Consider the following 56,057-nt stretch of genomic DNA (forward strand, 5'->3'; position numbering starts at 1 on the left):
ACAGGAAAGGCCGCATCGGAAGCATCTCTTCGGCTAACCGCCGTACGAATGCACCACAAGATCTTTGGATGGATCGATTGCACGTTTCGCTGCTAGTTTTCAGGGAGCAACTAAAACCTCTATGAATTAATTTCATAGAGGTTTTTTGCTGTATTTGCATATTTTTCGGGATAGCGTTAAAACTAAAGAGAGGAAGTTCGCCTTAACTGGTTATCAGGTACTTGCAAAGTAATATGGAAATGATTATAATTGAGTTAAGGTCAAAGAAAGTCAAAGTCAATTTACTTCTCAACAACGGGAGGCTGAATTGATGCGTAATGTTTCCGAGATTATCGAGCAATATTTAAAGCATATACTGCAGCAAAGCCCCGAAGGGTCCATTGAGATCCAGCGGAACGAGCTCGCTGATCAATTTCAGTGTGTGCCGTCTCAGATCAATTATGTCATCAGCACACGATTTACCCTTGAAAAAGGCTACGTGGTGGAAAGCAAGCGCGGAGGCGGAGGTTATATCCGGATTCAGAAGATCGAATTAAACGCCTACGGTTCACTGCTGGACACCATCATGACTACCATTCGTGAAAGTATAGATCAAGCGTCGGCCGAAGGATTGATTTACCGTCTGGAAGAAGGGCGGTTGATCAGCCGGAGGGAAGCTGCCATCATTAAAGCGGCAATATCGCGGGATGTGCTTCAGTTTAAGCTTCCTTTGAGGGACGAAGTCCGTGCCCGGATTTTAAAGGCGATGCTGATATCCTTACTGAGCAAATAAGGAGGGGTTGACGTGCTTTGTCAAGAATGCGGCAAACGGCCCGCAACGCTTCATTTTACGAAAATTGTTAATGGTGAGAAGACAGAGTTTCACTTCTGTGAAACATGCGCCAAAGAAAAGGGGGAGCTAATCCCCGGTACGCCGGGAGGTTTCTCCATTCACAATCTGCTTTCGGGCCTGCTCGACTTCGATCCTTCCTCCGGAACGGTCTCAAGCAAAGCGCGTCCGATAAGATGCGAACACTGCGGACTTACGTATTCACAGTTCAGCAAACTGGGACGTTTCGGCTGCAGCCACTGCTATGAAAGCTTTCAGGATAAACTGGATCCTCTGTTTAAGCGGGTTCACGGCAATACGCAGCATGTCGGCAAAGTGCCGAAACGCTCCGGACAGGAGATCGAGCAGAAGCGTGAGGTGGAGCGTCTCAAGAAAGAACTTCAGACGCACATCGAACAGGAAGAATTCGAGAAAGCGGCTCAACTGCGAGACCGTATTCGCGACCTCGATAAGAAGTCAGCCGGCAGCAGTTAACTTCGAAGCCCGCCTCAAACCTTTGAACTTGGAGAAAAGGAGGGTTCCTCTTTGAGACATTTTGTCAAGGAAGCATTAAGCGAATGGATGAAAGGGGACGGTCCCGATTCGGATATTGTGATCAGCAGCCGCATCCGTATAGCGCGGAATCTGCAGGATTATCCGTTTCCGATGTTGGCCACGAACCAGCAGTCCGCGGAAGTGCTTGAGAAAGTTTCAGCTGTACTGGGCAATGAAGATTTAAAAACGATCAGCGACTTCACGCATGTACCGCTCTCGGAACTGAATGAATTGGAGCGGAGGATCTTGGTAGAGAAACACCTGATCAGCCCGAATCTGGCAACCGAATCGCGGAACGGAGCCGTTATCCTTAATGACAACGAATCTATCAGCATAATGGTGAATGAAGAGGATCATCTTCGGATTCAATGTCTTTGTCCCGGATTCCAAATTAAAGAGGCCTGGGATCTGGCGAACCAGATTGACGATATTTTCGAATCCCAGCTCGACTACGGCTTTGACGAAAGACGCGGTTACTTGACCAGCTGTCCTACGAATGTGGGAACCGGTATAAGGGCTTCGGTCATGATGCATCTGCCCGCTCTTGTTTTGACCCAGCAAATCAATCGAATTCTATCGGCGGTTTCACAGGTTGGCCTGACAGTCCGGGGTCTATATGGCGAAGGAAGTGAAGCGTTAGGAAATTTATTTCAGATTTCCAATCAAATTACGCTCGGCCAGTCCGAAGATGAAATCATTGATAATCTATATAGCGTAGCCAAACAGATTATCGAACACGAGCGTGCCGCAAGAAGGCAACTCATGCAGGAATCCCGAATACGTATAACAGACCGCGTTATGCGGTCATACGGAATTCTGACTCACGCTTCGATTATCGATTCCAAGGAAGCGGCACAGCGGCTATCCGATGTCCGCCTTGGCATAGATCTTAATTTAGTGGGGGAAGTTCCCACACACACCATGAATGAGCTTCTCGTGATGACACAACCAGGCTTTTTGCAGCAAATAGCAGGGGAGCTGTTATCTCCTGACGACCGGGATATCCGGCGTGCCCAAATCATTAGGGAACGATTCAAGCCGTGTCATAACGTTTAATGGTACTATACGACTTTCGTTCGAAATTACAATGGAGGTGCTAAGTATGATGTTTGGAAGATTTACGGAACGTGCACAGAAAGTTCTTTCCCTTGCACAGGAAGAAGCAGTACGCCTGGGTCACAACAATATAGGTACAGAGCATATCTTGCTGGGCCTTATTCGCGAAGGCGAAGGCATTGCGGCCAAAGCGCTGGTGGCTCTCGGACTCGGACTTGAAAAAATTCAAGATGAGGTCGAATCATTAATCGGCCGCGGACAAGAGCAGCCCTCCAATATCGCTTACACACCGCGTGCCAAAAAGGTCATTGAACTTTCGATGGACGAAGCCAGAAAGCTTGGCCATACGTATGTAGGCACGGAGCATATCCTGCTCGGTCTTATCCGCGAAGGCGAAGGGGTTGCGGCGCGCGTGCTGAACAACCTGGGCATTTCCTTGAACAAAGCCCGCCAGCAGGTCCTGCAGCTTCTTGGAAGCAGCGAGGTTGTTTCGAGCAATCACGGCAGCGGCAACAATGTCAATACGCCTACGCTGGACAGTCTCGCGAGAGATCTGACGGCTATCGCCAAAGAAGGCAACCTGGATCCGGTTATCGGACGTTCCAAAGAAATCGAGCGTGTTATTCAGGTTCTCAGCCGGCGTACCAAAAACAACCCTGTTCTGATCGGGGAGCCAGGTGTAGGTAAAACGGCTATCGCCGAGGGCCTCGCCCAAAAGATCATCAACAATGAAATTCCGGAAACGTTAAAAGATAAGCGTGTAATGACGCTAGATATGGGTTCTGTCGTGGCAGGCACCAAATACCGCGGTGAATTTGAAGATCGTCTGAAGAAGATCATGGATGAGATCCGCCAGGCAGGGAACATCATTCTCTTCATTGATGAGCTGCATACCTTGATCGGCGCCGGCGGTGCAGAGGGTGCGATCGATGCCTCTAACATTCTGAAGCCGGCTTTGGCCCGCGGCGAACTGCAGTGCATCGGGGCCACTACTTTGGATGAGTACCGCAAATACATCGAGAAGGATGCCGCTCTGGAGCGCCGCTTCCAGCCGATTACGGTGGATCAGCCGACTCCGGAAGAAGCGATTCAAATCCTTCACGGACTGCGCGACCGTTATGAGGCGCATCACCGGGTAAAAATCACCGATGAAGCTATCGAGGAAGCCGTTAAGCTGTCGGATCGGTATATCCCCGATCGGTTCCTGCCTGACAAGGCAATCGACTTGATCGATGAAGCGAGCTCTAAAGTAAGGCTTCACTCTTATACGGTACCGCCTAGCTTGAAAGAGCTGGAGCAAAAGCTCGAAAACATCCGCAAGGAGAAAGACGCGGCTGTTCAAAGCCAAGAGTTCGAGAAAGCCGCTTCTTTGCGTGATACCGAGCAGAAGCTGCGCGAAGAACTCGACAGCACGAAGAACGATTGGAAAGAGAAGCAGGGACGCATGGATACGGAGGTTACTCCGGACGACATCGCCCAGGTGGTTGCAAGCTGGACCGGAATTCCAGTGCGCAAACTGGCTGAAGAGGAAACCGAGCGTCTTCTCAAAATGGAAGAAATTCTTCACAACCGTGTAATCGGTCAAGAAGAAGCGGTTAAAGCGGTCAGCCGCGCAATCCGCCGAGCAAGAGCGGGTCTGAAAGATCCGAAGCGTCCGATGGGTTCCTTTATCTTCCTGGGTCCAACCGGTGTAGGTAAAACCGAGCTTGCCCGTGCTTTGGCGGAATCCCTGTTCGGAGACGAAAATGCCGTTATCCGCATTGATATGTCCGAATATATGGAGAAACACTCCACGTCCCGTCTCGTAGGGGCGCCTCCGGGATATGTAGGCTACGAAGAAGGCGGGCAATTGACTGAAAAAGTACGCCGCAAGCCTTATTCCGTCGTCCTGCTTGATGAAATCGAGAAAGCACACCCGGAAGTGTTCAATATCCTTCTGCAAGTGCTGGAAGACGGACGCCTTACCGATTCCAAAGGCCGTACGGTTGACTTCCGCAACACCTTGATCATCATGACGTCCAATGTGGGCGCCGATACGATCAAGAAAAATTCGACGCTCGGCTTTACGGCTGTCCAAGATTCTGGCAAAGATTACAACAACATGAAGGACAAAGTCATGAACGAGCTGAAGAAAAGCTTCCGTCCGGAGTTCCTGAACCGGATCGACGAAATTATCGTCTTCCACTCTCTGGACGAGAAGCACATTGCTGAAATCGTCACTCTCATGGCCGACGAGCTCCGCAAACGTCTGAAAGAACAGGAAGTCGACTTTATGCTCACCGATAACGCGAAGAACTTCCTGGCTAAAGAAGGTTTTGATCCAAGCTATGGAGCAAGGCCGCTCCGCAGGGCCATCCAGAAACACATTGAGGACCGTCTCTCCGAGGAGCTTCTCAAAGGAAGCATTTCCAAGGGCGACTCCCTTACTATAGACGAAAAAGACGGCGCACTTGTTGTTCTTCGGAACGAAGAAGCGATGACGCAGTCCAAGTAAGGTATAAAATCAAGCATTTTGCGGTATGCAGCTGTACCGCAAAATGCTTTTTCTTTTGCCAAGTACTTTCATAGCATTCGCAAAAATGGTAAACTTTGAATGACGCTGGAACGGTTTGCCCGTTTTACGCGTAGAAAGAGAAGGGGAACTTCGCGCCATGAGTAAAACAAAAACGAAATTCATCTGCCAGCAGTGCGGGTATGAAACCCCGAAGTGGCTCGGCAAATGTCCCGGCTGCGGAGCGTGGAACAGTTTTGCCGAAGAAGTAGAGACGGTTGTCAAGACGCAAGGAATGAATTCTTCTTTTCTGCGGACGAAAGAAAAACCGACTCCGATCATAAACATAGAAAGCAGCGTAGAGCAGCGTGTGCTTACGGATAATGGCGAGCTCAACCGCGTTTTGGGCGGCGGGTTCGTGCCCGGTTCGCTCATTCTGGTCGGGGGAGACCCCGGTATAGGGAAATCGACCCTGCTCCTGCAAACCTCGCACTCGCTGACCAAAGAGGGGCGGAAGGTTTTATACATTTCAGGCGAGGAATCGATTCGTCAGACGAAGCTTCGCGCGGACCGGCTGGATGCCGTTTCACCGAATCTATACGTGCTCTGCGAAACGAATATGGAAGTGGTTCAAGAGGCGATCCAGGAGGTCCAGCCGGATTTTCTGGTCATCGACTCCATTCAGACCGTCTACCATCCAAGCGTATCTTCCGCCCCGGGCACCGTTTCCCAAGTACGTGAATGCACAAGCCATTTCATGCGCATAGCTAAGCTTAAGAATATAGCGACGGTTCTCGTCGGCCATGTGACCAAGGAAGGCGCCATTGCAGGACCGCGTCTGCTTGAACACATGGTGGACTGTGTGCTTTATTTTGAAGGGGAACGGCACCACACCTATCGCGTTTTGCGTGCGGTCAAAAACCGGTTCGGTTCAACGAACGAAATCGGCATCTTCGAAATGCGGGAGACCGGGCTGGCCGAAGTGAGCAATCCGTCCGAGCTGTTCCTGTCCGAGCGCCCGCTTGGCGTAGCCGGATCGACGGTCGTCGCCAGTATGGAAGGAACGAGACCGGTCCTGGTCGAGATTCAGGCGCTTGTCTCGACGACGAACTTCCCGTCTCCGCGAAGAATGGCTACGGGAATCGACCATAACCGGCTGTCGCTCATTATGGCGGTTCTGGAGAAACGGGTCGGCTTGTTCCTTCAGAGCCAGGACGCTTATTTGAACGTAGCCGGTGGAGTCAAGCTCGATGAGCCGGCTGTCGATCTTGCTGTGGCGATAAGCATCGCCTCCAGCTTCAAAGAGCAGCCGACCCAAGCTTACGATGCCGTGTTCGGCGAGATCGGCCTCACGGGAGAGGTCCGCGGCGTATCTCGTATCGACCAGCGTGTCAAGGAAGCGCAGAAGCTCGGCTTCCGGCGCATCATTCTGCCTGAGAAAAGTCTCAAGGGCTGGACGGCTCCTCAAGGCATCGAAGTGGTCGGCGTAAGCACAGTATCCGAAGCTTTAAAAGCAGCATTGGGCTAGTTTGAAAGCCCGTCCAGCCGGATTACCCCGGCCTCGCAAGACGGATCTATTGAAAACAAGGCATAGCGTGAACACGCTCGGCTAACAGAACGGAAATGCTTCAGGAGGATTAACATGAGCAAAGAAGAAACTAAACGAGACGTCATGAGCCAACTGCTCCAGCTGGTCGCTCCGGGTACGCCTTTCCGCGATGGGCTCGAGAACGTGCTTCGTGCCAAGACGGGAGCCTTGATTGTCGTCGGATGTACTCCGGAAGTCATGGAAATCGTGGACGGCGGATTTTCAATCGACTGCGATTTTACGCCAAACTACTTGTATGAATTGGCTAAGATGGACGGAGCTATCATTTTAAATGAAGATGCCAAGAAAATTTTATATGCGAATACCCAACTGATTCCGAACTCTTCGATTCCGTCGACCGAGACGGGAATCCGGCACCGTACGGCCGAGCGGGTTGCCAAGCAGACAAACAAACTGGTTGTGTCTATTTCCCAGCGCCGGAACATTATTACCTTGTATCAAGGAAACCTGAGGTATTCCCTCAAGGATATCGGGGTCATTCTGACCAAGGCGAATCAGGCGATTCAGACGATGGAACGATACAAGACGGAACTGGATCAGTCCTTGATCAATCTGGGTGCTTCCGAGTTCGAAGAGCTTGTGACTCTGCATGATGTCACCAATGCCATTCAGCGGGTGGAGATGGTGCTGCGTATCAAGAACGAGCTCAACAAGTACATTACGGAGCTTGGAACCGAAGGAAGGCTGATTTCCATGCAGCTCGAAGAGCTGGTCGGAAATACGGAGCTGGAAGTGCGTCTGCTCTTAAAGGATTACGTCCGGGAACTCACCGAAGAGAAGATCAAAGATATTTTGCTGGGGCTCAAGCGGCTGTCTTCCGAAGAATTGCTTGATCCGCACCACATTATCCGGTTGCTCGGCTATCCGCACACCAACGCCGTATCGGAGGAACTCGTTTCTCCAAGAGGATTCCGGGTACTCAATAAAATCCCGCGGCTTCCTTCCATCATTATCTCTAATTTGGTGGAAAAGTTCGGTCACCTGCCTCATATCACGGTGGCGACAATCGAAGAACTGGATGAGGTAGACGGAATCGGAGAGGTTCGGGCTAGAGCGATCAAAGAAGGGCTGCGCAGAATTCAGGAGCAAGTATTAATTGACAGGCATATTTAAATTGCATACAATCATAAAGTATAAATATGGGTTGGATCACGTTGTTTTAATGGGGTACAGTATATTTAGAGGTGGACTAAACTAATATGATAACCAAATCGCTTCCTAGCTTGTTTACTGTTGGGAATCTGTTTTTAGGCATTCTGGCCATTATTCTCGTTTTTAACGAAAGACCGGATACAGCGGCCGTACTTGTCATTGTGGCTATGCTGCTCGACGGTCTGGATGGACGAGTTGCTCGTGCGCTCAACGCGCAGAGTGAGTTTGGTAAAGAACTGGATTCATTGTCGGATGTCATTTCGTTCGGTGTAGCACCGGCATTCATTATGTACGTTGTCGCATTCGGCGATATCCGCCCTGCCGCGGCAGCTTGGGTCGTAACGGCAATATTCCCGATTTGCGGAGCTCTTCGTCTGGCACGGTTTAATGTGGTGGCAGGTACACCGGGTTACTTTATCGGCTTACCTATTCCGGCAGCAGGCGGCATACTTGCAACGCTGGCATTGTTCCACAACGAGCTAAACGTCTATGTGTTGCTGGTCAGCACAGTGCTGCTTTCCTATCTGATGGTGAGCAACGTCAAATATCCGAACTTCAAGAAAGCGGGCATTCCCAAAGCCGCTATCTGGATTACACCGATCATTGTGATCATTGCCGTCATTATCGGAATCAGCAAACCATCGTTCATTTCCAAAATGATTTTCATACCGCTTGTGATTTATGCGCTCTATGGCTTAAAAAAAAACGTTGATCGCCTCTTCGTTCTTCGCCGCAGAAAGCATAAAGGCATGGAAAAGACCGAGGATCTGGCGAATTCTAAAACTCATTTATAAAAAAGAGCAGGGAGCCTAAGCTTCCTGTTTCTTTTTTTGCCGTGAATCGGTATTAGGAAGTACAAAAAAAGCATCTATTTTCATCCGGGTTGCGGAGGAGAATACATGCTTTTTTCTTCTATCTAAGACATATTAAAAAATCCGAGTGTCGAGCATTTTTTCGATTCGTCTTCGAGCACTTTTTCCAAATTTACATCAAGAAGATTGCTCAGAGCGGAAAGATAAAAAAGGTGCTTACCGATTTCAGTGGAAATCGCCTCCATGCAGTGTTCGCACAGTTGGCCTTCCAAATGGGTTTGCAGCTCGATTTTAGCCTGATCCAATGTCATTTCGGGAGAATACTCCTGTTTCTTGGCATTGACTTCAATACAGCCGCATTCGGTAATCGATTTGATGACAGAGCGGTTCACACCGGCATTGGATTGTTGGAATTTGGACAATACATCAAGCAGGCTGCGATGGCGAAGCAGCAGTTCACCAACTTGTTCCTGGAAATCTTTCAGGGACAGGGCACTCATCTCATGCACCTCATTTTAGTTTCGTCTCCACCTCATTATATAGAAATTGAGATAGCGAGGCAATCTAAGACCTCCTATGTGTTTATACATCCAACATTTGGAACATACTTGTAACAGGAGGAAAGGATCCTCTTACTTTGAATGATGGAGGTGAATCCGTAAGATGAAATGGATTCAATGGATTATTGCCGTCTTAGGTGGTGCGCTCGGTTACGGGTGGAGTGATGCCATTATTCAATTATCGGGAATCAACGGTGGAGCGGTTGCGGGTTACACAGCAGCAGGAGCGGGCTTTGTCGGGATGTTTATCGTGTCGTGGTTAGGCATGGGCCTTATTTTAAGACTGGTGCAGCGCGGAGAAAACAGCTTGTCGCAAATGCCGGCTTCCGATCTGATCCCCGCCGCATTCGGTACGATCGTGGGGCTGCTTGCAGCCGTGCTGGTATTCCCGGCGCTTGAACGGGTTCATGTGGTATTGGCGGGTATGACTACCGTTATTCTGGCCGTCATGGGCGGCCGGATCGGATACGACAAGAAAGAGGAAATTTCCGAACTTTTGAGCAGCCGGAAAGACGGCGGAAGCGGCAAAGGGAAAATGCCGGAAGAGCATAAGATCCTCGATACTAGTGTGATCATAGACGGGCGGATTGCGGACATTTGCAAAACCGGATTTATTGAAGGAACGCTGGTTATTCCGGAATTCGTCCTTGAGGAGCTGCAGCATATTGCGGATTCCTCCGATTTGCTCAAACGTAATCGGGGTAGACGCGGATTGGACATTTTGAATAAGATTCAGAAGGAACTTGACGTGAAAGTTCTTATTTACGAAGGCGACTTCGAAGAAATTTCCGAGGTGGACAGCAAACTTATCCGGCTCGCCAAGGTGCTGCAAGGCAAAGTGATCACCAACGATTATAACTTGAACAAGGTTTGTGAGCTCCAGGGCGTATCCGTTCTGAACATCAACGATCTAGCGAATGCCGTAAAACCGGTTGTTCTCCCCGGCGAAGAGATTCTGGTTCAGGTCATCAAGGACGGTAAAGAGCATGGACAAGGGGTAGCGTATCTGGATGACGGAACCATGATCGTCGTGGAAGGCGGACGGGACTTCATCGGCTCCCTGCTTGAGGTAATGGTTACAAGTGTCCTTCAAACGTCAGCGGGACGTATGATCTTCGCGAAGCCCAAGCTCTTGGAAAAAGCGCAATAAAGGGTTATCATAGGGAGAGTATTTCGCTGGGGCTGCAGCTTGTTGCGTTAAAGCAGAGGAAAGGGCTGCAGCAGCAAAACCCGGTGGTAACCGGAGGTATGCAGGTGAATAAAGTCGGCGTCATCGTCGTTGCGGCAGGCAGAGGTTCACGAATGCGGACGGCGGAAAGCAAACAATATCTGGAGCTGGCGGGCAAGCCGATTTTGGTACATACGCTGGAGCTGTTCGAGAAGATCGCCCGCATTGATTCCGTCGTGCTGGTGACCGGGGAAGCGGATGTCCCGCGCTGCGAATCGTACGCCGCCCGCTACGGGCTGCATAAAGTCAGCCGGGTCATAGCCGGCGGCGCAGAACGGCAGGACTCCGTCCGGTCCGGGCTTGAGGCGCTCGGTGCGGACACGCGCTGGGTGCTTGTCCATGACGGCGTCCGCCCGCTCGTTACCGAAGAGCAGGTATGCGCCTGTCTGGACAAAGCCATAGATGCCGGTGCGGCTGTGCTCGCCGTTCCCGTTAAAGACACGATCAAGGTCGTGAGTGAGGATGGCCAGATCATGTCCACACCCGACCGTAAAAGCTTGTGGGCGATCCAAACGCCGCAGGCTTTTCGGTTTTCTCTTTTAAAAGAAGCGCATGAAGAGGCAGCCCGAAACGGATTTCTCGGCACGGACGATGCCATGCTCGTGGAACGGGCGGGGCATACGGTGCATGTCGTCGAAGGGGACTATGCGAATATCAAAATCACCACCCCCGAAGATCTGCCATGGGCGGAATGGTTGTTAGGCAACAGGAGAGGAGAATAGACAGATGATTCGAGTAGGACAAGGATTTGATGTGCATCAGTTGGCGGAGGGGCGTCCATGTATTATCGGAGGCGTTACGATTCCGTATGAGAAGGGGCTGCTGGGGCATTCGGATGCGGATGTGCTGCTTCACGCCATTACCGACGCGATCCTAGGGGCACTGGGCTTGGGCGATATCGGCAAGCATTTCCCGGATACGGCTGCCGAATTCAAGGATGCGGACAGCCTGGTGCTGCTGAAGCGGGTCTGGTCCCTGGCCAGAGAACGCGGTTACCGGCTCGGTAACGTAGATTCCACCATTATCGCGCAGAAACCCAAAATGGCTCCGTATATTCCGCAAATGGCGGAAATTATTGCCCGGGCGCTGGACGCGGAACTGGAGCAGGTGAACGTAAAAGCGACCACTACGGAGCAGCTCGGCTTTACCGGAAGAGGCGAAGGAATCGCGGCGCAGTCGGTTGTTTGTTTGATAAAAGGTGTGCTATCATAAATTATTATTTCAAAGGATCCCGTAAGGGAAAACGGAAGAGAGGCTAATACCATGAGTACCCCACTCCGCGTACGTTACGCACCGAGTCCGACCGGACATCTTCATATCGGTGGAGCACGTACCGCTTTATTCGATTATTTGCTTGCCCGTAAAAACGGCGGCCAATTCGTGGTCCGCTTCGAAGATACAGACCAGACCCGCCATGTCGAGTCCGGTGTACAGAATCAGCTGGACGGCTTAAGCTGGCTGGGGCTGAAATGGGACGAATCCGTCGACATCGGCGGTCCGTACGCTCCTTACCGTCAGATGGAACGTCTGGGCCTGTACCAGCCGTTTATCGATCAGCTGCTGAACGAGCGGAACGCGTATCCCTGCTACTGCACCGAGCAGGAGCTCGAGCGCGAACGGGAAGAGCAGGAAGCGCGCGGAGAAACTCCGCAGTATTCGGGAAGATGCCGCCATCTGACCGCCGAACAGAAGGCGGAGTTCGAAGCGGAAGGGCGCAAGCCTTCTATCCGTTTCCACGTACCGAAGGATAAGACTATCGCATTTAAAGATAAAGTACGCGAAGCGGTCGAATTCGAAACGAACGGAATCGGCGATTTCATCATCGTCCGTCCCGACGGAATTCCGACCTACAACTTTGCCGTTATATTAGACGACCACCTCATGAAAATCTCCCTCGTCATCCGGGGCGAGGAGCATCTGACGAACACGCCGCGCCAGATCATGCTGTATGAGGCACTCGGCCTGCCGGTACCAGATTTTGCGCATCTTTCGCTGATCCTTAACCCGGATCGCAAAAAAATGAGCAAGCGCGACGAGTCCATCATTCAATTCGTACAGCAGTACAGCGAATTGGGTTACCTGCCGGAAGCCGTCGTGAATTTCATCGCTTTACTGGGCTGGTCTCCCGGAGGCGAAGTGGAGATGTTCACGCTGGAAGAGCTTGTGGAACAATTCGATCTGGACCGTGTTTCCAAAAGCCCGGCCGTCTTCGATATGGACAAGCTCAACTGGATGAACAATCATTACATCAAACAGACGCCGCTCGAAAGAATCGCCGGACTGGCTATTCCTCACCTTCAGAAAGCGGAACTTATACCGGTGGAACTTTCGGAAGATCAGCAGCGCTGGGCGACCGAACTCGTCGGTTTGTATCAGGAACAGCTTCGTTACGCTGCGGAGATCGTCGATCTCGCCGAGCTGTTTTTCCGGGAAAAGCTGGATTTCGACGATGAAGCGGCCGCGCTGCTTGCCGAAGAACATGTGCCGGCCGTGGTGCAAAGCTTCTTGAAACAAGTGGAAGCGGCCGACAGCCTGGCGCCGGAAAATGTGCAGAAGCTGCTTAAAGCCGTGCAGGCGGAAACCGGCTATAAGGGCAAACAGCTCTTTATGTCCATTCGCGTAGCTTTAACGGGACAGATGCACGGAAGAGACCTGAACAAGACCATCCATCTGCTGGGCCGCGAAAAAGTGCAGGAACGGCTCCGCGCCTTATTGTAAAGCTGTCTCTTTTGAGCTATACTGATACCAACTTTATACGTTTATGAACAGCGCCGAACAGGAGAGTACCCATAAGACGGAATCTCCAGAGAGGATAACCGAGCGGCACCCCCGCAAGGCTGAAAGTTATCCGATCCCTTTATGAGGAAATGCACCTGTGAGCTGCTGCGCCGAATGATGGTTGTCCATCTGTAGGTTCAGCCGGGTCGTACCCGTTAACAGCGCAGAGTTGGGAGACTTCACAGTCACCAAGCAGAGTGGAACCGCGATTATACGCCTCTGCAGCCTTACGGCTGCGGAGGCTTTTTGATTTTTTGCCAGGAGCAGTTGGTAGGAGCTAAGCATCCCAGAAACGAATAAGAAGGTGATGAACCTTGTGGAAAACCATACGTTCTGATATAAAAGCCGTCTTCGATAATGATCCTGCCGCCCGAAGCTGGTTCGAGGTTGTGTTTACTTATTCCGGGCTCCATGCCATTTGGGCGCATCGGGTTGCTCACTGGTTCTACACCCGCAAGTTATTCGCGGCGGCACGTATCATTTCGCAGTTCAGCCGCTTTATGACTGGTATAGAAATCCACCCGGGAGCCACAATCGGCGAAAGGCTGTTTATTGATCACGGGATGGGGGTAGTGATTGGCGAAACGTGTGAAATCGGCAATGACGTTATTCTTTATCAGGGAGTCACGCTCGGCGGGACGGGTAAAGAGAAAGGCAAACGGCATCCGACGATCGGCAGTAAGGTGGTTATCTCCTCCGGGGCTAAGATACTGGGCTCCTTCAAAGTGGGAGACAATGCGATGATCGGGGCCAATGCGGTCGTGCTTAAGGAAGTTCCCGCAAACTCTACGGTAGTGGGCATTCCCGGAAAGATTGTGAAAAGGGACGGAATCCGGGTCAACCGGCTGGATCACGGCAACGTGCCCGATCCGGTACTTGATCTTTGCCGCACTTTACAGGTGCAAATCGACGAATTAAGGGAACAATTAGAAGAAGAGAAGATCAAGAATGGAGGCGTTAGGGAGCATGACACTCAGAATGTTTAATACGATGTCAAGAGAAAAAGAAGAATTTAAACCTCTTGAACCGGGCAAGGTGAAAATGTACGTGTGCGGCCCGACCGTATATAACTATATTCATATCGGCAACGGACGCCCGGCGATTTTCTTCGATGTCGTCCGCCGCTATTTAACCTATGTCGGTTACGAAGTGACCTACGTGGTGAACTTTACGGACGTGGACGATAAGCTGATCCGCAAAGCAGAAGAAACAGGGGAGACCGTCCAGGAGCTGGCCGACCGTTTTATCGCCGCCTATATGGAAGATATGAAAACCCTCCGTATCGAGCCGGCCACTATTCATCCGCGGGTAACGGACAACATGGAGATCATTATCACCTTCATTAATTCGCTGGTGCAGCAGGGCTTCGCTTATGAGAACGGCGGAGATGTATACTACCGGACCTCCCGTTTTAAAGAATACGGAAAGCTGTCGCATCAGAATCTGGATGAGCTTCAGTACGGAATCCGCATCGAAGTGGATGAGCGCAAGGAAAATCCGCAGGATTTTGTTCTTTGGAAAGCGGCAAAACCGGGAGAGGTATTCTGGTCCAGTCCTTGGGGCAACGGGCGTCCGGGCTGGCACATCGAATGCTCCGCGCTGGTGCACAAATACCTGGGAGAATCGATCGACATTCACGGCGGCGGCGTAGACCTGACGTTCCCGCACCATGAGTGCGAAATTGCCCAGACGGAAGCCATTACGGGCAAGCCGATGGCGAAATACTGGCTCCACAACGAATTCCTCAATATCGATAACGAAAAAATGTCCAAATCCCTCGGCAACGGAGTGCTGATCAGAGAGATCGCCAAAAAGATCAAGCCGGAGACGCTCCGCTTCTTCATGCTGTCCTCCCATTACCGGAATCCGCTTAATTTTAGCGAAGACGGGTTAACGCAGGCCGGCAACGGATTGGACCGTATCCAGAATTGTGTGACCAACCTGAAACACCGTCTCGGCATCGCTCAGGAAGATGCGCTGGATGATCAGGTGGAGGCACGCGTGAAAGAAATTGAAGCCCAGTTTATTTCGAAAATGGACGACGATTTCAATACTCCCGACGCGATCACTGCTGTTTTCGATCTTGTCACGGAGGCCAACCGGGTGCTCCAGCAGGAGCGGGTATCGGCGGCTACGCTCAGACTGATCATGGGCCGCTTCCGCAATTTCGATTCCGTACTCGGTATCCTGGCAAGAGAAGAGGATGAACTGCTGGACGAGGAAATCGATGGACTGATTGAAGAGCGCAATGAGGCGAGACGGGCGAAAAACTGGGCGCGCGCCGATGAAATCCGCGACCTGCTTACAGAGAAGGGCATCTATCTCGAAGATACACCGCAGGGTATCCGTTGGCGCCGGAAATGAATTCCGATAAGCTGAATCCGCAGCTGTTCCGGTACCCGCCTTCCCAGAAGCCGGAACTGATCAACCCGTTAGTCCTTGCTTACGTCGGGGATGCCGTATATGAGATGTTTATCCGCCAGTACGTCATCTCCATGCCCAACCAGCGCCCGAATCATCTGCACCGCGCCGCTACGCGCCATGTATCGGCCAAGGGGCAATCGAAAGCTCTCCAGGCGCTGATGCCTCTTCTTACGGAAGAAGAAACGGGCATAGTCAAGCGCGGACGCAACGCCAAATCCGGTTCGACGCCCAAAAATGCGGATGTGCTGGAATACCGGCACAGCACCGCATTCGAATCCCTGATCGGCTATTTGTACTATAAGCAGGCGTATGAACGCCTGAACTATATCATGGAAGCCTCGCTGGCGCCGGAGAAAATTGCGGCTCTTACGGCTCCGGAGTCCGAAGCGGGCAGCACTTCAAATCAGACTGGCGGAACGGACACCGGCACCGTAAGGTTTCAATCGGACGCTTCCGGCGGGCCGGAGGCAGCCGGAGCAGCTCCGAATGGGGAAGCGCCGTCCGATGCACACAAACTTTAAGCAGAACTTATTATAGGAGGCACGACCATGGAAGAATACATCGGCGGTAAACACTCGGTGCTCGAAGCGCTGCGCTCCGGCCGCACCATTCATAAAATATGGCTGAGCGAGTCCGCCCAGAAGCAGCTGGCCCAGCCCGTTGCCGCGGAAGCCAAAAAGCTCGGCGTCATCGTGCAGACAGCCGACAAGCGCAAGCTCGACCAGCTTGCTCCGGATTTGCAGCACCAAGGCGTCGTTGCCCAGGTGGCGGCATACGATTACGCCAGCGTGGACGACATCTTGGCGCGCGCCGAGCGCAAAGGAGAGGATCCGTTCATTCTGATCCTCGACGAGATCGAGGATCCGCATAATCTCGGATCCATTCTCCGTACGGCGGACTGCACCGGCGTGCACGGCGTCATCATTCCCAAGCGGCGCTCTGTCGGCTTGACCGCAACCGTCTCGAAGACATCGGCCGGGGCGGTGGAATATGTGCCCGTAGCCCGCGTGACGAATATTTCCCAGACCATCGCCGATCTGAAAGAACGCGGTGTCTGGATAGCGGGCACGGACGTGAGTGCGGCTGACGACGTATACCGCAGCAATTTTAAAATGCCGCTGGCTCTGGTTATCGGCAACGAAGGCCGCGGAGTCGGTCGCCTGATCAAGGAATCGTGCGACTTTCTCGTGAAGCTGCCGATGCATGGACGAGTGAATTCGCTCAATGCATCCGTAGCCGCCGGAGTATTGATGTACGAGGTAGTCAGACAACGTACTACGGGATAACCTCGTATGAAAGAATTCCTGATTGTGGACGGCTACAATATCATCGGAGCCTGGCCCGAGCTGAAGCAGCTGCGCGACCGCAGTCTGGAAGAGGCGAGAGACAGGCTCATCATCCTATTGGCGGAATATCAGTCTTTCTCCGGCGTAAAGGTATATCTGGTTTTTGACGCATACCAGGTTCCTGGACTGGGCAAAACTTATGTGCAGAGCAGACTCAGCGTTCTGTATACGAAAGAGAAGGAAACGGCTGACGAACTCATCGAGCGTCTCGTTACCCAACTGACCGGCCGGCGCCGTCAGATTTACGTGGCGACCTCCGATATGACCGAGCAGCATGTGATATTCGGCAAAGGCGCGCTTCGTCTGCCGGCTTCCGAACTTTTCGTCAAAATCAAACAGAGCCGCACGGAGGTCCGCAAACGTATCCGGGAAGAGGCCGAGAGCGGCCGAAACACCTTTGACAGCAAGCTAAATGAGGAAATGCGGGAGATCTTCGAGAAATGGAGACGGGGAAAGTAACATCAGACACTTTTGAAAAAGTCTGGAAAAAGAATGTCCGTTTGCATTGACGATGTAAGATTACATAATGTATACTTATCCTATCCTTTTTTAGCAAAATTGGTAGTTTTGCAGGCCGGAGGGATTGTTGGTGAGTGTCGACCTCAAAGAGCTTAGAATGACCGATTACGATCTCAAGACTGACGAAGACATCGTCGACGCTGTCCATTGCGGCAACAGCGACGCGCTCGAGTATCTGATCAACAAGTATCGCAATTTTGTGCGCGCTAAAGCCCGTTCGTATTTTCTTATCGGCGCTGACCGCGAAGATATCGTGCAAGAAGGCATGATCGGTTTATATAAATCGATTCGTGATTTCCGTGGAGACAAGCTATCGTCATTCAAAGCGTTTGCAGAGTTGTGCATTACGCGGCAGATCATTACGGCTATTAAAACGGCGACCCGCCAGAAGCATATCCCGCTTAACTCTTACGTTTCGCTGGACAAGCCTATCTACGACGAGGATTCGGACCGTACGCTGCTGGACGTTATTTGCGGCTCGAAGGTTACGGACCCTGAAGAACTGATTATCAATCAGGAAGAATTCAGCGGACTCGAAGACAAGATGGGCGAAATTCTGAGTGATCTGGAACGCCGTGTGCTTATGCTCTATTTGGATGGAAGATCTTATCAGGAAATTGCGGTGGATCTGGACCGGCACGTGAAGTCGATTGACAATGCGCTGCAGCGAGTCAAACGCAAGTTGGAGCGTTACTTGGAAGTACGCGATTTATAGATGAGGCACCCTTTCGGTGAATGGGTGTTTTTATTTTTGTCGCCAGTGGATGTTGGAAATACGCACGTTTAAGGGAATGTCGGCTGGTCGATAATGAGAAGAGAACCCGGGTCGGGAAAGGGTTTTTTGCTTTGCGCGGGGCAGGATGTTATCCTTGACACCCCATACCGGTTATGTTAAAGTATTGCAGGTAGCCCTATCGCTTTTTTTTGTGCGCAAAAAAGGGTATATCCTGATACGGGAGGTGTAACACATGCGAGTTGTTATGACGCTAGCTTGCACGAACTGCAAGCAACGGAACTATACTTCCAACAAGAACAAGCGTAACCATCCAGACCGTATGGAGTTCAAGAAATTCTGCAAATATTGCAATGAACATACCGCTCATCGCGAAACCAGATAGTCTGTGGAGGTGTAGTGCGTGGCTTTCTTAGCTAAAATGAAGCAGGGTTTCGGCTCCTCGTTCTCGTTTTTTACTGAAAGCTGGAGCGAACTGAAGAAGGTCAAGTGGCCAACACGCAAGGAAATGATCAGCTATACGACCGTTACCCTTGTGACGGTGGCTTTCGTGACTGTCTATTTTTTCTTGCTCGACCTGGGGATCTCTGAGTTGCTGCGGCTTGTCTTCAAATAAATTCAGGAACTAGGTGGCAAATATGGAAAAAAGATGGTATGTCGTTCATACCTATTCAGGTTACGAGAACAAAGTCAAAGCCAATTTGGAGAAGCGCGTTGAATCTATGGATATGGCGGACAAGATCTTCCGCGTACTCGTACCCATGGAGGAAGAGCTGGTAAACAAAGACGGCAAGAAGAAAACCGTCATGCGTAAAGTTTATCCCGGATACGTGCTCGTAGAGATGATTCAAACCGACGATTCCTGGTATGTTGTCCGCAACACGCCTGGTGTGACCGGCTTTGTAGGCTCCACGGGTTCCGGCTCTAAACCGACTCCGTTGCTTCCGGAAGAAGTCGAATCTATTCTGAAACATATGGGAATGGAAGAACCGAAACCGAAGATCGATTTCGATCTGAAGGAAACGGTTCGCGTGAAGGTAGGTCCTTTTGCGAATTTCGTCGGCACTGTCGAAGAAATTATTGCAGACAAAAGCAAGCTCAAGGTTCATGTCAATATGTTTGGTCGAGAGACTCCGCTGGAGCTTGAGTTCCATCAGGTGGAGAAACTGTAGACTGCATCGATTCAAATCCCTCTATTGAGGAAGTTTCTCTTGCGGAATCAGGTTGCTGATTCTGGCTGGTTCCTTAAGAAAAGCTTAGCCAGATCTGTTTCTTTCGCGGATGGGCTTTTGCTGGTGGGAGGGAAATGATCCCGTCGAACCACACTACGTGCAAGGAGGTGTCATCACACATGGCAAAAAAGGTAATTAAAATGGTGAAACTGCAGGTTCCTGCAGGGAAAGCGAATCCTGCTCCGCCAATCGGTCCTGCTCTGGGTCAAGCTGGCGTGAACATCATGGCTTTCTGTAAGGAGTTCAATGCTAAGACTGCTGATCAAGCGGGTCTGATCATTCCGGTTGTTATCACTGTATTCGAGGACCGTTCGTTCACATTCGAAACGAAAACGCCTCCGGCAGCCGTACTTCTTCGTATCGCAGCTGGCGTCGAAAAAGGTTCCGGCGAACCGAACAAGAAGAAAGTTGCAACGGTTAAGCGTGCGAAAGTTCGCGAAATCGCTGAAACGAAAATGCCTGACCTTAACGCTGCATCCGTAGAGGCTGCAATGCTGATGGTTGAAGGTACTGCTCGCAGCATGGGCATCACGATCGAAGACTAATTCGATTCGTAGGCTTCCCCGGGAAGCCGCAAAACAGTGGGAGGGCAATCCGTTACGACCACAGAGGAGGAATACAAATGGCTAAACACGGTAAGAAATATAACGAAGTGGCTAAGCAGGTTACTGCCGATGCACTTTATGAGCCGGCTGAAGCGATTGAGCTTGTTAAGAAAACAGCTCCGGCGAAATTTGATGAAACAGTTGATATTGCTGTTCGTCTTGGCGTTGACCCAAGAAAACAGGACCAGGCTGTCCGCGGCGTAGTTGTACTTCCGCACGGTACTGGTAAAACTAAGCGCGTCCTCGTATTCGCGAAAGGCGAAAAAGCTAAAGAAGCAGAAGCAGCTGGCGCTGATTTTGTAGGCGATCAGGATATGATCAACAAAATCCAGCAAGGTTGGTTCGAATTCGATGTTTGCGTAGCTACTCCTGACATGATGAGTGAAGTTGGTAAGCTCGGACGTCTGCTCGGTGGTAAAGGCCTTATGCCTAACCCTAAAGCAGGTACCGTAACTTTCGACGTTACCAAAGCTGTTCAAGAGATCAAAGCTGGTAAAATCGAGTACCGCCTGGATAAAGCAGGACAAATTCATGCTCCACTCGGCAAAGTATCTTTCGACGCTGACAAGCTCTCCGAGAACTTCAAAGCGCTGATCGACGCACTGCTCAGAGCGAAACCTGCCGCTGCTAAAGGTGTATACCTGAAGAGCGTTGCAATTTCCTCCACAATGGGCCCGAGCGTTCGCGTGAACCTTCAATCCTTCAGATAAGTTATTCTACGGTTGACATCTGCTGTCGAACGTGATAATATAACTGAGGTCGTTAGTTTAACAAACGAATATATAGACCGTAGACAGCAGGTGCCGATGGGAGCATCCCAAACAGCTTAATGTCCTGCCGAGGTGTTATGATATAAGTTCGGGTTATACCGGAAGTGTCATGCCTTCGTAGAGTCTACGAAGGCATTTCTTATGCTTAGGCTGCGGAAATGCTTGTAATAGATTCGGTGAAAACCAGATTGACAAGAAGTGAGGTGTACCTATGGCAAACGCAAAGATTTTAGCAGAAAAAGAGCAGATCGTATCCGACTTGTCGGACAAACTACGTGCAAGCTCCTGCACAATCGTAACGGACTATCGTGGTCTTAACGTTGCGCAAGTAACGGAACTTCGTAAACAACTACGTGAAGCAGGCGTAGAATTCCAAGTTCTTAAGAACTCGATGGTAAGACGTGCAACTGCTAACGCTGAGCTGACGGAACTGGATGCGCATCTGACAGGACCGACTGCTATCGCGTTCAGCAAAGAAGACGTTGTCGTTGCAGCGAAAATCCTTAACGACTTTGCTAAGAAAAACGAGAGCCTGAGCATTAAAGCGGGCGTTGTTGAAGGTAAAGTTGTGGATGTAACTCAAATCAAAGCGCTGGCAGACCTGCCTTCCCGCGAAGGTCTTCTGTCCATGCTCCTCAGCGTGCTTCAAGCACCTGTGCGCAACTTCGCTCTTGCAGTTAAAGCTGTGGCTGAAAAGCAAGAAAGCGGAGCGGAAGCTTAATTTTTACCCAAAAATCATTCAAATGAATATAATGGAGGTTTAACCATGAGTAACGAGCAAATCTTGGAAGCCATTAAAGGCATGACAGTTCTTGAACTGAACGATCTGGTTAAAGCAATCGAAGAAGAATTTGGCGTCACTGCTGCAGCTCCAGTTGCAGTAATGGGCGGCGCTGCTGGCGGTGCTGAAGCTGCTGAGCAATCCGAGTTCGACGTAATCCTGAACAACGCTGGTGCTTCCAAAATCAACGTTATCAAAGTTGTTCGCGAAATCACTGGTCTTGGTCTGAAAGAAGCAAAAGACCTGGTTGACAACGCACCGAAGCCTATCAAAGAAAAAGTAGGCAAAGAAGAAGCAGAAGCAGTAAAAGCAAAACTCGAAGAAGCTGGAGCTTCCATCGAAGTGAAATAATTTTGCTTTACACGAGAAACCTCTTGAAGCCTGGCTTCAAGAGGTTTCTTTTGAATTTATAGAGCTTTTTGCATGCGGTTCATGTAGAGCTCCATAATTCCGGGTATTCTAGGATAGGCAGAGTGACTTGAATACAAAGGAGCGATGGCAGTGACGGATCACTACTATACGCAAAAACCGACAGTGAAACACGATGTTCGGGAAATAGAGTTTCAAGTGGGGGATCGCAAGCTCCGATTGATGACGGACGCCGGCGTTTTTTCCAAAAGCGAGGTTGATTTTGGCAGCCGTCTGCTAATTGAAACCATGCTACTGCCGACAAAGGCTAGTATTTTGGATGTGGGCTGCGGATATGGACCGATCGGACTGAGTGCAGCTTTTAAATGCCCGGCCGGCCATGTAACGATGGTAGATATCAACGAAAGGGCTATCGAACTTTCACGGCAAAACGCGGAGTGCAACGGGATCCGGAATGTTTCCGTATTTCAAAGCGATAAGCTGGAGGCCGTACAGGCGAAAAAATTCGATGTAGTGCTGACGAATCCGCCGATACGGGCTGGCAAACAAACCGTGCATGCCATTTTTGAGCAGGCTTACGAGTGTCTGAATCCCGAAGGGGCTTTGTGGGTGGTTATTCAGAAGAAACAAGGATCGCCGTCGGCATTGGCTAAGATGGAAGAGCTTTTCGGAGAGGCTGACGAGGTTGCCAAAGATAAAGGCTACCGCATATTACGGGCCTTTAGGAAATAGTCAAGTGTTTAAGAAAAAAGTTTGACTTGACAATCCCGATATGGTATCATTAAAAAATGTCAGTATTAAGATGGGCTTGATGTCTTTCGTTTAAGAAAATGTCAAGCATTTTTTTTGGAGAGAAATGAATAAAATTTCAAACGTTGAGTATAATGTTGAAATTTTAGGAAATTCTAACAAAATAGTAGTACTAGTCATAATGATGCGGATCAACAAGAAAAACCTCCATCCATTGCAGTCGCTTCTTCGGACGGGCTCTCTGACAAGATCGGAGATGTCCAACCTTAGCGTGCGCCCGGCTTAGACGCCCTTCCTTAAGGGGGTGCCACCACACAAGACGGCGCCGCCTGAAGTGTACGTCGATAGAAGTTTTTCTTATTTATTTTTATGAACTGAGTAGACTTAAGGGGTGAATGAAGTTGGCGGGACATCTTGTTCAATTTGGACGACGCAAACGCAGGACTTATGCTCGAATTAATGAGGTGCTGGACATCCCCAACCTGATTGAAATTCAACAAAAATCATACGAATGGTTTTTGGATGAAGGATTGCGGGAGATGTTTTTAGATATCTCACCGATTCAGGATTTTACGGGAAATCTAGTGCTTGAGTTTATTGACTACAGCTTAGGAGAGCCTAAGTATTCCGTGGACGAATCCAAAGAGCGGGACGTAACCTACGCTGCACCGCTTCGGGTGAAGGTACGTCTGATCAATAAGGAAACCGGAGAAGTAAAGGAACAGGAAGTGTTCATGGGCGATTTCCCGATCATGACCGAAACCGGAACCTTTATTATTAACGGTGCTGAACGTGTAATTGTCTCCCAGCTCGTTCGTTCTCCTAGCGTCTATTATAGCACTAAAGTGGATAAGAACGGTAAAAAGACTTACACGGCTACGGTTATTCCTAACCGGGGAGCTTGGCTGGAATTAGAGACGGATGCGAAAGATATCATTTATGTGAGAATCGACCGCACACGTAAAATTCCGGTTACCGTTCTTCTGCGTGCACTTGGATTCGGAACCGATGCCGAGATTCTTGATCTTCTTGGCGACAATGAATATATACGTAATACGCTCGACAAAGACAACACCGATTCAACGGACAAAGCGCTGATTGAAATTTATGAGCGTCTACGCCCGGGTGAGCCTCCGACATTGGATAATGCAAGAAGCCTGCTTGTAGCGCGTTTCTTCGATCCGAAGCGGTACGATCTCGCAAACGTGGGCCGGTACAAAATCAATAAAAAGCTTCATATTAAGAACCGCTTGTTCAACCAGCGTCTTGCCGAGACTCTTGCCGATCCGGAAACAGGCGAAATCGTTGCAGAAGCAGGTCAACTGCTTGACCGCCGTCTGCTTGACGAAGTGCTGCCTTTCTTGGAGAAGAAGATCGGATTTAAAGATTACTCCGTTCCTAACGGAGTTGCCGGAGAAGAGATCATTCCGGTTCAAACTATCGATGTGTACTCCCCGATCGAAGACGGTAAAGTAGTCAAGGTAATTTCTAACGCTGTCATTGACAAGTCCGTTAAGAACATTACACCGGCCGATATCATTTCGTCCATTAACTACTTTATAAACCTTCTTCACGGAATCGGAAACACGGATGATATCGATCATCTCGGTAACCGTCGTCTCCGCTCTGTTGGGGAACTGCTTCAGAATCAGTTCCGTATCGGTTTGTCCCGTATGGAACGTGTGGTTCGTGAGCGTATGTCCATTCAGGATGCAAACGTCATTACACCACAGGCTCTGATCAACATACGTCCGGTTATTGCCGCGATTAAAGAGTTCTTCGGAAGCTCCCAACTATCGCAGTTTATGGACCAGACCAACCCGTTGGCTGAACTGACGCACAAACGTCGTCTGTCCGCATTGGGTCCCGGTGGTTTGACGCGTGAACGCGCGGGCTTTGAAGTCCGTGACGTCCATCACTCCCACTATGGCCGGATGTGTCCGATTGAAACGCCGGAGGGTCCGAACATCGGGTTGATCAACTCCTTGTCCACCTTCGCGCGGATCAACGAGTACGGCTTTATTGAGGCTCCTTACCGCCACGTGGATCCGAAGACCGGTGTGGTCACGGAAGAAATCGTGTATATGACAGCGGATGAAGAGGATAACTATGTCGTTGCTCAAGCGAATGCGGAACTTTCGGAAGAAGGAACATTCGTCAATGACAGTGTTATCGTTCGTTATAAAGATGATATCTTGACTTTGCCTAAAGAACGCGTTGACTACATGGACGTTTCTCCGAAGCAGGTCGTATCGGTTGCGACCGCATTGATTCCGTTCTTGGAAAATGATGACTCCAACCGTGCTCTCATGGGTTCGAACATGCAGCGTCAAGCTGTTCCGCTTCTTATTCCTAAGGCCCCGCTTGTTGGTACCGGGATGGAGCATAAGTCGGCTAAAGACTCCGGTGTTTGTATTGTTGCCAAACATGACGGAATTATTGAAAAAGTTGCCGGAAACGAAATCTGGCTGCGCCGCCAGGAACTGGTGGACGGCAAGTTAGTGAATGGCAATCTCGTCAAACATAAGCTTCATAAGTTTATGCGTTCCAACCAAGGTACGTGTATCAACCAGCGTCCGATCGTTCAAAAGGGCCAGCTTGTTAAAGCAGGCGATATCCTTGCCGATGGTCCTTCGACGGAACAGGGTGAACTGGCTCTTGGCCGTAACGTAGTCGTGGCCTTCATGACGTGGGAAGGTTACAACTATGAGGATGCGATCCTTCTGAGCGAAAGACTTGTGAAAGAAGATGTGTATACTTCCATTCACATCGAAGAATACGAGTCCGAAGCCCGGGATACGAAGCTCGGTCCGGAAGAGATTACTCGCGACATTCCGAATGTCGGCGAAGATGCTCTGAAGAACCTCGACGAGCGCGGAATTATCCGCGTCGGTGCCGAAATCGGCGCAGGCGACATTCTGGTCGGTAAAGTAACGCCGAAAGGCGTGACGGAGCTGACGGCAGAAGAACGTCTCCTGCATGCGATCTTTGGTGAGAAGGCGCGTGAAGTAAGAGACACCTCCCTGCGTGTTCCTCACGGAACCGACGGTATCGTCGTAGACGTGAAAGTATTTACACGCGAGAACGGCGACGAACTGCCTCCGGGCGTTAACCAGCTCGTTCGTGTCTACATTGCCCAGAAGCGTAAAATCTCCGAGGGTGATAAAATGGCCGGACGTCACGGTAACAAAGGGGTTATCGCGCGTATCCTCCCTGAGGAAGATATGCCGTTCATGCCGGACGGAACGCCTGTAGAAGTCGTACTGAACCCGTTGGGCGTACCTTCGCGTATGAACATCGGTCAAGTACTGGAAGTCCATTTGGGTATGGCCTCCAGAGCGCTCGGTATCCACGTGGCCACGCCGGTATTCGACGGAGCTCGCGAGTACGACGTGTTTGATACGATGGAAGAAGCCGGCATGCAGCGTAACGGTAAAACCAAGCTTTATGACGGCCGCACAGGCGATGCTTTTGAACGCGAAGTTACCGTTGGCGTCATGTACATGATTAAACTGGCGCACATGGTCGACGATAAAATCCACGCCCGTTCCACAGGTCCGTACTCTCTCGTTACACAACAGCCTCTGGGCGGTAAAGCGCAGTTCGGCGGACAGCGTTTCGGGGAGATGGAAGTGTGGGCCCTAGAGGCCTACGGCGCGGCTTACACGCTGCAGGAAATCCTGACCGTGAAGTCCGATGACGTGGTTGGACGTGTTAAAACGTACGAATCTATCGTCAAAGGCGAGAACGTGCCGGAGCCGGGTGTTCCGGAATCGTTTAAAGTATTGATCAAAGAGCTTCAAAGCTTAGGTATGGACGTTAAAATCCTGTCCGGCGACGAAGAGGAAATCGAGATGAAAGAACTCGATGATGAGGAAGATACGACCAGTGACAAGCTTAATCTGAACCTTGAAGGGACAGAAATTGGAGTCGAATAGCTGCAACTGATAGAGGAAAGGCGGACATAGCAGTCCGCCTCCTTCCCATAACTAGCACATTCTAAGGAGGGTTGCTCCTTGTTGGACGTAAACAACTTCGAATTTATGAAAATTGGATTGGCCTCACCTGAGAAGATCCGTTCGTGGTCCCGTGGGGAAGTCAAAAAACCGGAAACCATCAACTACAGAACCTTAAAACCGGAGAAAGAGGGTTTGTTCTGCGAGAAGATTTTCGGACCGACGAAAGACTGGGAGTGTCACTGCGGTAAATACAAGCGTGTGCGTTACAAAGGTGTCGTTTGTGACCGCTGCGGCGTTGAAGTAACGCGTCAGAAGGTTCGCCGCGAACGTATGGGACACATTGAGCTTGCCGCTCCCGTATCCCACATCTGGTATTTCAAAGGTATTCCTAGCCGCATGGGTCTTGCTTTGGATATGTCTCCTCGTTCCCTTGAAGAGATTATTTACTTTGCATCCTATGTGGTAACGGACCCTGGAGATACGCCTCTTGAGAAGAAGCAGCTCCTGTCCGAAAAAGAATACCGCAGCTACCGCGAAAAATACGGATATGCTTTCCAGGCAGGTATGGGAGCCGAGGCGGTTAAGAAACTTCTGCAGGATATCGACATCGATAAAGATGTGGAATCCTTAAAAGAAGAACTCAAAACCGCTCAAGGTCAACGCCGCAACCGGGCGATTAAACGCCTGGAAGTTATGGAAGCTTTCCGCAATTCGAAAAACCGTCCGGACTGGATGGTTCTTGATGTGCTGCCGGTTATTCCTCCGGAACTTCGCCCGATGGTTCAGCTTGACGGCGGACGTTTTGCGACTTCCGACCTTAACGACCTGTATCGCCGAGTTATTAACCGTAACAACCGTCTGAAGCGTCTGCTCGACCTGGGCGCTCCGGATATTATCGTTCAGAACGAGAAGCGTATGCTTCAAGAAGCCGTAGACGCTCTGATCGATAACGGCCGCCGCGGCCGTCCGGTAACGGGTCCCGGTAACCGTCCGCTTAAATCTCTCAGCCACATGCTGAAAGGTAAGCAGGGCCGTTTCCGTCAGAACTTGCTCGGTAAACGTGTCGACTACTCCGGCCGTTCCGTTATCGTTGTAGGTCCGAGTCTCAAAATGTACCAATGCGGTCTGCCTAAAGAGATGGCATTGGAACTGTTCAAGCCTTTCGTTATGAAAGAGCTGGTGAACAAAGGTCTTGCCCATAACATCAAAAGCGCGAAACGCAAGGTAGAACGCGTTAGCCCCGAAGTTTGGGATGTCCTTGAAGAAGTGATTAAGGAGCATCCGGTTCTTCTGAACCGTGCCCCTACACTGCATAGATTGGGTATCCAAGCGTTCGAACCGATTCTGGTCGAAGGACGCGCCATCAAGCTCCATCCGCTCGTATGTACGGCTTACAACGCCGACTTCGACGGTGACCAAATGGCCGTTCACGTGCCGCTTTCCGCTGAAGCGCAGGCTGAAGCACGGCTTCTCATGCTTGCGGCAGGAAACATTCTTAACCCGAAAGACGGTAAGCCGGTCGTAACTCCATCGCAGGATATGGTTCTGGGAAGCTTCTATCTGACTACGGACAACAAGTATGGTCGCGGTGCGAACCTGATCTTCCGTTCCGTAAACGAAGCCGTTTCCGCTTATCAGAACGGGACTGCCGAGCTGCATGCACGCGTAGCTATCCCTGCTAAGGTTCTGAACAAAAAGAACTTTACGGAAGCCCAGCAGAATGCCTTTCTGATTACGACCGTCGGTAAAATCATCTTTAATGAGATTTTCCCGGATGACTTCCCGTACATCAACGATGCGACTAAAGCGAATCTTCTTAACGGCCCATCCGATGACTATTTCGTATTTGAAAAAGGCTCCAACATTCGTGCCAGAATGGAAGAGCTGCCGGAAGCGAAAGCGGTCGGTAAAGACTACCTCGGTTCGATTATTGCCGAGTGCTTCCGTAATTACCATACGACTAAAACGTCGGTTATTCTCGACAAGATCAAAGAACTCGGCTTCACATACTCCACTAAAGCCGGTATTACGGTTGCCGTGGCGGATGTTGTGGTACCTAACGAGAAGAAGAAGATCCTCGAAGATTCCGAAGAGAAGGTACGCACGGTAACGAATCAATACCGCCGTGGTCTTATTACCGACGACGAGCGTTATGACCGTGTTATCGCGATCTGGAGTAAAACGAAGGATGAAATCACGGATATCCTGATGAAATCCCTCGACAAATATAATTCCATCAATATGATGGTGGAATCCAAAGCACGGGGTAATAAATCGCAAATCACTCAGCTTGGCGGTATGCGTGGTCTGATGGCCAACCCGTCTGGTAAAATCATCGAGTTGCCGATTAAATCGAACTTCCGTGAAGGTCTTACCGTCTTGGAATACTTTATTTCCACGCACGGTGCCCGTAAAGGTCTTGCCGATACGGCCCTTCGTACAGCGGATTCGGGTTACCTGACTCGCCGTCTCGTTGACGTAGCCCAGGACGTTATCGTTCGTGAAGATGACTGCGGAACGGATAAAGGATTCATCGTCAGCAAAATTCAGGATGGTAAAGAGGTTATCGAAGACCTGTTTGACCGTATTGAAGGCCGCTATGCGTTTGAAACGATTCGTCACCCGGAGACGGGCGAAGTTATCGTAAACCGCAATGAGCTGATTGAAGCCAACATTGCGAATACGATCATTGATGCGAATATTGAACGTCTTCAAATTCGTTCCGTACTCAGCTGCCGTTCCCGTCACGGGGTCTGTAAGAAGTGTTACGGACGTAACCTGGCGACTGGCCAGCACGTTGAAATCGGAGAAGCTGTCGGTATTATCGCGGCTCAATCCATCGGTGAGCCGGGAACCCAGCTTACGATGCGTACGTTCCATACCGGGGGCGTAGCCGGAGACGATATCACGCAAGGTCTTCCGCGTATTCAGGAGCTTTTCGAAGCCCGGAATCCGAAAGGTCAAGCGATTATCTCCGAAATCGACGGCCTCGTCAAAGAAATCCGCGAAGCCAAGGATCGCCGTGAGATTGAAGTTCAGGGCGAAGCCGAGTCCCGTGTATACGCGGTACCATACGGTTCCCGTGTAAGAGCGATTGTCGGGCAGACAATCGAAGCCGGGGATGAACTGACCGAAGGTTCGATCGATCCGAAGGAAATGCTTCGTATCAAAGGTATCCGCGGCGTTCAAAACTACATTCTTCAAGAGGTTCAGCGCGTTTACCGGAACCAGGGTGTAGAAATTAACGATAAGCACGTCGAAGTTATGATTCGTCAAATGCTTCGCAAAATTCGTATCGTTGACGCCGGTGACACTACGCTTCTGCCGGGTTCCTTCGTAGACATGCATGAATATGAAGAAGCGAACAGAGTGGCTTTGTTTGCGGATAAAGAGCCTGCCGTAGCCAAGCCGATTCTTCTCGGGATTACGAAAGCGTCACTGGAGACGGATTCCTTCCTCTCCGCGGCATCGTTCCAGGAGACAACTCGCGTATTGACAGATGCCGCTATTAAAGGCAAAGTCGATCAGCTGCTCGGTCTCAAAGAGAATGTTATCATCGGTAAGCTGATTCCTGCAGGTACGGGTATGACCCGCTACCGGAACATTCGGGTCGTAGATCCGAACCAGGAACCGGCTGAAGAAGAAAATACAGAAAAAGAAGCGGTATCCGTTGAATAAACGGAGCTGATTCGGCAAAAAAATGCCCGTCTCCCGAGAATTTATAAAAAAATTCAAAAGAGACGGGTAATATTCTTGACACTACCTCGCCGAGGTGCTAAGATGTCGTAGTGTGCCTAAATTAATATTCTTTCCTGTTCTTTGGAGGATATGGGATTATGACATATGACAAAGTAAAACAGGCTTCGAAATTAAGTGTCGGCACAAAGCAAGCAACGAAAAGCGTCGAGCTTGGTCAGGCATTAGAAGTTATTGTTGCCAAAGATGCAGATCCGCGATTGACTACTAAGATTGTTAATCTCTGCAGCAAGTCAGGAGTAGAGGTTACTTACGTAGATTCTATGAAGCTGCTTGGAAAAGCATGTGGAATCGAAGTGGGAGCCGCTGTGGCTGCGATCGTCGATAAATAGTAAGGCCGAGTGTTTTTGTTTCTAGATTTCATGTGAGAATAACCAGCTTATTTTTGCTGAGTCTAAAAACAAAAACTTTCCTTTGCTTTTTTACGACTCGCCTGGATCTGTGGGCTTGCAATAAAGGAAGTAACAAATGCTAGAGAGGAGGTGGCGGCATGCCAACAATTAACCAGCTAGTTCGTAAAGGACGTCAAGCTAAAGTCGTTAAATCGAAATCCCCAGCTCTCCAAAGAGGTTTCAACGCCCTGAAAAGAGAGTCTACGGAAATTAGCGCTCCACAAAAACGTGGTGTTTGTACTCGTGTAGGTACAATGACTCCGAAGAAACCGAACTCCGCACTTCGTAAATACGCTCGTGTGCGTTTGACGAACCGTGTAGAGGTTACAGCATACATTCCGGGTATCGGACACAACCTGCAAGAGCATAGTGTTGTTCTGATTCGCGGCGGAAGGGTTAAAGACCTTCCAGGGGTACGTTACCACATCGTTCGCGGTGCACTGGATACGTCCGGTGTTAACAATCGTATGCAAGCTCGTTCCAAATACGGTACGAAGCGTCCGAAAGCGAAGAAGTAATAATTTTTAAAGTAATTATTTTTTGGGGAAAGGGGGATCACTATGCCTCGTAAAGGTCCAGTAACACGCAGAGACGTATTGCCAGATCCGATTTACAACAGCAAATTGGTTACTCGTCTGATCAACCGCATCATGATCGACGGTAAAAGAGGGGTAGCACAATCGATTCTATACAACGCATTTGAACTCGTGCAAGAGCGTACCGGTAAGGAGCCGATGGAAGTTTTCGAACAAGCCATCAAGAACATCATGCCGGTGCTGGAAGTTAAATCTCGCCGTGTCGGCGGTGCTAACTACCAAGTTCCAATCGAAGTTAAACCTGAGCGTCGTACGACTCTAGGTTTGCGTTGGCTCGTAAACTACTCTCGTCTTCGTGGTGAGAAAACCATGGAAGAGAGACTGGCTTTCGAAATTATCGATGCTAGCAACAACACGGGTTCTTCCGTTAAGAAACGTGAAGATATACACAAGATGGCGGAAGCGAACAAAGCGTTTGCTCACTACCGTTGGTAGGATTCAGATCCTCGAATTAGGAAGGAGACAAAATCATGGCAAGAGAGTTCTCCTTAAAAGATACACGTAATATCGGGATCATGGCGCATATCGATGCGGGTAAAACGACTACAACCGAGCGGATCCTGTACTACACAGGCCGTACCCACAAAATCGGCGAGGTGCACGAAGGTGCAGCTACGATGGACTGGATGGAGCAGGAGCAGGAGCGCGGAATCACGATTACTTCCGCAGCTACCACTGCTGCATGGAGAGGTCACCGCATCAATATCATTGATACCCCGGGACACGTTGACTTCACAGTAGAAGTTGAACGTTCCCTGCGTGTATTGGATGGAGCTGTTGGCGTATTCAGTGCCAAGGAAGGCGTAGAGCCTCAGTCTGAAACCGTTTGGAGACAGGCTGATAAATACAGCGTTCCTCGTATTGCTTACGTAAACAAAATGGACATCATCGGCGCTGACTTCTTAGGAGTAGTTGATTCGATGCGTGACAAGTTGGGTGCCAATGCGGTAGCTATTCAGCTTCCGATCGGTGCTGAGAACGACTTTGTCGGCATCATCGACATCGTCGAAGAAAAAGCTATTCTTTACAAGGATGACCTTGGTAAAGAAGTAGAAGACATCGAGATTCCTGCGGAGTACAAAGACAAAGTCGCTGAACTTCGTATGGAGCTTGTTGAGAAAGTTGCCGAGCTTGACGAAGAACTTACAATGAAATACCTGGAAGGCGAAGAGATCACGGTTGCTGAGCTGAAAGCGGCTCTCCGCAAAGGCGTAGTATCCGTTAAAATCTTCCCGGTTATCTGTGGTTCTTCTTACCGTAACAAAGGGGTTCAGCCTATGCTGGACGCTGTTATCGATTATTTGCCGGCTCCAATTGACGTACCGGACATTCAAGGCGTTCTTGAAGATGGTACCGAAACGACTCGCAAATCTTCCGATAGCGAACCTTTTGCTGCGCTTGCATTCAAAATCATGACCGACCCTTACGTTGGTAAACTCACGTTCTTCCGTGTGTACTCCGGCGTTCTGCAGTCCGGCTCCTATGTTCTGAATGCTACCAAAGGCAAGCGTGAGCGCGTTGGCCGTATTCTTCAAATGCACGCGAACAGCCGTCAAGAAATCTCCGAAGTTTACTCAGGGGATATCGCGGCAGCTGTAGGTTTGAAAGATACTGGCACAGGCGACACCCTCTGTGACGAGAAAAACGCGGTTATCTTGGAGTCCATGAACTTCCCTGAACCGGTTATCGAAATCGCAGTTGAGCCTAAAACGAAAGCCGACCAAGACAAAATGGGCGTTGCGCTTTCCAAGCTTACTGAGGAAGATCCTACACTGCGCGCTAGTACCAACGAGGAAACCGGTCAAACGATTCTCGCGGGTATGGGTGAGCTTCACTTGGAAATCATCGTTGACCGCATGCGTCGCGAATTCAAAGTGGACACCAATGTAGGTAAACCGCAGGTTGCTTATCGCGAAACATTCAAGTCTGGTGCCAAGGTTGAAGGTAAGTTTGTTCGTCAATCCGGTGGCCGTGGTCAATACGGACATTGTTGGGTTGAGTTCCAACCGCTTGAACCAGGCAGCGGCTTCGTATTCGAAAGCAAAATCGTCGGTGGTTCTATTCCTAGAGAATATATCGCTCCGATCCAAGCTGGTATCGAAGAATCCATGAAGAACGGTGTAATCGCCGGTTTCCCTGTTGTGGACATCAAAGCAACTGTCGTCGACGGTTCTTACCATGATGTTGACTCCAACGAAATGGCGTTTAAAATCGCTGGTTCCATGGCTCTTAAAGCAGCTAAGGAAAAATGTAACCCGGCCCTTCTTGAGCCGATCATGAAAGTAGAAGTAACAGTTCCGGAAGAGTACATGGGCGACGTAATGGGCGACCTGAACTCCCGCCGCGGACGCATTGAGGGTATGGATAGCCGTTCGGGTGCGCAAGTCATCCGTGCTAAGGTGCCTCTCTCCGAAATGTTCGGTTACTCCACGACACTTCGTTCCAGAACGCAAGGTCGCGGTGTTTACTCTATGGAAATCTCGCATTATGAAGAAGTGCCTAGAACTATTGCAGAAGAAATCATTGCAAAGAACAAAGGCGCTTAATATAAAATTGAGCTTAAACTTTATCCCGAGGAGGAATTGTTTAACATGGCAAAGGCTAAATTCGAACGTAACAAACCACACGTTAATATCGGTACTATTGGTCACGTCGACCACGGTAAAACAACTCTGACAGCTGCGATCACTAACGTACTGTCCAAAAGATATGGTGGAGCTGCAGTAGCATTCGACCAAATCGACAAAGCACCAGAAGAGCGCGAGCGTGGTATCACTATCTCCACAGCACACGTTGAGTACGAGACTCCTAACCGTCACTACGCTCACGTAGACTGCCCAGGTCACGCCGACTATGTTAAAAACATGATCACTGGCGCGGCTCAAATGGACGGAGCGATCCTGGTTGTATCCGCAGCTGACGGCCCTATGCCGCAAACTCGCGAACACATCCTTCTTTCCCGTCAAGTAGGCGTTCCTTACATCGTCGTATTCATGAACAAATGCGACATGGTTGAAGACGAAGAACTTCTTGAACTGGTTGAAATGGAGATCCGTGATCTTCTTTCCGAGTATGAGTTCCCAGGCGACGACACTCCGATCATTCGTGGTTCCGCTCGTGAAGCTCTGCAAAACCCAGACGGCGAATGGGCTGACAAAATCATTGAGCTCTTCGAACAAGTTGATACTTACATTCCAACTCCAGAGCGCGAAACCGACAAGCCTTTCCTTATGCCTGTCGAGGACGTATTCTCCATCACAGGTCGTGGTACAGTTGCTACAGGCCGTGTAGAGCGTGGTACTGTTAAAGTACAAGACGAAGTTGAAATCGTTGGTATCGCTGAAGAAACTCGCAAATGCGTAGTTACAGGCGTGGAAATGTTCCGTAAACTTCTTGATTCCGCTCAAGCTGGTGACAACATCGGCGCACTGCTTCGTGGTGTAGACCGTAAAGACATCGAGCGCGGACAAGTTCTTTCGAAACCGGGTTCCGTTAAACCACACACTAACTTTTCTGCACAAATCTACGTTCTGACTAAAGAAGAGGGTGGCCGTCACAAGCCTTTCTTCACAGGTTACCGTCCTCAGTTCTACTTCCGTACAACTGACGTAACGGGTATCATTGCCTTGCCAGAAGGAACTGAAATGGTTATGCCTGGTGATAACATCACTGTAACGGTAGAACTGATCAACCCAATCGCTATCGAGCAAGGTACTAAGTTCGCGATCCGTGAAGGCGGCCGTACTGTTGGTGCCGGCGCAGTAGCAACAATCAGCAAATAATATCGTCTAACGACGATCTTCATAAGCAACACGTACTGTAACGAGACCCCTGTACTGTAACGAAGTAAGACGAAGGCCCTGCCCTTGGTGGTGGGGCCTTTTTATATGAAAGCTTATCAATCTACCAATTAAGTTCGGCCAGACACATCAGATGTCAAAGACGATAACAAGCATCGCTATCGATAAAGAAAAACGAACGATTATGCACATGAAAGCGAGATTTTCGGAAACTTTATCGTTTCTAGATATTTGTCGTATAAAAATGTTGCATTTATCTTTGGGGTTCGATATAATAGTGAGCGTTGGTCTGTGACGTTGCGATGATGTGAGAGGTTGCTGGCACACCCGGCCCCTTTGCCATGGGAGTGGTTGTCAGGAGATTTTCACGGAGTATGTCCGATACTAAATTGGGCGATAGAAGGAGGGACTTATATGGCAAAGCAAAAAATTCGTATCCGTTTGAAAGCTTATGATCACAGAGTGATCGATCAATCGGCTGAGAAAATCGTTGAGACTGCCAAGCGTTCCGGAGCAAGTGTTTCCGGTCCGATTCCGCTTCCAACTGAGAAGCAAATTATCACGATTCTTCGTGCGGTACACAAATACAAAGATTCTCGTGAGCAATTCGAGCAGCGTACACACAAGCGTCTGATCGATATCGTGAATCCTACACCACAAACTGTGGATGCTTTGATGAGACTGGACTTACCGTCCGGCGTAGATATTGAAATTAAACTGTAAAGCTTCTATATATAGAAGAAACGAAAAGGAAAAGAGGTGTCAACGATGAAAGGTATCTTAGGTAAAAAACTTGGAATGACTCAAGTGTTTACACCGGAAGGAAACGTAGTACCTGTCACTGTTATCCAAGCTGGACCTTGCGTGGTTCTGCAGAAGAAAGATGTGGATAACGACGGATACGAATCGATCCAAATCGGTTTCGCGGACAAGAAAGAAAAAAATGCAATTAAGCCTGAAATTGGCCATGCCAAGAAGGCTAACACTGCTCCTAAGCGCTACATTAAAGAATTTCGTGGAGTGGCACTGGGTGAGTACGAAGTTGGCCAAGAGCTGACAGCTGAACTGTTCAGCGAGGGTGAATTTGTTGACGTATCCGGAACTTCCAAAGGTAAAGGGTTCCAAGGCGTTATCAAAAGACACAATCAGCATACGGGTCCAATGTCTCACGGCTCCCGATATCATCGTGGACCGGGTTCGATGGGTTCCATCTCAGCTAACCGTGTAATGAAAGGCAAGAAATTGCCAGGACATATGGGTAGCGAAACCGTAACCCTGCAAAACCTGCAAGTTATTAAAGTTGATGCGGAACGCAACGTGATTCTTGTTAAAGGCTCCATTCCTGGTCCTAGAAACAGCTACGTAAGCGTGAAATCCGCGGTGAAAAAGTAAGAAAGGAGGAAGACTGATGCCAAAAGTAGCTCTTTATAATGTATCTGGTACACAAGTCGGTGAAGTAGAACTGTCTGATGTAGTGTTCGGTATCGAACCTCACGTACACGCTCTGCATGAAGCTGTTTTGCTCCAGCAAGCATCCGTTCGTCAAGGAACCCACAAGGTTAAAGGACGTTCTGAAGTACGCGGCGGCGGACGTAAGCCGTGGAAGCAAAAAGGTACTGGCCGTGCTCGTCAAGGTAGTATCCGTGCTCCACAATGGAAGGGTGGCGGTGTCGTATTCGGACCGACTCCTCGCAGCTATGGTTACAAACTACCTAAGAAGGTTCGTCGTCTTGCAATCAAGTCGGCTCTGTCCTCGAAGGTAATCGATAACGACATTATCGTTCTGGATCAACTTCAAATGAATGCTCCGAAAACGAAAGAATTCGTAGCTATTTTGAAAAACCTCAACGTAGAGCGCAAAGCTCTCGTGGTTGCTGCTTCTTACGAAGATAGTGTTGCTCTCTCTGCTCGTAACATTCCGGGAGTTAAATTCGTTGTTGCTGATGGAATCAACGTGCTCGACGTAATGGTTCATGACAAATTGATCATTACGAAGGATGCGGTTCAGAAGGTAGAGGAGGTGCTTGCGCAATGAAGAACCCACGCGATATTATCAAGCGCCCGGTCATCACGGAACGTTCTACGGAAATGATGGCTGACAAAAAATATGTGTTCGAAGTTGAAATCCGCGCTAACAAAACGGAAATCAAGCAAGCAATCGAACAAATTTTCAAAGTAAAAGTATCGAGCGTGAACACACTCAGAATGCCAGCGAAGCCGAAACGTCAAGGGCGTCACTCCGGTTACACTTCCGAATGGAAGAAAGCCATCGTGACACTTAGCGCAGACAGCAAAGAGCTGGAATTCTTTGAAACGGTATAACAATATCTCTAAAGTAAGGAGGTAACACAGGTGCCAATTAAAAAGTATAAACCGACCTCTCCAGCAAGACGTGCCATGTCGGTATCTTCTTTCGAAGAAATCACGACATCCATACCGGAGAAATCCCTGCTTGCTCCTCTGAGCAAACAAGCTGGTCGTAACAACCAAGGTAAAATCACTACTCGTCACCAAGGTGGCGGACATAAGCGTAAATACCGCATCATCGACTTCAAACGCAATAAGGACGGCATTCCGGGTCGCGTTGCTACGATCGAATATGATCCAAACCGTTCCGCTAACATCGCTCTGATCCACTATGCAGACGGTGAGAAGAGATACATCATCGCTCCTAAAGGTCTGAAAGTCGGCGATCAAATCCAATCCGGATTGGGTTCAGACATTAAAGTAGGTAACGCACTGGCTCTGGAAAACATTCCAGTCGGTACAGTTATCCACAATATTGAGCTGAAGCCAGGCAAAGGCGGACAAATGGTTCGTGCTGCCGGTACGGAAGCGCAACTTCTCGGTAAAGAAGAAGTGTACGTGACAATTCGTCTTTCCTCGGGTGAAGTTCGCAAGGTGCTTAAGAGCTGCCGCGCGACAATCGGTTCTGTAGGTAACGAAGATCACGAACTCGTGAAAATCGGTAAAGCAGGACGTAATCGTTGGCTCGGCAAGAGACCAGAAGTCCGCGGGGTAGTAATGAACCCGAACGATCACCCACACGGTGGTGGTGAAGGCCGCGCTCCAATCGGACGTAAGTCTCCGTTGTCCCCATGGGGCAAACCGACACTCGGTTATAAAACTCGTAAAAAAGGCAAAGCTTCTGACAAGTACATTGTACGTCGTCGCACGAAGTAATTTATACACATCTGAATATCTTATGGTTCAGAGAAGGGAGGGGCTTCAATGGGTCGCAGCTTGAAAAAAGGTCCTTTTATCGACGGACATCTGATGAAAAAGGTCGAAGAACTGAATGAGTCGAGCAAGAAAACGGTAATTAAAACTTGGTCTCGTCGTTCTACGATTTTCCCGCAATTCGTGGGCCACACAATCGCGGTGTATGACGGAAGAAAACACGTGCCTGTATACGTAACGGAAGATATGGTCGGACACAAACTCGGTGAGTTTGCACCAACTCGTACGTACAAAGGTCACGATGACGACAAGAAAACAGGCAAGCGCTAATCGTTATTTTTACTGAGAGGAGGTACTACTATGCAAGCTAAAGCTGCTGCTAAATTCGTTCGGATCGCTCCTCGCAAAGTGCAGCTGGTAATTGACTTGATTCGCGGCAAACAAGTAGGCGACGCGGTTGCAATCCTTCGCCATACTCCAAAGTCAGCTTCTCCGATCGTGGAGAAAGTGCTGAACTCCGCAATTGCCAACGCTGAGCACAACTATTCGATGGATCCTAACAAACTTGTTATTAGTGAAGTTTATGTGAACCACGGTCCAATCATGAAAAGATTCCGCCCTCGTGCGATGGGTCGTGCAAGCCGTATCAATAAACGTACCAGCCACATCACTGTTGTGGTATCTGAGAAATAAGGAGGGATAACGTGTGGGTCAAAAAGTAAGCCCGGTGGGTCTTAGAATTGGTATTATTCGCGATTGGGAATCCAAGTGGTATGCTGAGAAAGATTTCGGCGACCTGCTGATGGAAGACGTTAAAATTCGTGAATATCTGAAGAACAAGCTGAAAGATTCTGCAGTTTCCCATATCGATATCGAGCGCGCGGCTAATCGCGTTAACGTGACGATTCATACAGCTAAGCCTGGTATGGTTATCGGTAAAGGTGGAGCGGAAGTTGAAAACATCCGTAACTACATTGCCAACATGACAGGTAAGAAAGTACACATCAACATCGCAGAAGTGAAAAACCCTGAGCTTGACGCTGTCCTCGTTGCAGAAAGCATTGCACAACAGCTTGAGCGCCGCGTATCTTTCCGTCGTGCTATGAAACAAGCGATGCAAAGAACGCAAAGAGCGGGAGCTAAAGGAATTAAAGTTTCGACCAGCGGTCGTCTGGGCGGAGCGGAGATTGCCCGTACGGAAGGATACAGCGAAGGAACAGTTCCACTCCACACGCTTCGTGCGGATATCGATTATGGTACAGCTGAAGCGCACACGACCTACGGACGGATCGGCGTGAAAGTATGGATCTATCGTGGAGAGGTACTTCCGACAGCTAAGAAAAAGGCTCAATCGGAAGGAGGCAACTAATCATGTTAGTACCTAAACGTGTAAAACACCGCAAAGAACACCGTGGTAAAATGAGAGGCCGCGCTAAAGGCGGCACTGAAGTTGTGTTCGGCGAATACGGTCTCCAGGCTCTCGAGCCTGCGTGGATCACAAACCGCCAGATCGAAGCAGCACGTATTGCCATGACTCGTTACATCAAGCGTGGCGGTAAAGTGTGGATCAAAATCTTCCCTTCGAAGCCTATCACCCAAAAGCCTCTTGAAGTTCGGATGGGTAGCGGTAAAGGTAACGTTGAGAAGTGGGTTAGCGTAGTAAAACCAGGTAAAGTTATGTTCGAACTTGCCGGTGTTAGCGAAGAAGTTGCTCGCGAAGCTATGCGTCTTGCTATGCACAAGCTTCCCGTTAAATGTAAGTTCGTGAAGAAAGAAGAAGTGGGTGGTGAAGCACATGAAGGCTAGTGAATTCCGCAACTTAACCACTGCTGAGATTGAACAAAGAATTAACGGTTTCAAGGAAGAACTTTTTAACCTCCGTTTTCAACTAGCTACCGGACAACTGGATAACCCGGTTCAAATTCAGAAGCTGCGCAAAGAAATCGCCCGTGCGAAAACAGTTTTGCGTGAAAGAGAACTCGGGATTGGTTAAGCAAATTCAGAAGGGAGGGCTCGTATATGACAGAGCGTAACGAACGTAAAGTCCAAACCGGTAAAGTGGTCAGCAACAAAATGGATAAAACCATCGTTGTTGCCGTGGAAACTTACAAAAAACACGACTTGTACCACAAGCGGATTAAATATACGAAGAAGTTTAAAGCTCACGATGAGAACAATGAAGCGCAAATTGGCGACACCGTGAAAATCATGGAAACTCGCCCATTGTCTAAAGACAAGCGTTTCCGTCTCATTGAGATCGTTGAAAAAGCAGTTATTGTTTAACCAACAGGTATAATCCGAAAGGAGGGACTAACATGATTCAACCATTATCTCGTTTGAAGGTTGCGGACAACTCCGGTGCGAAACAGCTGATGTGCATTCGTGTGCTTGGCGGTACTGGTCGTCGTGTAGGCAATATCGGTGATTTGATCATCTGCTCTGTGAAAGAAGCAACACCAGGGGGCGTTGTCAAAAAAGGTGATGTAGTCAAAGCGGTAATCGTTCGTACGAGGAGCGGAGCTCGTCGTAAAGACGGATCTTACATCACATTTGATGAGAACGCGGCAGTTATCGTAAAAGATGATAAGAGCCCTCGTGGAACTCGTATTTTCGGACCAGTTGCTCGTGAACTTCGTGATAGAGACTTCATGAAGATCGTTTCTCTTGCTCCTGAGGTTATCTAACACAGGCAGCTCAATTAAATTGCGGCGCGGCTTTCATCTGGAAAGTCCGGCAGCTCTTACGAAGTTAGCTTTCATACGAAAGCTTAGGAGGTGTAATCAACATGCCAAGAACGAAAAAGAGACTTGAGTCTCATAACCATAAACTGCATGTAAAGAAAGACGACACAGTTTTTGTTATCTCCGGCAAAGACAAAGGTAAGAAAGGTCGCGTTCTCGCAGCTTACCCGCGTGAAAATCGTGTTCTGGTCGAAGGCGTAAACATGATCAAGAAACATGCGAAACCTTCCCAGCAAAATCCTCAAGGCGGAATCATTACTCAAGAAGCTGCAATTCACGCTTCCAACGTAATGCTCGTGGATCCTAAGAGCGGCAAACCGACTCGTGTAGGTTACAAGGTCCTTGAGAACGGAACTAAAGTACGTATTGCGAAAAAATCCGGCGAAGCTATCGATTAATCGACTAAGTGCGGAAAGGAGGCACCAGAATGGCAGCAAGAATGAAAGATCGTTTCTTGAATGAAATCACTCCTGCTCTGATGCAGAAGTTTAACTACACCACTGTTATGCAAGTTCCCAAGATCGAGAAAGTAGTCATCAACATGGGGGTTGGTGAGGCTGTATCGAACTCCAAGGTGCTCGACAGTGCCGTAGAGGATCTGCAAAAAATTGCGGGACAAAAACCGGTAATCACTCGTGCGAAGAAATCCATCGCGGGTTTCAAACTTCGTGAGAACATGCCGATCGGCGTTAAAGTAACACTGCGCGGCCAACGCATGTATCAATTCCTGGACAAATTGTTCAACGTATCGCTTCCGCGCGTACGTGACTTCCGTGGAGTTTCCTCCAAAGCGTTCGACGGACGCGGTAACTACACGCTTGGTCTTAAAGAACAGTTGATCTTCCCAGAGATCGAATACGATCAAATTGATAAAGTTCGTGGTATGGACATCGTAATCGTAACGACCGCGAAAACGGACGAAGAAGCTCGTGAACTGCTTACCCAACTCGGAATGCCGTTTGTGAAGTAAGAACAAATCATCACGGAGCTTTCGGAAGGAAGCCCCTGCCGATAATGATCGGAGAGAGTTTTCAGGCGAAAACTTGTAGGAGGTGTAATTTAAGTGGCAAAAACTTCGATGAAAATCAAGCAACAACGTCCCCCTAAGTTCAAAGTGCAGGCGTATACTCGCTGCGAACGTTGCGGCCGCCCGCATTCCGTTCTCCGCAAATTTAAAATTTGCAGAATTTGTTTCCGTGAACTAGCATATAAAGGCCAGATTCCAGGTGTGCGTAAAGCAAGCTGGTAATCCACTTATTTTCGGGAAGGAGGTTCACATCCATGGTTATGTCTGATCCAATTGCAGATATGCTTACACGCATTCGTAATGCAAACATTGTTCGTCACGAGACGGTAGAAATTCCGGCCTCCAAGATCAAGAAAGAGATTGCTGAAATCCTCAAGAATGAAGGTTTCATCCGTGACGCTGAATTCGTAGAAGATAACAAGCAGGGCATCATCCGCTTGTTCCTGAAATACGGTCCGAATAACGAGCGCGTAATCACCGGTTTGAAACGTATCAGCAAACCTGGTCTTCGCGTATACACAAAATCCCAAGAGATCCCTCGGGTACTTGGCGGTCTGGGTATCGCTATCATCTCCACTTCTGGTGGCCTGATGACGGACAAAAACGCTCGTCAAGCAAAATCCGGCGGAGAGGTTCTCTGCTACGTTTGGTAATTTAGACTCGATTGAATGGAGGTGCAAACATGTCTCGTATTGGTCGCAAACCAATTACTGTTCCAAGTGGCGTTGACGTAAAGCTTGAGAACACGACAATCACGGTGAAAGGACCGAAAGGAATCCTTTCCCGCGAACTTCACAAAGATATGAAGGTATCCGTACAAGACAATGTCATTACGGTTGAAAGACCTTCTGATCATAAACTGCATCGTTCCCTGCACGGCACGACTCGCAGCGTATTGAACAACATGGTTACAGGAGTAACGCAAGGTTTCGAGAAGAATCTGGAGCTTGTTGGCGTAGGTTACCGTGCTAACAAAACCGGAAACAAACTTGTCCTGAACGTAGGTTACTCTCACCCGGTTGAAATCAACCCTGAAGGCGACATCGAATTCGACGTACCAAGCAACACGAAAGTGATTGTTAAAGGTATCGATAAAGAACTCGTTGGCGCTACTGCTGCCAAAATCCGTGCCGTTCGTGAACCTGAGCCGTATAAAGGTAAAGGTATTAAGTACGAAGGCGAACGCATTATCCGCAAAGAAGGTAAAGCTGGTAAGAAGAAGTAAGGCGGCCTAAGGCCGGCCTGACATCGGAATATAGATGAAAGGAGTGCAACCCATGATTACTAAAGGCGATAAGAATAAAGCACGTCTGAAAAGACATCTGCGTGTTCGTAAGAAAATTCAAGGGACGACAGCACGTCCTCGCTTGAACATTTTCCGCTCTGAAAAACACATGTATGCGCAAATCATTGACGATGTGAACGGAGTAACAGTGGCATCGGCATCCACTCAGGACAAAGAGCTTAAAGAGATTGGCAAAGGCGGAAACGTCGAAGCCGCTCGTAAAGTCGGCGAACTGGTTGCGAATCGTGCGAAAGAAAAAGGCGTGAGCCAAGTAGTATTTGACCGCGGCGGATATATCTATCACGGACGTGTTCAGGCTCTGGCCGAAGCAGCTCGTGAAGCTGGTCTAGAATTTTAAGAAAACATCTCATAAGGAGGTAAACGACTTGCGTGTAGATCCTAACACTTTAGAGCTGACTGAAAAAGTTGTTCATATTAATCGCGTTGCTAAAGTTGTAAAGGGCGGACGTCGCTTTAGCTTTAGCGCTCTTGTCGTAGTAGGCGATGGCAACGGCTATGTCGGCGCTGGTATCGGTAAAGCTTCCGAAGTTCCTGATGCAATCCGCAAAGGAATCGAAGATGCTAAGAAGAACCTCGTCCATGTTCCTATCGTTGGAACTACGATTCCTCACCTTGTAACTGGTCATTTCGGCGCTGGACGTGTGCTGTTGAAACCAGCATCTGAAGGTACTGGTGTTATTGCCGGCGGCCCTGTTCGTGCAGTACTCGAACTTGCTGGCGTTGGCGACATTTTAACAAAATCCCTGGGTTCTTCGAACTCCATGAACATGGTGAACGCTACTTTAGAGGGTCTTTCCCGTCTGAAGAAAGCGGAAGAAGTAGCCAAACTTCGCGGCAAAACCGTTGAAGAGTTGATGGGTTAAGGAGGATAAACATGTCTAAACTTCAAATTACCCTTAAACGTAGTCTCATCGGACGTCCAGAAACACAGAAGAAGACGGTTCAGGCTCTTGGTCTCAGAAAGCTGAACCATTCTGTTGTTCAAAGCGACAATGAAGCAATCCGTGGTATGATTAATCAAGTCAGCCATCTGGTAGAAGTTAAAGAAATTCAAGCATAAGTAACACATTCAATCTGGAGGAGGTGCAACTATGAAATTACATGAGCTGAGCTCTGCAGAAGGCGCACGCCACACTCGCAAACGTCTCGGTCGCGGTGTAGGTAGCGGACTCGGAAAAACTTCCGGACGCGGTCACAAAGGTCAGAACGCCCGTTCCGGCGGTGGTGTTCGTCCAGGTTTTGAAGGTGGACAAAACCCACTTTACCGTCGTCTCCCTAAGCGTGGTTTCGTTAACCCGACGCGTAAGGAATTTGCTATCGTTAACCTGGAAGACCTGAACAAGTTCGAAGCTGGTACGGAAGTAACTCCTGAGCTTCTGATGGAAACGGGTGTTGTAAAATCACCTAAAGATGGAATTAAGATTCTTGGAAACGGCGAACTCACTGTAAAGCTTACAGTTAAGGCGAACAAGTTTTCCCAATCTGCGGTAGATAAAATCCAGGCTGCCGGCGGTCAATCCGAGGTGATTTAATGTTCCGGACCCTGTCCAACATCTTTAAAGTAGAGGATTTGCGTAAGAGAATCATTTTCACGCTTCTCGTGTTAATCATCTACAGAATCGGCGCCTTCATTCCGGTTCCCAATATCAATGCAGAGCTTCTGAAACTGCAGGATCAGGCCAACCAGAATAGCGTGTTCGGGCTGCTGAATACTTTCTCCGGCGGAGCGCTTTTCCAGTTCTCCATCTTCTCGATGTCGATCTTTCCGTACATTACGGCTTCGATTATCGTTCAACTACTGTCCATGGACGTTGTTCCAAGGCTTACACAGTGGGCGAAAGAGGGAGAAGTGGGGAGAAAGAAATCGGCTCAGCTTACTCGCTACTTAACGGTTGTGCTTGGCGTGATTCAAGCATATGGATATGCGATCATGTTTAATAACTCCTTCCAGGGGCTTGTGATCAATCCTAGCTTTGCTACCTACTCTCTGATAGCGGTTGTCTTGACGGCAGGAACGATGTTCCTGATGTGGTTAGGTGAGCAGATCACTGAAAAAGGGATCGGAAACGGGATTTCGATTATTATCTTCGCGGGAATCGTAGCTGCTATTCCGACAGGAATCAGTCAGATTTACCAGACGCAGTTTGCGAATGCAGGAGATGCCCTGTTCCTGAACATCTTGAAAATCGTCCTCATTCTGATCGTAGTAGTAGCCATTATCGTTGGCGTTATCTACGTTCAGCAGGGAGTTCGGAAGATACCCGTACAATACGCTAAACGTGTTGTAGGGAGGAAAATGTACGGCGGACAGAGCACGCACATTCCCATGAAAGTGAATGCTGCAGGAGTAATTCCGGTCATCTTTGCCGTATCACTGCTTCAATTCCCGACGATTATTGCAGGTTTCTGGGCGGGGAATCCATTTGCGGATTGGATTATCCGTAATCTAAGCATTAACAATTCGGCGCCGATTGCGCTTGCTCTATATGTACTACTGATTGTCGGCTTCACCTATTTCTACACGTTTGTACAGATTAATCCGGTGCAAATGGCAGATCAAATGAAGAAGAACGGCGGTTATATTCCAGGCGTTCGTCCCGGAAAACCAACTTCCAGCTACTTGACAAGAGTAATGTCTAGAATTACTTTGTCCGGCGCCTTCTTCCTGGCTTTCATCTCGATTCTCCCAATGATCTTCGGGGCTCTGGCAGGTCTGCCAACTTCGGTTCGGATCGGCGGAACTTCACTTCTCATCCTTGTGGGTGTAGCATTGGAGACGTTGAAAACAGTAGAAAGCCAACTGATCAAACGTCATTACAAAGGATTTATCAACAAATAGCAATAGGTTCTGATGTAGGCACTTTGTTGCGGCATCGGCACCTATTGTGCTGTTCGTACTACTAAGTGCCGAAGGAGGGGAAAACGTGAACGTTTTATTTATGGGTCCTCCGGGTGCGGGTAAAGGTACTCAGGCGGAGAAAATTGTCAGCGAATTTCAAATTCCTCACATTTCAACCGGCGATGCCTTTAGATTGGCAATGAGTCAAGGGACGCCGCTCGGCATAGAAGCTAAATCCTATGTCGATCAAGGCAAACTTGTTCCAGACGAAATCACTAACGGTATTGTTCGTGAACGTCTGCAGCAGCCAGATTGCGATAAGGGATTTCTTCTCGATGGTTTTCCGCGTACGATTGCTCAAGCGGAAGCCTTGGATGATATCCTGCAATCTTTGGGCAAGCGAATCGATCACGTCATTAATTTGAAAGTGGATCGCAGCTTCCTGCTGGCCAGACTGACCGGTCGCCGTATCTGCAAATCCTGCGGTGCCACGTATCACGTGATTTTCAATCCTCCGAAGCAGGAAGGCGTATGTGACAAATGCTCCGGCGAATTGTATCAGAGATCCGATGATACGGAAGAGAAAGTCGGTACCCGCTTGGACGAATACACGTCGAAGACAGCACCGCTTCTTGAGTACTACCAGAAACGTAACGTATTGCGCGAGGTTGATGGGGAGCAGGATATCGAGGATGTAACTTCCCAAATCAGTTCATTGCTGCGAGGTCATTCTGAATGATCATTTGTAAGTCCGAAGTAGAGTTGGAACTTATGCGTGAGGCAGGTCGAATCGTAGCCGAGACTCACAAGTTGATGGCTGCATCGGTTCGTCCGGGCATTACGACTAAGAACCTGGATAAAATCGCTGAGGAATACATTCGCAGTCAAGGTGCCGTACCCTCTTTCAAAGGCTACAACGGTTTCTCTGGCAGCATCTGCACTTCAGTTAATGAAGAATTGGTGCACGGCATTCCCGGCAGCCGCGTGTTAGTCGAAGGTGACGTTATCAGCATCGATATCGGGGCACAATATAGAGGATATCATGGTGATTCGGCCTGGACTTATGGCGTCGGTGAAATTTCTGAAACCGCAAAGAAACTTCTGGAAGTAACTGAACGTTCGCTGTTTGCCGGATTGGCGGAAGCCAAACCGGACGCCCGGCTGTATACGATCTCACACGCCATACAGCAAGTGATAGAAGACGAGGGTTTCTCGGTTGTTCGTGAATATGTCGGTCACGGGATCGGCACTGAGCTTCACGAAGATCCGCAGATTCCCAACTATGGGATTCGGGACAAAGGCCCCCGGCTTAAACCCGGTATGGTACTTGCGATCGAACCTATGGTGAACGTCGGACAGCGATTCGTAAAGACACTCGAGGATGATTGGACCGTTGTTACCGTAGATAATTCCTTATGTGCACATTTCGAACATACCATTGCCATTACGGTAGACGGTTATGAAATATTAACCCAACTGAAGGCTTAGGTGACCGAATTGGTAGATCAGGAACAGCTGCCGCAGCCCGGTCAAATCGTAAAAATTCTCCGAGGCAAAGATCAAGGTCAATATGCGATTATCATCCGAGCGGAGGATTCCAGATTCGTTTGGATTGCCGATGGTGATAAACGCAGATTCGACCAGCCGAAGAAGAAGAATGTTCAGCATCTTCAGCTTCAACCCAAGATCAGCGGAGAAGTTTCCAGAAGTTTAACGGAAAGCAGCCGTGTTACGAATGCGAAGTTAAGACATGCGGTGAAGAAGTTTATCGACAGTCTACAATCTGAGGCAGATGAGAAAGGAGAATAATCGGTGGCTAAAGAAGATGTAATTGAAGTGGAAGGTAAAGTAATCGAACCTCTTCCGAATGCAATGTTTAAGGTAGAGCTTGAGAACGGACATAAAATTTTGGCCCATGTTTCCGGAAAGATCAGAATGCACTTCATTCGGATTTTACCTGGCGACAAGGTTACTGTAGAATTATCCCCATATGACTTGACGAGAGGTCGTATAACCTATCGGTTCAAATAAATAGCTGCAACGCCGCAGTCTTAGCCGACATAGCGGCCAACCCTTACGAAGCAAGTTTGCGGTGGCAAACTCTCAGGAGGTAATAAACATGAAGGTAAGACCGTCGGTCAAGCCGATCTGCGAAAAATGCAAAGTCATTCGTCGCAAAGGCAACGTCATGGTAATTTGTGAAAACCCGAAACATAAACAAAAACAAGGTTAAAAGGAGGTGCACGTTCAACAATGGCACGTATTGCTGGTGTAGACTTACCGCGTGACAAGCGCGTTGAAATCGCATTGACGTACATTTTTGGTATCGGTAAAACGACTTCTCAGAAAGTCCTGAGCCAAACTGGCGTTGACGCATCCACTCGTGTTCGCGATCTTACGGAAGAAGAAGTAAGCAAAATTCGTGAAGTTATCGACAAAACGATCAAAGTGGAAGGCGACCTTCGTCGCGAAATCGCTCTGAACATCAAACGTCTGGTTGAAATCGGATGCTACCGTGGTATCCGTCATCGTCGCGGCCTGCCTGTTCGTGGCCAACGCACGAAAACCAATGCTCGTACACGTAAAGGTCCTCGTCGGACTGTAGCTAACAAGAAGAAATAATAAAGGGGGTTAGAGTGAACAATGGCTAAACCTAAAAAAGTCGTCCGTACGAAACGTCGTGACCGTAAAAATATTGAATCCGGTGTGGCACACATCCGTTCCACATTCAACAATACAATCGTAACGATCACGGATCCTCATGGAAACGCGCTTTCCTGGGCAAGTGCCGGTAACCTGGGCTTCAAAGGATCCCGTAAAAGCACTCCGTTTGCTGCGCAAATGGCTGCTGAATCTGCAGCTAGAGCCGCTATGGAACACGGTCTGAAAGTTGTTGAAGTCATGGTTAAAGGCCCTGGCGCCGGCCGTGAAGCAGCAATTCGTTCTTTGCAGGCTGCTGGTCTTGAAGTCAACCTGATTAAGGACGTAACACCAATTCCGCATAACGGTTGCCGTCCTCCAAAACGTCGTCGCGTGTAATTTCAAGTCGGCATGTGGTATAAATATTCTAAACATGTGAATAATGATGTTGAAGGATAGGCATACTACATCGTTTATGGAAATGTTCCAAGGTAACGACGTTTTGAAGGAGGGTTAATTTCATGATCGAAATCGAAAAGCCAAAAATAGAGACCGTATCTTTAAGCGAAGACGGAGCTTACGGCAAATTCGTCGTAGAACCGCTGGAACGCGGATACGGGACCACATTAGGTAACTCACTACGTCGTATCTTACTGTCTTCACTACCGGGTGCTGCGGTTAGCTCTGTACAAATCGACGGAGTTCTTCATGAATTCTCGACTATTCCGGGAGTTATGGAGGACGTAACGGAGATTATTCTGAATCTGAAAGGTCTTTCTTTGAAAATCCATTCAGATGAAGAAAAAGTATTGGAGATCGACGCCGAAGGAGAAGGTAGAATCACAGCTGCTGATATTCGCGGAGATAGTGATGTGGAGATCTTGAACCCGGATCTTCATATCGCGACTCTATCGTCTGACTCTCGTCTTCATATGAGAATTCATGCGACCAGAGGCCGCGGTTATGTACCGGCTGATAAGAACAAACGGGATGAGCAGCTTATTGGTGTCATTCCGGTTGACTCGATCTACACTCCGATCACGCGTGTGAACTACACGGTAGAGAACACTCGTGTCGGCCAAGTGACGAACTACGACAAACTAACCCTCGAAGTGTGGTCGGACGGAAGTATTCGCCCTGAGGAAGCAGTAAGTCTTGGTGCGAAGATTCTGACGGAACACCTAATGCTCTTTGTTGGATTAACCGATGAAGCTAAAGATGCGGAGATCATGGTAGAGAAAGAAGAAGATAAGAAAGAGAAAGTTCTCGAGATGACGATCGAGGAACTGGATCTTTCCGTTCGTTCTTACAACTGCCTGAAGCGTGCCGGTATCAATACCGTGCAAGAGCTGATCACCAAAACCGAAGAAGATATGATGAAAGTGCGTAACCTTGGCCGTAAATCTCTTGAAGAAGTTCAAGAGAAGCTCGAAGAGCTGGGTCTTGGCCTGCGTACGGAAGAATAATCACCTCAGAAGGAGGGTTAAGACATGGCATATCAAAAGTTAGGCCGTGACTCCAGTGCGCGGAAAGCATTGTTCCGCGACCTCGTAACGGACCTTTTCATTAACGAGCGCATTCAAACAACTGAAGCGAAAGCGAAAGAAGTTCGCTCTATCGCCGAGAAGCTCATTACTTTAGCGAAACGCGGAGATCTGCATGCTCGTCGTCAAGTAGCTGCATTTGTTCGTCGTGAAACCGCAGGAGATCAGGATGCAATCCAGAAGTTGTTCTCCGAGCTGGCAACTCGCTATGCGGAGCGTCCAGGTGGATACACACGTATCCTGAAACTGGGACCTCGTCGTGGAGATGCTGCTCCTATGGTATATCTGGAACTGGTAGACCGGGCGTAACGAAGGGTGGGAAAGGGTGGACAGAATCTTTGGATTCTGCTGAAGCCCTTTTTTTGCAATCTGACCGGATTGTACTCACCTCCCGATCACCTGTCCGTTCGGTATACGGAGGGTATGGTTTTGTGAGAAATATACGAATAACGGTAAGTTATGACGGCACCTCGTACTCGGGTTTTCAGACGCAGCCACATGGCAATACGGTCCAGGACTACCTGGAGCGAGCCATTCGGATGCTGTCCGGGGAGACGGTGAAGATCACCTCATCAGGGCGGACGGACGCTGGCGTTCACGCCCGCGCTCAGGTGATCAACTTCACTACAGCCTCCCAGATCCCCGCAGAACGCTGGTGCCTTGCTCTTAATTCCAGGCTTCCGAAAGATATCGTTGCGCTTCGTGCGGATGAAGTGCCCCTATCTTTTCATGCCCGCAAGTCGGCAAAACGAAAAACCTATTCCTATACGATCCGTACTGCGCGGACTCCGGATACTTTTCAGCGCCGATACCAATTCCACCATCACAACCCTTTGGATGTGGATGCCATGAGAGACGCTCTAGCGGCGATCTTAGGCACGCACGACTTCTCCTCGTTCTGTTCGGTCAAAACCGTAGCCGAATCGCGTATTCGTACGATTTATGACGCTTGGATCGTTGAAGAACCGGATCAAATGTCTATAGAGCCCAACCAACCGGGGCAGCTTCGTTTTTATTTCACCGGGAGCGGATTTCTCTACAACATGGTCCGGATTCTCGTGGGAACATTGATACAAATCGGGGAAGGCAAACGCCCAGCCGAAGAAATGGCTGCGATTTTGAGGGGACGTAACCGGGCGCTTGCGGGCCCGACAGCCGAAGCCCACGGGCTGATGCTGTGGAATGTAGAATACGCGGATTAATGTAATTTAATTCTTGCTATTCCCTGGACTATGCTGTAAAATATGTGATGGTGTTTCTTGAAGGGCTACCCCACGGCCCCGACTTCAAAAGCACCCAAAGATTCAAGACGTATTTTAACTTATGACTATGTTTGTTAATAAAGTTCGGAGATATATTTTTAGGAGGATCAGAGCATGCGTACCACATATATGGCTAAGCCGAATGAAGTTGAACGCAAATGGTACATCATTGATGCTACCGGCAAGACGCTCGGACGTCTGGCTAGTGAAGCTGCAAGCATTATCCGCGGCAAACACAAACCGCAATTCACCCCGCACGTGGATTCCGGAGATTTCGTAATCATTATCAACGCTGAGAAGATTCATCTGACCGGCAACAAACTGCAAGACAAGAAATACTACCGTCACTCGATGCACCCAGGTGGTCTGAAAGTTACGACAGCTCAAGATATGCTGAACAAGAAGCCTGAGCGTGTACTGGAATTTGCTATTCACGGCATGCTGCCTAAGACACGTCTTGGCAACAGCATGAAGCTGAAGCTGAAAGTATATGCAGGCGCGGAACATCCACACCAAGCACAACAACCAGAAGTTTGGGAACTTCGGGGTTAATTGAAAGGGAGGACTGACTTGTGGCACAAGTTCAATACTACGGAACCGGTCGTCGTAAGCATTCGGTAGCACGTGTACGTCTAGTACCGGGCGAAGGACGCATCATTATCAACAAACGTGACCTTAACGAATATTTCGGCCTGGAAACGCTGAAACTAATCGTGAAACAACCTCTGACGCTGACCGAAACAATTGGCAAGTACGATGTACTCGTACTGGCTAACGGCGGCGGAATGAGCGGACAAGCCGGCGCAATCCGCCATGGCATCTCCCGCGCACTGCTTAAAGCAGATCCTGAATTCCGCGGTTCTCTGAAACGCGCTGGATTCTTGACTCGTGATCCGCGTATGAAAGAACGTAAGAAGTACGGCTTGAAAGCAGCTCGTCGTGCACCTCAGTTCTCGAAACGTTAAGATCGGTTTATACAAAGCAAACCCTTCCAGGTACAGAAATGTACACGGAAGGGTTTTTTTGTGTTCTTTTGACCGTTCCGGATATATGGTTTGAAAAGTGTTCGCTATAACCATTTAAAATTCCGGGATAACGTACGAACTTATGGATCTTTTGTTCAATATGATATAAAGATCGTCTCTAGGCTATTGACAACACTAAGTTGTGATTTATAATGAAATAAAATAACAAAACAGATTAGGATACTCGGAATTAAAACGGGAGGGTACAAATATGAATTTGTTCGAAAAGGAAGCGTTAGTGAACAAAGCCGCTGAGGAATTCGAGAACCAGTCACCCGAAGAGCTTATTCGTTGGGCGGTTAACACATTCCCTAGCATTACGCTCGCTTGCAGCTTTGGTGCGGAAGATGTAGTCTTGGTGGATATGCTGCACAAAGTGAGCCCGGAAACTGACATTTTTTATCTGGACACTAATGTACATTTTCAGGAGACGTACCATACAAGAGATCGTTTAGAGGATCACTACCAAAAGTCTTTTATTCAAGTTCTGCCTAAGCTCACTTTGGAAGAGCAAGCGGCTCAATACGGTGCCGAGCTGTGGCTGTCCGCTCCGAACGAATGCTGCAACATCCGCAAGGTGGATCCATTGACGGATATTTTGAAAAATTACGATGCATGGATAACGGGAATCCGCAGAGACCAAGCACCGACCCGGGCAAATGCCAAAAAAGTCGAATATGATGTAAAGTTCGGGCTCGTTAAATTTAACCCGCTTGCTGGCTGGACATCGGACGATGTTTGGGAGTACATCCGTTCCAACGGTATCATTTATAACGCTCTTCATGACCAGAATTTCCCAAGTATCGGCTGCAGCCACTGCACGAATGCAGTCGCTCCGGGTGAAGACCCGCGAGCCGGCCGCTGGGCAGGCAATAACAAAACGGAATGCGGACTCCATAAGTAAGCGGGAAACCGACATTATTGAAAGACTAAAGGAGAGACATCCATGCAATCTTCAATCGCGCCTCACGGCGGCACTTTGATTCATCGCCTGGTTACGGGAAGCGAACGCGAACAACTTCTTGCAGCGGCGGGTGGCTTGCCTCAAATTCGCATAAACAATTGGGCCATATCCGACCTTGATCTCATTGGAGTAGGCGCTTTTTCCCCGCTAACCGGTTTTCTGGATGAAAAAGATTACTTATCAGTAGTCGACCGCATGCGTCTGGCGGATGGCACCGTATGGAGTATACCTGTGACCCTGGCGGTTGAAGAAGCCGTTGCGGAAGAGCTCGCTGTCGGTACACAAGCTGCTTTGGTGGGAGAAGAGGATGGCGTCGTATACGGCCTTATAGACATCACCGGCATTTACAAGGCCGATCAGCAGCTCGAAGCCCGCCAAGTCTTTAAAACGGACGATAAGGAGCATCCTGGCGTCCAAAAGCTGTTGTCGAGGCCATCCATCTATGTCGGGGGCCCCGTCCAAGTGCTGAATAGGCCGAAGCCGGCCAAGTTCGAAGATTTTTACTACGATCCGGCCGAGACTCGCCGAATTTTTGCCGAGAAGAACTGGCGGACTATCGTAGGGTTCCAAACCCGTAACCCGGTCCACCGGGCTCATGAATATATTCAAAAATCGGCCATGGAAATCGTCGATGCCTTGTTTCTGAATCCATTGGTTGGTGAAACCAAGTCCGATGATATTTCCGCCGATGTCCGGATGAAAAGCTACCTGGTTCTCCTTGAAAATTATTATCCTTCGGATCGTGCTTTTCTCGGTGTTTTTCCGGCTGCCATGCGCTATGCGGGTCCGCGGGAAGCGATTTTCCATGCTTTGGTCCGTAAAAACTACGGCTGCACCCATTTTATCGTGGGCCGGGACCACGCGGGGGTAGGCGATTACTATGGTACTTATGAAGCGCAGGAAATCTTCAGCAACTTTACACAGCAAGAAATCGGCATTACGCCTCTTTTCTTCGAGCATAGCTTCTACTGCACGAAATGCGGGAATATGGCATCGAGCAAAACATGCCCGCACGATAAAGCTGATCACCTGCACCTGTCGGGCACGAAAGTACGCGCCTTGCTGCGTGACGGCCAATGTCCGCCCAGGGAGTTCACACGCCCGGAAGTGGCGAAAGTGCTCATAGACGGCATGTCAGAGCCTGTAGGCACGTCCGCACAGTAGGTATAATTGTCCACCCTGTCCCATATAGATGAATGGAGTCTATTGGGAAACAGAGGTGGATTTTTTCATGCGGAGACCAAGAAAAAGGTTTGTCGTATGGCTGACCTGGGACAGCGGCATCAAGATCATCATGGCGGCCTTGCTGGTTATGCTAATGGCCTTTATGTACACCTACGAGCTGCCCTCGACACGAACATGGAGCGAATGGTCCATGCCTCTTTCAGGGAAGACGATTGCTCTGGATGCCGGGCACGGAGGCCCTGACGGAGGAGCGGTCAGCCAATCAGGCGTTATAGAGAAGGATATCAACCTCGCGATCACTTTGTATTTGCGTGATTATTTGCAGCAGGCCGGGGCTATTGTGGTGATGACAAGGGAAACGGATATGGATTTGGCCCAGGAGGGAACGAAGGGACTCAGCCGCCGGAAAACAGAAGATTTATTAAGCCGCGCCGAATTCATAAACGGCAAGAAAGCCGACTTGTTCATCAGCGTTCACCTCAACAGCATTCCGTCCGATAAGTGGAGAGGCGCACAAACGTTCTATTACCCGAACCATCCGGACAACGCGACCTTGTCCACCCTTATTCAGAACGAACTCAAAAAAAATCTGGGAAATACCGAGCGTGTCGCCAAGAAAGCCGATACCGGCGTTTATTTGCTGAAAACTTTGAAAATGCCGAGCGCGCTCGTCGAAGTCGGATTCTTGTCAAATCCGGAGGAATCGAGGCTGCTGGCTGACGATAAGTATCAGAAGAAAGTCGCCGCGTCCGTCTATCAAGCGATTTTGCGGTATTTCTCCGGGGAGAAAGTGCGTTCGTCCTAATCGGTATGTTATAATGATCTGAACAGAAATAAGCCTACCGAGGTGGAACAGATGGTGACCAAAGAGCTTATCCGGCAATCGCTTCAGCCTATAACAGATCCGACTTACGGAGCTTCTATCGTAGAACTGAACTTCGTTAAAGACGTGGTCATTAAAGAGAACCGTGTTTCTCTAACGTGTGTTTTGTCCGTTACGGATGAAAGCTACAAAGCAAGTATAAAAGAACGCATTGAATCCGCTTTGTCCCAAATCGGTGCCGAAGGGGTTCATATTCGTTTTCGCGAAATAACGGATTATGAGAAAAACCAACTCCCCGCCCAAGAAGGTGTATCCACGGCGGGAAGTGATGAGACGGGCGGCATCAACGCCGGGACGGGACAAGGAGAGGCTCCTTTGCTCAGTCCGGATTCCCCTGTCAAATTTATTGCCGTCGCAAGCGGTAAGGGCGGCGTAGGGAA

The 56,057-nt window shown here is 49.2% G+C and carries 71 protein-coding genes and 1 other annotated feature (1 of these 72 running past the window's edge); of the genes, 70 read left to right on the forward strand and 1 reads right to left on the reverse strand.

Going from position 1 to position 56,057, the window contains the following annotated elements; translation table 11 throughout:
- Positions 1–310 precede the first annotated feature (310 nt).
- From AC58P5_RS26950 to pssA, 7 genes are all read left to right on the forward strand, one after another.
- Positions 311–772, forward strand: coding sequence for a CtsR family transcriptional regulator (locus AC58P5_RS26950; RefSeq protein ID WP_009674502.1), 462 nt, complete (start codon positions 311–313; stop codon positions 770–772).
- 12 nt (positions 773–784) lie between these two features.
- A complete protein-coding gene (gene mcsA / locus AC58P5_RS26955) occupies positions 785–1,303 on the forward strand; it encodes a protein-arginine kinase activator protein McsA (protein WP_103998033.1) in 519 nt (172 codons plus the stop codon).
- A gap of 87 nt (positions 1,304–1,390) precedes the next feature.
- Entirely contained in the window at positions 1,391–2,419 is a 1,029-nt protein-coding gene (gene mcsB, locus AC58P5_RS26960; protein WP_497392162.1) for a protein-arginine kinase McsB, read from the forward strand.
- 46 nt (positions 2,420–2,465) lie between these two features.
- Positions 2,466–4,913, forward strand: coding sequence for an ATP-dependent protease ATP-binding subunit ClpC (clpC, locus tag AC58P5_RS26965; protein ID WP_497392074.1), 2,448 nt, complete (start codon positions 2,466–2,468; stop codon positions 4,911–4,913).
- A gap of 157 nt (positions 4,914–5,070) precedes the next feature.
- Positions 5,071–6,438, forward strand: a complete 1,368-nt coding sequence (radA, locus tag AC58P5_RS26970; protein WP_497392076.1) for a DNA repair protein RadA — start codon at positions 5,071–5,073, stop codon at positions 6,436–6,438.
- Between the two features lie 114 nt (positions 6,439–6,552).
- Positions 6,553–7,632 (forward strand): DNA integrity scanning diadenylate cyclase DisA, encoded by a 1,080-nt coding sequence (gene disA / locus AC58P5_RS26975; protein WP_497392078.1) that lies wholly within the window; start codon positions 6,553–6,555, stop codon positions 7,630–7,632.
- A gap of 86 nt (positions 7,633–7,718) precedes the next feature.
- Complete coding sequence (gene pssA / locus AC58P5_RS26980) at positions 7,719–8,465, forward strand: CDP-diacylglycerol--serine O-phosphatidyltransferase (protein ID WP_497392080.1); 747 nt, start codon at positions 7,719–7,721, stop codon at positions 8,463–8,465.
- A 122-nt stretch (positions 8,466–8,587) separates the two neighbouring features.
- On the opposite strand, the gene AC58P5_RS26985 is transcribed toward pssA, so the two are convergent.
- Positions 8,588–8,983 (reverse strand): DUF1573 domain-containing protein, encoded by a 396-nt coding sequence (locus AC58P5_RS26985; RefSeq protein WP_497392082.1) that lies wholly within the window; start codon positions 8,981–8,983, stop codon positions 8,588–8,590.
- A gap of 163 nt (positions 8,984–9,146) precedes the next feature.
- Here AC58P5_RS26985 and AC58P5_RS26990 point away from each other — a divergent pair, with 163 nt between their 5' ends.
- The 63 genes from AC58P5_RS26990 to salA form a co-directional block, all read left to right on the forward strand.
- The gene (locus AC58P5_RS26990) at positions 9,147–10,193 is read left to right on the forward strand and encodes a PIN/TRAM domain-containing protein (protein ID WP_497392084.1); all 1,047 of its coding nucleotides are present in this window, start codon (positions 9,147–9,149) and stop codon (positions 10,191–10,193) included.
- A 98-nt stretch (positions 10,194–10,291) separates the two neighbouring features.
- The gene (ispD, locus tag AC58P5_RS26995; RefSeq protein WP_497392086.1) at positions 10,292–10,993 is read left to right on the forward strand and encodes a 2-C-methyl-D-erythritol 4-phosphate cytidylyltransferase; all 702 of its coding nucleotides are present in this window, start codon (positions 10,292–10,294) and stop codon (positions 10,991–10,993) included.
- Between the two features lie 4 nt (positions 10,994–10,997).
- A complete protein-coding gene (gene ispF, locus AC58P5_RS27000; RefSeq protein ID WP_103998026.1) occupies positions 10,998–11,483 on the forward strand; it encodes a 2-C-methyl-D-erythritol 2,4-cyclodiphosphate synthase in 486 nt (161 codons plus the stop codon).
- Positions 11,484–11,534: 51 nt separating this feature from the next.
- Positions 11,535–12,989, forward strand: a complete 1,455-nt coding sequence (gene gltX, locus AC58P5_RS27005) for a glutamate--tRNA ligase (protein ID WP_497392088.1) — start codon at positions 11,535–11,537, stop codon at positions 12,987–12,989.
- 374 nt (positions 12,990–13,363) lie between these two features.
- Positions 13,364–14,035 carry a serine O-acetyltransferase gene (gene cysE / locus AC58P5_RS27010; RefSeq protein WP_497392090.1) on the forward strand — a complete coding sequence of 224 codons (672 nt, stop codon included), beginning with the start codon at positions 13,364–13,366 and terminating at the stop codon, positions 14,033–14,035.
- Positions 14,016–15,413 (forward strand): cysteine--tRNA ligase, encoded by a 1,398-nt coding sequence (gene cysS, locus AC58P5_RS27015; protein ID WP_497392092.1) that lies wholly within the window; start codon positions 14,016–14,018, stop codon positions 15,411–15,413. Before cysE ends, cysS begins: the two co-directional genes overlap by 20 nt.
- Positions 15,398–15,994 carry a Mini-ribonuclease 3 gene (locus AC58P5_RS27020; protein WP_497392094.1) on the forward strand — a complete coding sequence of 199 codons (597 nt, stop codon included), beginning with the start codon at positions 15,398–15,400 and terminating at the stop codon, positions 15,992–15,994. The genes cysS and AC58P5_RS27020 overlap by 16 nt, the downstream gene beginning before the upstream one ends.
- Before the next feature lie 27 nt (positions 15,995–16,021).
- Positions 16,022–16,759, forward strand: a complete 738-nt coding sequence (gene rlmB / locus AC58P5_RS27025) for a 23S rRNA (guanosine(2251)-2'-O)-methyltransferase RlmB (RefSeq protein WP_497392096.1) — start codon at positions 16,022–16,024, stop codon at positions 16,757–16,759.
- 6 nt (positions 16,760–16,765) lie between these two features.
- Entirely contained in the window at positions 16,766–17,278 is a 513-nt protein-coding gene (locus AC58P5_RS27030; protein WP_497392098.1) for an NYN domain-containing protein, read from the forward strand.
- 130 nt (positions 17,279–17,408) lie between these two features.
- Positions 17,409–18,053, forward strand: coding sequence for an RNA polymerase sporulation sigma factor SigH (gene sigH / locus AC58P5_RS27035; RefSeq protein ID WP_009674492.1), 645 nt, complete (start codon positions 17,409–17,411; stop codon positions 18,051–18,053).
- A 253-nt stretch (positions 18,054–18,306) separates the two neighbouring features.
- Complete coding sequence (rpmG, locus tag AC58P5_RS27040; RefSeq protein WP_082211310.1) at positions 18,307–18,456, forward strand: 50S ribosomal protein L33; 150 nt, start codon at positions 18,307–18,309, stop codon at positions 18,454–18,456.
- An 18-nt stretch (positions 18,457–18,474) separates the two neighbouring features.
- Entirely contained in the window at positions 18,475–18,687 is a 213-nt protein-coding gene (secE, locus tag AC58P5_RS27045; RefSeq protein WP_103998021.1) for a preprotein translocase subunit SecE, read from the forward strand.
- Positions 18,688–18,709: 22 nt separating this feature from the next.
- Positions 18,710–19,243, forward strand: a complete 534-nt coding sequence (gene nusG, locus AC58P5_RS27050; protein ID WP_009674510.1) for a transcription termination/antitermination protein NusG — start codon at positions 18,710–18,712, stop codon at positions 19,241–19,243.
- A gap of 179 nt (positions 19,244–19,422) precedes the next feature.
- Positions 19,423–19,848 (forward strand): 50S ribosomal protein L11, encoded by a 426-nt coding sequence (gene rplK / locus AC58P5_RS27055; protein WP_103998020.1) that lies wholly within the window; start codon positions 19,423–19,425, stop codon positions 19,846–19,848.
- Positions 19,849–19,925: 77 nt separating this feature from the next.
- On the forward strand, positions 19,926–20,618 hold the full coding sequence (gene rplA, locus AC58P5_RS27060; RefSeq protein ID WP_497392101.1) for a 50S ribosomal protein L1: 693 nt from the start codon (positions 19,926–19,928) through the stop codon (positions 20,616–20,618).
- Positions 20,619–20,677: 59 nt separating this feature from the next.
- Positions 20,678–20,827, forward strand: a sequence feature (ribosomal protein L10 leader region).
- 62 nt (positions 20,828–20,889) lie between these two features.
- Positions 20,890–21,399: a 50S ribosomal protein L10 gene (gene rplJ, locus AC58P5_RS27065; protein ID WP_497392103.1), complete on the forward strand. Its 510-nt coding sequence runs from the start codon at positions 20,890–20,892 to the stop codon at positions 21,397–21,399.
- A 45-nt stretch (positions 21,400–21,444) separates the two neighbouring features.
- Positions 21,445–21,810, forward strand: coding sequence for a 50S ribosomal protein L7/L12 (gene rplL, locus AC58P5_RS27070; RefSeq protein WP_009674515.1), 366 nt, complete (start codon positions 21,445–21,447; stop codon positions 21,808–21,810).
- Positions 21,811–21,960: 150 nt separating this feature from the next.
- Positions 21,961–22,560 carry a class I SAM-dependent methyltransferase gene (locus AC58P5_RS27075; RefSeq protein ID WP_497392105.1) on the forward strand — a complete coding sequence of 200 codons (600 nt, stop codon included), beginning with the start codon at positions 21,961–21,963 and terminating at the stop codon, positions 22,558–22,560.
- A gap of 419 nt (positions 22,561–22,979) precedes the next feature.
- Entirely contained in the window at positions 22,980–26,516 is a 3,537-nt protein-coding gene (gene rpoB, locus AC58P5_RS27080; protein WP_497392107.1) for a DNA-directed RNA polymerase subunit beta, read from the forward strand.
- Between the two features lie 78 nt (positions 26,517–26,594).
- Positions 26,595–30,215, forward strand: a complete 3,621-nt coding sequence (rpoC, locus tag AC58P5_RS27085; protein WP_497392109.1) for a DNA-directed RNA polymerase subunit beta' — start codon at positions 26,595–26,597, stop codon at positions 30,213–30,215.
- A 158-nt stretch (positions 30,216–30,373) separates the two neighbouring features.
- Positions 30,374–30,625 carry a ribosomal L7Ae/L30e/S12e/Gadd45 family protein gene (locus AC58P5_RS27090; RefSeq protein ID WP_009674511.1) on the forward strand — a complete coding sequence of 84 codons (252 nt, stop codon included), beginning with the start codon at positions 30,374–30,376 and terminating at the stop codon, positions 30,623–30,625.
- 158 nt (positions 30,626–30,783) lie between these two features.
- Positions 30,784–31,203, forward strand: coding sequence for a 30S ribosomal protein S12 (gene rpsL, locus AC58P5_RS27095; RefSeq protein ID WP_009674503.1), 420 nt, complete (start codon positions 30,784–30,786; stop codon positions 31,201–31,203).
- Positions 31,204–31,245: 42 nt separating this feature from the next.
- Entirely contained in the window at positions 31,246–31,716 is a 471-nt protein-coding gene (gene rpsG, locus AC58P5_RS27100) for a 30S ribosomal protein S7 (protein ID WP_042235507.1), read from the forward strand.
- 35 nt (positions 31,717–31,751) lie between these two features.
- Positions 31,752–33,827: an elongation factor G gene (gene fusA / locus AC58P5_RS27105; RefSeq protein WP_016423664.1), complete on the forward strand. Its 2,076-nt coding sequence runs from the start codon at positions 31,752–31,754 to the stop codon at positions 33,825–33,827.
- Between the two features lie 45 nt (positions 33,828–33,872).
- Positions 33,873–35,063, forward strand: coding sequence for an elongation factor Tu (gene tuf, locus AC58P5_RS27110; protein WP_370002087.1), 1,191 nt, complete (start codon positions 33,873–33,875; stop codon positions 35,061–35,063).
- Positions 35,064–35,495: 432 nt separating this feature from the next.
- Complete coding sequence (rpsJ, locus tag AC58P5_RS27115) at positions 35,496–35,804, forward strand: 30S ribosomal protein S10 (RefSeq protein ID WP_009676797.1); 309 nt, start codon at positions 35,496–35,498, stop codon at positions 35,802–35,804.
- 45 nt (positions 35,805–35,849) lie between these two features.
- A complete protein-coding gene (rplC, locus tag AC58P5_RS27120; protein ID WP_497392113.1) occupies positions 35,850–36,473 on the forward strand; it encodes a 50S ribosomal protein L3 in 624 nt (207 codons plus the stop codon).
- 16 nt (positions 36,474–36,489) lie between these two features.
- Positions 36,490–37,116 carry a 50S ribosomal protein L4 gene (rplD, locus tag AC58P5_RS27125; protein ID WP_042235518.1) on the forward strand — a complete coding sequence of 209 codons (627 nt, stop codon included), beginning with the start codon at positions 36,490–36,492 and terminating at the stop codon, positions 37,114–37,116.
- Positions 37,113–37,403 carry a 50S ribosomal protein L23 gene (gene rplW, locus AC58P5_RS27130; protein WP_009676809.1) on the forward strand — a complete coding sequence of 97 codons (291 nt, stop codon included), beginning with the start codon at positions 37,113–37,115 and terminating at the stop codon, positions 37,401–37,403. Before rplD ends, rplW begins: the two co-directional genes overlap by 4 nt.
- A 30-nt stretch (positions 37,404–37,433) precedes the next feature.
- Complete coding sequence (gene rplB, locus AC58P5_RS27135) at positions 37,434–38,264, forward strand: 50S ribosomal protein L2 (protein WP_497392115.1); 831 nt, start codon at positions 37,434–37,436, stop codon at positions 38,262–38,264.
- A 48-nt stretch (positions 38,265–38,312) separates the two neighbouring features.
- Complete coding sequence (gene rpsS, locus AC58P5_RS27140) at positions 38,313–38,591, forward strand: 30S ribosomal protein S19 (protein WP_009676795.1); 279 nt, start codon at positions 38,313–38,315, stop codon at positions 38,589–38,591.
- A 30-nt stretch (positions 38,592–38,621) separates the two neighbouring features.
- A complete protein-coding gene (gene rplV, locus AC58P5_RS27145) occupies positions 38,622–38,954 on the forward strand; it encodes a 50S ribosomal protein L22 (protein WP_016423663.1) in 333 nt (110 codons plus the stop codon).
- A 13-nt stretch (positions 38,955–38,967) separates the two neighbouring features.
- The gene (rpsC, locus tag AC58P5_RS27150) at positions 38,968–39,630 is read left to right on the forward strand and encodes a 30S ribosomal protein S3 (RefSeq protein ID WP_009676810.1); all 663 of its coding nucleotides are present in this window, start codon (positions 38,968–38,970) and stop codon (positions 39,628–39,630) included.
- A 2-nt stretch (positions 39,631–39,632) separates the two neighbouring features.
- A complete protein-coding gene (gene rplP / locus AC58P5_RS27155) occupies positions 39,633–40,067 on the forward strand; it encodes a 50S ribosomal protein L16 (RefSeq protein ID WP_009676823.1) in 435 nt (144 codons plus the stop codon).
- Positions 40,057–40,254 (forward strand): 50S ribosomal protein L29, encoded by a 198-nt coding sequence (rpmC, locus tag AC58P5_RS27160; protein WP_009676819.1) that lies wholly within the window; start codon positions 40,057–40,059, stop codon positions 40,252–40,254. Before rplP ends, rpmC begins: the two co-directional genes overlap by 11 nt.
- Positions 40,255–40,280: 26 nt before the next feature.
- Positions 40,281–40,544: a 30S ribosomal protein S17 gene (gene rpsQ / locus AC58P5_RS27165; protein WP_497392119.1), complete on the forward strand. Its 264-nt coding sequence runs from the start codon at positions 40,281–40,283 to the stop codon at positions 40,542–40,544.
- 32 nt (positions 40,545–40,576) lie between these two features.
- Positions 40,577–40,945 (forward strand): 50S ribosomal protein L14, encoded by a 369-nt coding sequence (gene rplN / locus AC58P5_RS27170; protein ID WP_497392121.1) that lies wholly within the window; start codon positions 40,577–40,579, stop codon positions 40,943–40,945.
- A gap of 101 nt (positions 40,946–41,046) precedes the next feature.
- The gene (gene rplX, locus AC58P5_RS27175) at positions 41,047–41,400 is read left to right on the forward strand and encodes a 50S ribosomal protein L24 (protein ID WP_009676802.1); all 354 of its coding nucleotides are present in this window, start codon (positions 41,047–41,049) and stop codon (positions 41,398–41,400) included.
- A gap of 29 nt (positions 41,401–41,429) precedes the next feature.
- On the forward strand, positions 41,430–41,972 hold the full coding sequence (gene rplE / locus AC58P5_RS27180; RefSeq protein ID WP_009676826.1) for a 50S ribosomal protein L5: 543 nt from the start codon (positions 41,430–41,432) through the stop codon (positions 41,970–41,972).
- A gap of 93 nt (positions 41,973–42,065) precedes the next feature.
- Positions 42,066–42,251, forward strand: a complete 186-nt coding sequence (locus AC58P5_RS27185) for a type Z 30S ribosomal protein S14 (protein ID WP_040953112.1) — start codon at positions 42,066–42,068, stop codon at positions 42,249–42,251.
- A gap of 32 nt (positions 42,252–42,283) precedes the next feature.
- Positions 42,284–42,682 (forward strand): 30S ribosomal protein S8, encoded by a 399-nt coding sequence (gene rpsH, locus AC58P5_RS27190; RefSeq protein ID WP_497392124.1) that lies wholly within the window; start codon positions 42,284–42,286, stop codon positions 42,680–42,682.
- A 29-nt stretch (positions 42,683–42,711) separates the two neighbouring features.
- The gene (rplF, locus tag AC58P5_RS27195; protein WP_497392126.1) at positions 42,712–43,254 is read left to right on the forward strand and encodes a 50S ribosomal protein L6; all 543 of its coding nucleotides are present in this window, start codon (positions 42,712–42,714) and stop codon (positions 43,252–43,254) included.
- A 52-nt stretch (positions 43,255–43,306) separates the two neighbouring features.
- Positions 43,307–43,672 (forward strand): 50S ribosomal protein L18, encoded by a 366-nt coding sequence (gene rplR, locus AC58P5_RS27200; RefSeq protein WP_497392128.1) that lies wholly within the window; start codon positions 43,307–43,309, stop codon positions 43,670–43,672.
- A 28-nt stretch (positions 43,673–43,700) separates the two neighbouring features.
- A complete protein-coding gene (gene rpsE / locus AC58P5_RS27205) occupies positions 43,701–44,198 on the forward strand; it encodes a 30S ribosomal protein S5 (RefSeq protein WP_009676829.1) in 498 nt (165 codons plus the stop codon).
- Between the two features lie 11 nt (positions 44,199–44,209).
- Entirely contained in the window at positions 44,210–44,395 is a 186-nt protein-coding gene (gene rpmD / locus AC58P5_RS27210) for a 50S ribosomal protein L30 (protein WP_497392131.1), read from the forward strand.
- Between the two features lie 31 nt (positions 44,396–44,426).
- The gene (rplO, locus tag AC58P5_RS27215) at positions 44,427–44,867 is read left to right on the forward strand and encodes a 50S ribosomal protein L15 (RefSeq protein ID WP_009676816.1); all 441 of its coding nucleotides are present in this window, start codon (positions 44,427–44,429) and stop codon (positions 44,865–44,867) included.
- Positions 44,867–46,174, forward strand: coding sequence for a preprotein translocase subunit SecY (gene secY / locus AC58P5_RS27220; RefSeq protein ID WP_497392133.1), 1,308 nt, complete (start codon positions 44,867–44,869; stop codon positions 46,172–46,174). Before rplO ends, secY begins: the two co-directional genes overlap by 1 nt.
- A gap of 85 nt (positions 46,175–46,259) precedes the next feature.
- On the forward strand, positions 46,260–46,913 hold the full coding sequence (locus AC58P5_RS27225; RefSeq protein ID WP_497392135.1) for an adenylate kinase: 654 nt from the start codon (positions 46,260–46,262) through the stop codon (positions 46,911–46,913).
- A complete protein-coding gene (gene map, locus AC58P5_RS27230; RefSeq protein WP_497392137.1) occupies positions 46,910–47,662 on the forward strand; it encodes a type I methionyl aminopeptidase in 753 nt (250 codons plus the stop codon). The genes AC58P5_RS27225 and map overlap by 4 nt, the downstream gene beginning before the upstream one ends.
- 9 nt (positions 47,663–47,671) lie before the next feature.
- Positions 47,672–47,983, forward strand: a complete 312-nt coding sequence (locus tag AC58P5_RS27235; RefSeq protein ID WP_497392139.1) for a KOW motif-containing protein — start codon at positions 47,672–47,674, stop codon at positions 47,981–47,983.
- A gap of 3 nt (positions 47,984–47,986) precedes the next feature.
- On the forward strand, positions 47,987–48,205 hold the full coding sequence (gene infA / locus AC58P5_RS27240; RefSeq protein WP_497392141.1) for a translation initiation factor IF-1: 219 nt from the start codon (positions 47,987–47,989) through the stop codon (positions 48,203–48,205).
- Positions 48,206–48,293: 88 nt separating this feature from the next.
- Positions 48,294–48,407 (forward strand): 50S ribosomal protein L36, encoded by a 114-nt coding sequence (gene rpmJ / locus AC58P5_RS27245; protein ID WP_003333770.1) that lies wholly within the window; start codon positions 48,294–48,296, stop codon positions 48,405–48,407.
- Between the two features lie 20 nt (positions 48,408–48,427).
- On the forward strand, positions 48,428–48,796 hold the full coding sequence (gene rpsM, locus AC58P5_RS27250; RefSeq protein ID WP_016423661.1) for a 30S ribosomal protein S13: 369 nt from the start codon (positions 48,428–48,430) through the stop codon (positions 48,794–48,796).
- 21 nt (positions 48,797–48,817) lie between these two features.
- Positions 48,818–49,213, forward strand: a complete 396-nt coding sequence (gene rpsK, locus AC58P5_RS27255) for a 30S ribosomal protein S11 (protein ID WP_016423660.1) — start codon at positions 48,818–48,820, stop codon at positions 49,211–49,213.
- Between the two features lie 122 nt (positions 49,214–49,335).
- The gene (locus tag AC58P5_RS27260) at positions 49,336–50,280 is read left to right on the forward strand and encodes a DNA-directed RNA polymerase subunit alpha (protein WP_326053525.1); all 945 of its coding nucleotides are present in this window, start codon (positions 49,336–49,338) and stop codon (positions 50,278–50,280) included.
- 24 nt (positions 50,281–50,304) lie between these two features.
- On the forward strand, positions 50,305–50,667 hold the full coding sequence (gene rplQ, locus AC58P5_RS27265) for a 50S ribosomal protein L17 (RefSeq protein ID WP_009676799.1): 363 nt from the start codon (positions 50,305–50,307) through the stop codon (positions 50,665–50,667).
- 122 nt (positions 50,668–50,789) lie between these two features.
- Positions 50,790–51,560 carry a tRNA pseudouridine(38-40) synthase TruA gene (gene truA / locus AC58P5_RS27270; protein WP_497392145.1) on the forward strand — a complete coding sequence of 257 codons (771 nt, stop codon included), beginning with the start codon at positions 50,790–50,792 and terminating at the stop codon, positions 51,558–51,560.
- A 174-nt stretch (positions 51,561–51,734) separates the two neighbouring features.
- On the forward strand, positions 51,735–52,172 hold the full coding sequence (gene rplM / locus AC58P5_RS27275; RefSeq protein WP_009676830.1) for a 50S ribosomal protein L13: 438 nt from the start codon (positions 51,735–51,737) through the stop codon (positions 52,170–52,172).
- Between the two features lie 20 nt (positions 52,173–52,192).
- On the forward strand, positions 52,193–52,585 hold the full coding sequence (rpsI, locus tag AC58P5_RS27280; RefSeq protein WP_009676832.1) for a 30S ribosomal protein S9: 393 nt from the start codon (positions 52,193–52,195) through the stop codon (positions 52,583–52,585).
- 271 nt (positions 52,586–52,856) lie between these two features.
- Positions 52,857–53,549 carry a phosphoadenylyl-sulfate reductase gene (locus AC58P5_RS27285; RefSeq protein WP_497392148.1) on the forward strand — a complete coding sequence of 231 codons (693 nt, stop codon included), beginning with the start codon at positions 52,857–52,859 and terminating at the stop codon, positions 53,547–53,549.
- A 42-nt stretch (positions 53,550–53,591) separates the two neighbouring features.
- Positions 53,592–54,773 (forward strand): sulfate adenylyltransferase, encoded by a 1,182-nt coding sequence (sat, locus tag AC58P5_RS27290; protein ID WP_497392150.1) that lies wholly within the window; start codon positions 53,592–53,594, stop codon positions 54,771–54,773.
- 67 nt (positions 54,774–54,840) lie between these two features.
- A complete protein-coding gene (gene cwlD, locus AC58P5_RS27295) occupies positions 54,841–55,599 on the forward strand; it encodes an N-acetylmuramoyl-L-alanine amidase CwlD (RefSeq protein WP_497392152.1) in 759 nt (252 codons plus the stop codon).
- Between the two features lie 51 nt (positions 55,600–55,650).
- Positions 55,651–56,057, forward strand: partial view of an iron-sulfur carrier protein/transcriptional regulator SalA gene (salA, locus tag AC58P5_RS27300; protein ID WP_497392154.1) — the beginning only. It continues 703 nt past the right edge of the window; 407 of the gene's 1,110 nt are visible here — the first part of the coding sequence; the start codon lies at positions 55,651–55,653; the stop codon falls past the right edge of the window.

The organism is Paenibacillus sp. JT31N7 (genome assembly GCF_059692095.1).

Bases quoted from the DNA above. Each gene is read 5' to 3' on its own strand.
- AC58P5_RS26950 (WP_009674502.1), top strand. From the start codon at position 311: ATGCGTAATGTTTCCGAGATTATCGAGCAATATTTAAAGCATATACTG.
- mcsB (WP_497392162.1), top strand. From the start codon at position 1,391: ATGAAAGGGGACGGTCCCGATTCGGATATTGTGATCAGCAGCCGCATC.
- clpC (WP_497392074.1), top strand. From the start codon at position 2,466: ATGATGTTTGGAAGATTTACGGAACGTGCACAGAAAGTTCTTTCCCTT.
- radA (WP_497392076.1), top strand. From the start codon at position 5,071: ATGAGTAAAACAAAAACGAAATTCATCTGCCAGCAGTGCGGGTATGAA.
- disA (WP_497392078.1), top strand. From the start codon at position 6,553: ATGAGCAAAGAAGAAACTAAACGAGACGTCATGAGCCAACTGCTCCAG.
- pssA (WP_497392080.1), top strand. From the start codon at position 7,719: ATGATAACCAAATCGCTTCCTAGCTTGTTTACTGTTGGGAATCTGTTT.
- AC58P5_RS26985 (WP_497392082.1), bottom strand. From the start codon at position 8,983: ATGAGTGCCCTGTCCCTGAAAGATTTCCAGGAACAAGTTGGTGAACTG.
- AC58P5_RS26990 (WP_497392084.1), top strand. From the start codon at position 9,147: ATGAAATGGATTCAATGGATTATTGCCGTCTTAGGTGGTGCGCTCGGT.
- ispD (WP_497392086.1), top strand. From the start codon at position 10,292: ATGCAGGTGAATAAAGTCGGCGTCATCGTCGTTGCGGCAGGCAGAGGT.
- ispF (WP_103998026.1), top strand. From the start codon at position 10,998: ATGATTCGAGTAGGACAAGGATTTGATGTGCATCAGTTGGCGGAGGGG.
- gltX (WP_497392088.1), top strand. From the start codon at position 11,535: ATGAGTACCCCACTCCGCGTACGTTACGCACCGAGTCCGACCGGACAT.
- cysS (WP_497392092.1), top strand. From the start codon at position 14,016: ATGACACTCAGAATGTTTAATACGATGTCAAGAGAAAAAGAAGAATTT.
- rlmB (WP_497392096.1), top strand. From the start codon at position 16,022: ATGGAAGAATACATCGGCGGTAAACACTCGGTGCTCGAAGCGCTGCGC.
- AC58P5_RS27030 (WP_497392098.1), top strand. From the start codon at position 16,766: ATGAAAGAATTCCTGATTGTGGACGGCTACAATATCATCGGAGCCTGG.
- rpmG (WP_082211310.1), top strand. From the start codon at position 18,307: ATGCGAGTTGTTATGACGCTAGCTTGCACGAACTGCAAGCAACGGAAC.
- nusG (WP_009674510.1), top strand. From the start codon at position 18,710: ATGGAAAAAAGATGGTATGTCGTTCATACCTATTCAGGTTACGAGAAC.
- rplK (WP_103998020.1), top strand. From the start codon at position 19,423: ATGGCAAAAAAGGTAATTAAAATGGTGAAACTGCAGGTTCCTGCAGGG.
- rplA (WP_497392101.1), top strand. From the start codon at position 19,926: ATGGCTAAACACGGTAAGAAATATAACGAAGTGGCTAAGCAGGTTACT.
- rplJ (WP_497392103.1), top strand. From the start codon at position 20,890: ATGGCAAACGCAAAGATTTTAGCAGAAAAAGAGCAGATCGTATCCGAC.
- rplL (WP_009674515.1), top strand. From the start codon at position 21,445: ATGAGTAACGAGCAAATCTTGGAAGCCATTAAAGGCATGACAGTTCTT.
- AC58P5_RS27090 (WP_009674511.1), top strand. From the start codon at position 30,374: ATGACATATGACAAAGTAAAACAGGCTTCGAAATTAAGTGTCGGCACA.
- rpsL (WP_009674503.1), top strand. From the start codon at position 30,784: ATGCCAACAATTAACCAGCTAGTTCGTAAAGGACGTCAAGCTAAAGTC.
- rpsG (WP_042235507.1), top strand. From the start codon at position 31,246: ATGCCTCGTAAAGGTCCAGTAACACGCAGAGACGTATTGCCAGATCCG.
- fusA (WP_016423664.1), top strand. From the start codon at position 31,752: ATGGCAAGAGAGTTCTCCTTAAAAGATACACGTAATATCGGGATCATG.
- tuf (WP_370002087.1), top strand. From the start codon at position 33,873: ATGGCAAAGGCTAAATTCGAACGTAACAAACCACACGTTAATATCGGT.
- rpsJ (WP_009676797.1), top strand. From the start codon at position 35,496: ATGGCAAAGCAAAAAATTCGTATCCGTTTGAAAGCTTATGATCACAGA.
- rplC (WP_497392113.1), top strand. From the start codon at position 35,850: ATGAAAGGTATCTTAGGTAAAAAACTTGGAATGACTCAAGTGTTTACA.
- rplD (WP_042235518.1), top strand. From the start codon at position 36,490: ATGCCAAAAGTAGCTCTTTATAATGTATCTGGTACACAAGTCGGTGAA.
- rplW (WP_009676809.1), top strand. From the start codon at position 37,113: ATGAAGAACCCACGCGATATTATCAAGCGCCCGGTCATCACGGAACGT.
- rpsS (WP_009676795.1), top strand. From the start codon at position 38,313: ATGGGTCGCAGCTTGAAAAAAGGTCCTTTTATCGACGGACATCTGATG.
- rplV (WP_016423663.1), top strand. From the start codon at position 38,622: ATGCAAGCTAAAGCTGCTGCTAAATTCGTTCGGATCGCTCCTCGCAAA.
- rplP (WP_009676823.1), top strand. From the start codon at position 39,633: ATGTTAGTACCTAAACGTGTAAAACACCGCAAAGAACACCGTGGTAAA.
- rpmC (WP_009676819.1), top strand. From the start codon at position 40,057: ATGAAGGCTAGTGAATTCCGCAACTTAACCACTGCTGAGATTGAACAA.
- rpsQ (WP_497392119.1), top strand. From the start codon at position 40,281: ATGACAGAGCGTAACGAACGTAAAGTCCAAACCGGTAAAGTGGTCAGC.
- rplN (WP_497392121.1), top strand. From the start codon at position 40,577: ATGATTCAACCATTATCTCGTTTGAAGGTTGCGGACAACTCCGGTGCG.
- rplX (WP_009676802.1), top strand. From the start codon at position 41,047: ATGCCAAGAACGAAAAAGAGACTTGAGTCTCATAACCATAAACTGCAT.
- rplE (WP_009676826.1), top strand. From the start codon at position 41,430: ATGGCAGCAAGAATGAAAGATCGTTTCTTGAATGAAATCACTCCTGCT.
- rpsH (WP_497392124.1), top strand. From the start codon at position 42,284: ATGGTTATGTCTGATCCAATTGCAGATATGCTTACACGCATTCGTAAT.
- rplF (WP_497392126.1), top strand. From the start codon at position 42,712: ATGTCTCGTATTGGTCGCAAACCAATTACTGTTCCAAGTGGCGTTGAC.
- rplR (WP_497392128.1), top strand. From the start codon at position 43,307: ATGATTACTAAAGGCGATAAGAATAAAGCACGTCTGAAAAGACATCTG.
- rpmD (WP_497392131.1), top strand. From the start codon at position 44,210: ATGTCTAAACTTCAAATTACCCTTAAACGTAGTCTCATCGGACGTCCA.
- rplO (WP_009676816.1), top strand. From the start codon at position 44,427: ATGAAATTACATGAGCTGAGCTCTGCAGAAGGCGCACGCCACACTCGC.
- secY (WP_497392133.1), top strand. From the start codon at position 44,867: ATGTTCCGGACCCTGTCCAACATCTTTAAAGTAGAGGATTTGCGTAAG.
- map (WP_497392137.1), top strand. From the start codon at position 46,910: ATGATCATTTGTAAGTCCGAAGTAGAGTTGGAACTTATGCGTGAGGCA.
- rpmJ (WP_003333770.1), top strand. From the start codon at position 48,294: ATGAAGGTAAGACCGTCGGTCAAGCCGATCTGCGAAAAATGCAAAGTC.
- rpsM (WP_016423661.1), top strand. From the start codon at position 48,428: ATGGCACGTATTGCTGGTGTAGACTTACCGCGTGACAAGCGCGTTGAA.
- rpsK (WP_016423660.1), top strand. From the start codon at position 48,818: ATGGCTAAACCTAAAAAAGTCGTCCGTACGAAACGTCGTGACCGTAAA.
- AC58P5_RS27260 (WP_326053525.1), top strand. From the start codon at position 49,336: ATGATCGAAATCGAAAAGCCAAAAATAGAGACCGTATCTTTAAGCGAA.
- rplQ (WP_009676799.1), top strand. From the start codon at position 50,305: ATGGCATATCAAAAGTTAGGCCGTGACTCCAGTGCGCGGAAAGCATTG.
- rplM (WP_009676830.1), top strand. From the start codon at position 51,735: ATGCGTACCACATATATGGCTAAGCCGAATGAAGTTGAACGCAAATGG.
- AC58P5_RS27285 (WP_497392148.1), top strand. From the start codon at position 52,857: ATGAATTTGTTCGAAAAGGAAGCGTTAGTGAACAAAGCCGCTGAGGAA.
- sat (WP_497392150.1), top strand. From the start codon at position 53,592: ATGCAATCTTCAATCGCGCCTCACGGCGGCACTTTGATTCATCGCCTG.
- cwlD (WP_497392152.1), top strand. From the start codon at position 54,841: ATGCGGAGACCAAGAAAAAGGTTTGTCGTATGGCTGACCTGGGACAGC.